We start from the raw sequence: 54865 nt of genomic DNA, 5'->3' as shown, positions 1-54865 counted from the left end.
GGTGTGCTGGTCGTCCTGGCGATCGGCATCTGGCTGCAGCGCGCGGCGCTGCCCGTGGCGATCCTCGTCAGCGTGGTCGTGCTGGCCGGCGCGGTGGTGCTCGCAGCCGTCGGACGGCGGGCGTACTGGTACCCGAGTCGTGCAGCCGCGTGGCGCCTGCACCGCACGCGCGTCACCGTGTGGGGCGCCGCCGGGGTCTGCCTGGCGGCGTTCGCGCTCGCGGTGGGGGCGCAGGCCCTCCTGTTCGCGCTGGGGGCCGTCGAGATCGGCCTCCGGTCCGCACGACAGTCCGAGCCGACGCGGTTTGAGCTGCGGGGCCGTTCCGTGGCGGTCGCCGGTGTCGCGGTGGCCTCGACCGTGTTCGCGGTCGTGGTGTTGACGGTCCCGGCCGTCGACGAGACGTACTCGTCGCGGTGGGTCGGGTGGAGCGTCGTGATCGTCCCGCTCACCGTCATCCTCGCGGTGCTGCACTGGCGCGCTGCATCGAAGGCCACCGACGCCGACCTCGACGGCACGGAGCCGGACGTCCGCGGTCAGGAACCGCCGAGCGACGACCCGCTCAGCGCCCGAGACCGAACCGCGTCGTGACGCCGGGCGAGTAGAGCACCGAGTCCGGCTCGAGCTCGGCCAGTGCGAACGGCAGCCCCGCGGCACCGATCAGGTCGTCCCGGAGCGACACGACCGAGGCCCGGTGGAGCGGCCACGGCTCGTGCTCGTTCGGCCAGAACCGGGTCCGGCCGGCTCGGTGCACGTGCATGCCCCACCGCGCGGTCAGGAAGGTCTCGAGGGCCGTCGGCTCGGTCACCTCCGCACCGACCCGCACTTCGACGAGGGACCGCAGGTGCGTCCCGTGTCGTCGCATGGCGTAGCCGACGCGGCCGTCGCCGTTCCGCGTCTCGGCATCGGCCCACCAGTACGGCAGACCGGTCGCGACGCGCGCGCCGATCGTCGGCAGGAGCTTGCCGGCGTCGAGCGACAGGAACACCACACCGTGCCGCCCTTCGTCGTCGATCGTGTAGACGCGGACGTTCACCTCGACGAAGTCCCCGATCCTCCCCGTCGAGATCGGCGGGAACCGGGTGTCCTCGAACCGGAACGCGATGAGGCCGACCCACGTGGTCGCCCCGTCGTCGGTGCCGTCCGCAGTGAGGGTGTCCGGCCGGGTGCCTGCGGGGAGCAGCGGCGCAACCGCCGAGACGTCGACGCGCCAGTGCACGAAGACGACGTCGAGCCAGTCCTGCGAGATCCAGGGGCGTCCGGTCAGTCCGGGGGCGACGGCCTGGAGGCGCGGGTCGCCCCCGGCGGGCACGGCCGCGGTCACGAGGTGGTCGCCTCCGGGCCGATGTGCCCCGCCACGGGCGCGTCGTCCCACCCCTGCTGCGGGGTGTCGCAGGTCCCCCGGAAGACGTACTGCGACGGCCGCTTCCGCTCGCTCGACGTCCAGTCGATCGCGGGACGCCGGCGCTCGGGCGGCAGGTAGCCGATCCGGTAGACGGCCATCAGCTCGAGCGACTCGGCGACGTGGAGCAGTCCCTCGATCTCCTCCCACGCCCCGGGGGTCTCCATCGGGAAGGACACGAACTGGATGCCGAGTCCGAGTTCGGTCGTGGCGAGCCAGATGTTCTCCATCGCCGCACCCATGCTGAACACCGAGTAGAAGCCGGAGAGCTCCTCCTTCCGGTACTCGTGCCGGTCGAGCAGCACGCCGAGCAGCAGCGGCGACCCGGCGACGAGCTTCCGGTTCTCCTCACCGAGGGTGTGCGGCACCCGCAGTGTGTTCATGAGCAGCTGACCGCGCTTCGTGAACACCTGCTTCGTGAAGGGCTTGAGCGGGCCGGGGAGCTTGTCGAACAGCATGCCGTCGCGCCGCTCGTCCATCTCGGCCTGGGAGAACCGGAAGTACGGCTTGTACCGCTCGAAGAACGTCCCCTCGGCCATGGTCCGGGTCATCGACGAGCCGCTGATCTCGGCGACGCGGTCGATCGTGTCGCGCTCCTCGACGAGGACGAACCGCCACGGCTGGCTGTTGAGCTGCGACGGTGCCCGGCCGGCCAGCTCCATGAGCAGCCGCTGGTGCTCGGGCGACACGGGGTCGGGGAGGAACGGTCCGTTGGTGGTCCGCCGGCGTCTGATCGCCTCGAAGAGCTCCACTGCTTACCTCTCTGCTCGGCGGCCCGCGAGCAACGCCCCCAGGTAGGACGGCGCCGCGGCGACCGCGACTTGCCAGTGTGCTCCGGAGCGCGGGTTCGTGCGTGGTGCGACCGCGAGCGGCACGAGCGCCGGGAGCAGGAAGAGCGCCGATCGGCTTCGCGTCCAGACCGGGGTGGTCGCCGCGACACCGGTCAGCGTGGCGGTCACGACGAACAGGCCGTGGTGGACGACGCGCAGCTTCCTCGTCCGGATGAGCCGCACGGCGACGGCGGTGCCCCACGCGCAGTTCGCGACGTAGGCGACGCTCGCAGCGGTGACCAGACGGCGGGCCGTGCGCGAACCCGTGGGAGGTGATCCGTGCCTCCTGGCCGCCATCAGTCCCATGTGCGGGACGTTACGCGGTCTCGCGACTGACCAGCTTGGAGAGCACGATCGCGGACCGCGTGTGGTCCACCTGGGGTGCGAGGCGGACCTTGTCGAGGGCTTCCTCGAGCGCGGAGAGGTCCTTCGAGCGCATGTGCACGACGGCGTCGGCGCTGCCCGTGACGGTGCCGGCGTCGATGACCTCCGGCACGCTGTCGAGCAGGGTGCGGAGCTCGTCGGGGGAGACCGTGCCGCGGCAGTAGAGCTCCACCCAGGCCTCGGTGCCGCGGTCCTCGACGGCGGGGTCGACCTTGATCGTGAAGCCCTGGATCACGCCGTCGCCCACCAGCCGGTCGACGCGACGCTTCACGGCGGAGGCCGAGAGTCCGACCACCGACCCGATGTCGCCGTAGCCGGCGCGGGCGTTCTCCCGGAGTTGATCCAGGATGCGGTGGTCGAGCGAATCCATTGCACCCATGGTACGCGGACTTCTTGCACGTCCGGTGGGTTCGGCGCACGAAACGTGCGTCACCCGAACGGGTGTCACTGACCCGCAGTGTGGGGGACTGCACGTGCTGGACGGTGTGTGCGAGGATCGACGCGGCGTCGACCTGGTCCGCTGCGGTGAGTGAGCCTGCATCTCACCGGAGCTCTTCTTCAGTGGTGGTTCCTGGCAGGCTCGGGCCCCGGTCCCTCCAGGAGGACTGATGTCGAACACCGCACCCTCGACCACCGATGCACCGGCCCGTACCGCCACAAAGCGGACGATCCTGATGTGCAAGCCGACGCACTACACGGTCAGCTACCGGATCAACCCGTGGATGCACCCCGAGGACCCGACCGACACGTCGAAGGCCGTCGAGCAGTGGCAGTCCCTCGTGGACGTCTACGAGCAGCTCGGCTTCGACATCTCGTACATCGAGCCGATCGAGGGCCTGCCGGACATGGTCTACGCGGCCAACGGCGGGTTCGTGCTCGACGGCGTCGCGTACGGCGCGAAGTTCCAGTACCCCGAGCGTCAGCCCGAGGGTCCGGCGTACATGGACTGGTTCCGCAGCGCGGGCCTGACCGTCGCCGAGCCCGAGGAGACGAACGAGGGCGAGGGCGACTTCCTGCTCATCGGGAACACCATCTTCGCCGGCACCGGCTTCCGCTCGGACAGCACCTCGCACGAGGAGCTCGCGCGGATCTACGGCCGCGAGGTCGTCACCCTGAAGCTCATCAACCCGAACTTCTACCACCTCGACACGGCGATCGCGGTCCTCGACCCGGAGCCCGCCGCGGACGGCACGTCGAACATCGCGTACCTCGAGAGCGCCTTCGACGAGCCGTCGCTGGCGATCCTGCGCGAGCGCTTCCCGGACGCGATCATCGCCACCGAGGAGGACGCCGCGATCCTCGGCCTGAACTCCTACTCCGACGGGTACAACGTCGTGATCGCCTCGCGCGCCACCACGTTCGCGTCGCAGCTCCGCGAGAAGGGCTACAACCCGATCGGCGTCGACCTGTCCGAGCTGCTGCTCGGCGGCGGCGGCGTGAAGTGCTGCACGCTCGACCTGCACCCGGTCGGCACCGGCACCTCGGTCGCGCGATGACGGCCTCGTCGCTCGGTTCGCGGACCGCTGCGGCGCTCGCCGTCGAGGAACGCTCCCTCGCCCACAACTACAGCCCGCTGCCCGTCGTCATCGCATCGGGCGACGGCGCGTGGGTCACGGACGTCGACGGCAAGCGCTACCTGGACGGCCTCGCCGCCTACTCCGCCGTGAACTTCGGTCACGGCAACCCCCGGCTGCTCGACGCCGCGCGGGCGCAGCTCGACCGGGTCACGCTGACCTCGCGCGCGTTCGTGAACGACCAGCTCGGACCGTTCGCCTCGGCGCTCGCCGCGTTGACCGAGACCGACATGGTCCTGCCGATGAACACCGGTGCCGAGGCGGTGGAGTCCGCGATCAAGGTCTCCCGTGCCTGGGGCTACCGCGTCAAGGGCGTCCCCGCTGAGCGCGCCACGATCATCGTCGCCTCGGGGAACTTCCACGGCCGCACCACGACGATCATCTCGTTCTCGGACGACCCGTCGGCGCACGACGACTTCGGGCCGTTCACGCCCGGTTTCCGCACCGTGCCGTACGGCGATGCCGATGCCCTGCGCGAGGCGATGGACGAGACCGTCGTCGCCGTGCTGCTCGAGCCGATCCAGGGCGAGGGCGGGGTCGTCATCCCGCCTCCGTCCTACCTGCCGGCGGTCCGAGAGGTCTGCGACGAGTTCGGCGCCCTGTTCGTCGCCGACGAGATCCAGTCCGGGCTCGGTCGCACCGGCCACACCCTCGCCGTGCAGCGCGTCGGGATCCGCCCGGACCTCATCACGCTCGGCAAGGCGCTCGGCGGCGGGATCGTCCCCGTGTCCGCCGTGGTCGGTCGGCGTGACGTCCTGGGCGTCCTGCGTCCGGGCGAGCACGGGTCGACCTTCGGCGGGAACCCACTCGCGGCGGCCGTCGGCTCCGAGGTCGTGGCGATGCTCGGCGAGGGCACGTTCCAGCAACGGGCGCTCGAGGGCGAACCGCTGCTGCGCGGGCTGCTCGACGACCTGGTCGGCTCCGGAGTCGTCTCGCACCGGGTCGCCGGACTCTGGGCGGGCATCGACATCGACCCGGCGCTCGGCACGGGCAAGCAGATCGCGCAGGACCTCGCCGACCGCGGGGTGCTCGTGAAGGACACCCACGGGTCGACGATCCGCTTCGCGCCGCCGCTCGTCGTGACCGACGACGAGGTGCGCCTGGCGATCGGCGCCCTCGCCGAGGTCCTGGCCGCGCGCGCCTGACACGACGACCAACAGGAGGCGCGGTGCGGGTCGGACCCGCGCCGCGCCTCCCGACTCGTGCCCGGCCGACCCGGTTCAGGACGCTGTCGCACAACCGAACGCACCCGGAACCACGCGATCACGTGGTTCCGGGTGCGTTGTGTTGTGCCGCGCGTCGCGCCGGCCCCGTCAGGCCGCGCGCCGCGCCCGCGACCGCGCGCCGCGCCCGCGACCGCGCGCCGCGCCCGCGCCCGCGCCCGCGCGCGCGTCACACCGCCCAGCGCGCCGCCAGCTCGTCCATCAGGGCGTCGAGCCGCTCGTCGACGACCTGCGCGTCGGGGTTCGCCTCGTACCAGGCGATGACCTCGCGCACGCCCTGCCGGTAGGGCGTCCGGGGCCGGTACCACGGTACGAGCGACCGCACCTTGCTGTTGTCGAAGACCGAACTGTTCGCCTTGTCGCCGAGGAGCGCCGCACCCCACTCCGGGTCCACGGCGTTGATCGCATCCGCCGGCACGTGCACGATCTTCAGGTCTTCGACGCCTGCTGCCGCTGCGATCTCGTGCGCGATCTGGTTCCAGGTCGGCGCCTCGTCGCTCGTGATCGTGAACGCCTCGCCGATCGCCTCGGCCCGGTCCAGCAGCCCCGTGAACCCGACTGCGAAGTCCCGGCTGTGCGTGATCGTCCACAGCGAGCTGCCGTCGCCCGTGATGATGATCGGTTTGCCGGCACGCATCCGTGCGACAGCGGTCCAGCCGCCCGTCAACGGGAGCTTCGTCTCGTCGTAGGTGTGCGACGGCCGGATGATCGTCACCGGGAAGTCCTGCTCCCGGTACGCCGCCATGAGCAGCTCCTCGCACGCGATCTTGTCCCGCGAGTACTGCCAGTACGGGTTCTTCAGGGGCGTCGACTCCGTGATCGGCAGGTGCGTCGCCGGGGTCTGGTACGCCGAGGCCGAACTGATGAACACGTACTGCCTGGTCCGCCCGGCGAAGAAGTCGACGTCGGCCTGCACCTGGTCCGGCGTGAAGGCGATCCAGTTCACGACGACGTCCCAGTGGCGGTCGCCGACCACCTCCGCCAGGGCGCTCCGGTCCGACACGTCGGCCTGGAGGCGCGTCACACCCTCCGGGATCGGCCTGCCCCCGGTGGTCCCCCGGTTGAGCACGGTGACGTCGAACCCCTGCTCGACGGCTTCGCGGACACAGGAAGCACTGATCACCCCGCTGCCGCCGATGAACAGCACGCTGGCTCCCGACATGGACGCTCCTTCGCTCCCGGCGGTGCACCACTGCACCGCAACCCTTCCGATCCTGCACCTCCAGGTCCGTGTGCCGCCTCGGGACTACCGTCGCCGACGGAGCCGCACCGACGCGGCCACGACAGGAGTGACACGCACATGGAGTACCGCTACCTCGGCAACTCGGGCCTCAAGGTCTCCGAGATCACCTACGGCAACTGGCTTACCCACGCCTCCCAGGTCGAGAACGACGCGGCGATCGCCTGCGTCCGGGCAGCGCTCGACGTCGGCATCTCGACGTTCGACACCGCCGACGTCTACGCCAACACCGGTGCCGAGACCGTCCTCGGCGAGGCATTGAAGGGGGAGCGACGCCAGTCCCTCGAGATCGCCACGAAGGTGTTCGGGCCGACCGGACCCAAGGGGCACAACGACACCGGCCTGAGCCGCAAGCACATCCTCGAGTCGATCAACGGTTCGCTCGAGCGACTGCAGACCGACTACGTCGACCTCTACCAGGCACACCGGTTCGACTACGAGACCCCGCTCGAGGAGACGATGATGGCGTTCGCCGACGTCGTCCGGCAGGGCAAGGCGCTCTACATCGGCGTGAGCGAGTGGACGGCGGAGCAGCTCCGCGCGGGACACGAGATCGCCGACGACCTCGGCGTCCAGCTCATCTCGAACCAGCCGCAGTACTCGGCGCTCTGGCGGGTCATCGAGGGCGAGGTCGTCCCGACGTCCGAGGAGCTCGGCATCTCGCAGATCGTCTGGTCCCCGATCGCGCAGGGTGTGCTGACGGGGAAGTACCAGCCCGGTCAGCCGCTGCCGGAGGGCTCCCGCGCCACCGACGACAAGGGCGGCGCGAAGATGATCGAGCGGTTCATGCGCGACGAGGTGCTGTCCGCCGTGCAGGAGCTCAAGCCGATCGCCGACGAGCTGGACCTGTCGATGGCGCAGCTCGCGGTCGCCTGGGTGCTGCAGAACCAGAACGTGGCGTCCGCGATCATCGGCGCCTCGCGTCCGGAGCAGGTGCACGACAACGCCGGCGCTGCCGGGGTGACGATCCCCGCGGAGCTGCTGTCCCGCATCGACGACGCTCTCGGCTCGGTGGTCGAACGCGACCCGGCGAAGACCGAGGAGAGCAGCCCGAAGACGCGCGAGGCGTAGGTGCCCAGCTCGGGAGGCGCGGTGCGGGTCCGACCCGCACCGCGCCTCCTGGACGTGGTCGCGTCACGACCAACGCAAAAAGGCCCCCTACCGGAGTAGGGGGCCTTTCACCGTGGCTGGACACGGCATCGATCCGTGGACCTTTCGATTTTCAGTCGAACGCTCTACCAACTGAGCTATCCAGCCGTGGCGACCCTGACGGGACTTGAACCCGCGACCTCCGCCGTGACAGGGCGGCACGCTAACCAACTGCGCTACAGGGCCATGTTGTGTTGTGTTGTTCGGTAGTGCTCTGCTTGCTTGCTCACTCTGCGAGGAGTGACCCCAACGGGATTCGAACCCGTGCTGCCGCCGTGAAAGGGCGGTGTCCTAGGCCACTAAACGATAGGGCCGCAAGCGGTGCTTCGCGCTACCGATGGACAAGCATACGGATGCCCCGCAGGATTCACAAATCGAGCGGCTCCGCGGCGGAATCCCCGGCGTGTCGCGGTGTCGCCGCCCGGGCGCGGGGCTTCACTCACCGTGGGGCACCAGGCCCCGATTCGTGCTGTCGATGTTCCGATGCGACCATCGTCGTCGGTCCCGTGCCCCTCGTGCGAGGGGGTGTGCGGGTGCGACACCTGTTGTTACTGTTGCGCTTGTTAACAGTGTTACGTGCGTGAGCCTTGCCGCGCTGTTACGAAATCGAGATGTATGTCGACCTCACCATCGCTCTCACTCCGCCCCCGTCCCCGCCGCCGCTTCATCGCCGCCGCGGTCGCCGTCGCGCTCACCGCCGGCACCCTCGCGGCCCTCGCCCCGGTGACCTCGGCCAGTGCGGCGTCGTACCCGAGCTGGTCGGACGTCGAGAAGGCCAAGGCGTCGAAGTCGGCCCAACAGGCGAAGGTGACCCAGATCAAGGGGCTCATCGCCGACCTCACGGCGAAGGCCTCCGCGGCGCAGAAGTCCGCCGAGGCCGCCGGGACGGCGTACCAGACCGCGCAGACGAAGTACGACGACGCGACGCTGACCCAGAAGAAGCTGCAGTCCCAGGCGGACGACGCCGAGAAGACCGCGACCGCGTCCGAGGCGCAGGCCGGTCAGCTCGCGGCACAGCTCGGGCGGGCGAGCGCGAACGACGTCACGACCGACATCCTCACGCACCCCACGAAGTCGGGTGACCTGCTGTACGAGCTCGGTGCGATGTCCAAGCTCAGCGAACAGGCGGACGGCATCTACGCGCAGGCGTCGCAGGACCGCGGTGTGGCCCAGGGCCTCGCCGACAAGGCGGACCGCGCCAAGGAGGCCCTCGGCGACCTCGCAGACCAGGCACAGCAGAAGATGCAGGCCGCACAGACCGCCGCCGACCAGGCGCAGTCCTCCGTGGACGCCCAGGCGGACAACAAGGAGCGACTCGAGGCGCAGCTCACCCTGCTGACCACGAGCGAGCAGAACGTCGAGGCGCGCTACAACAAGGGCGTCCAGGTGGAGAAGGCCCGGCTGGCCCGCATCGCGGCAGCGGCAGCGAAGGCCGCGGCGACGAGCCAGGGCGGGACCGGTGGCGGTTCGCCGAACTCGTCCGGCTGGGTCCGCCCGACCGGCGGGTACCAGACGAGCCCGTTCGGCTACCGACTCGACCCGTACACGAAGAACTACGCCCTGCACGCCGGCGTCGACCTCGCTCCCGCCTGCTACGCCCCGATCTACGCGGCGGCGTCCGGCACGGTGACGTTCGCGGCGAACGGCGGCGGCTACGGCAACGAGGTCGTGCTCGACAACGGCGGCGGCATCTCGACCGCGTACGGGCACATCGTCGACGGCGGCACGCTCGTGTCGGTCGGCCAGCACGTCACCGCCGGGCAGCAGATCGCCAAGGTCGGTTCGACCGGGTGGTCGACGGGTTGCCACCTCCACTTCGAGACCCGGGTGAACGGTTCCGCCGTCGACCCGGTCCCCTTCATGGCAGCGCGGGGGATCTCGGTATGACCGTGTGCGCGCCCGAAAGGCCCTGAACGCCGTGAAGCACTCCGCTCGCACCCTGTCCTGTGGGATCGCGGTGGTGGCCGTCCTCGGGATCGGTCTCTCCATCGTGGTCGCCGGCCCGGCCCAGGCGGCACCGTCCGCCCCGAGCTGGGACGACGTGCGAGCGGCGAAGGCGGACACCGCCGAAGCCCAGTCCACCGTCGACGAGCTGAGCACCCGGCTGCAGACCCTGCAGGACGCTGCCGACAGCGCACAGGTCGCCGAGCTCCAGGCCGGTCAGACGTACGCCCTCGCGGCGTCGCAGCAGCAGGACGCGCAGGCGACCCTGGACGACCTCAGCGCGCAGTCCAAGCGGGCGGAACGGACGGCGGACGCCTCCGCGCAGCAGGTCGCCGGCCTCGTGGTCGAGCTGTCGCGCACCGGCGGCGGGGACCTGTCCGCGGCGATGCTCATCGACTCGCGGGACTCCAAGGACCTGCTCTACCGGGTCGGCACGATGTCGCACCTGTCCGAGCGCTCCGCGACCGTCCTCGCCCAGGCCCAGGCGGACCAGAACACCGTCGACGCGATCGCCGCGCAGCAGTCCGCCGCGACGAAGGCCCTCGCGAAGGCGACGGACACGACGAAGGCCGCCCTCGCCGAGGCGAACGACACCGCGGCGTCGGCGCAGGCCCGCGTGCAGCGTGAGCAGGACCAGCAGGACGAGGTGCTGCAGCAGCTCGCGTACCTCAAGGGCACGAGCGTCGCCACCGAGGCCGCCTACTGGACGGCGAAGCAGGCGAAGCGGGCGGAGGCGCAGCTCGCGTCGACCACCGGTGGCTCCGGGGCGACCGCGGCCGCGGGCACCGGCACCGGCTCGGGTGGGGGCGCCGCGAGCAGCACGCCGAGCACGGGCGGCGGCACGAGCACCCAGCCGGGCACCGGCGGCGGCAGCACCGGCGGCGGCACGAGCACCCAGCCGAGCACCGGCGGCGGCACCACCGGCGGCAGCAGCTCCGGCGGCACCAAGCCCAGCACCCCGACCACACCGTCGAAGCCGAGCACCCCGACCACTCCGACCACCCCGTCGAAGCCGAGCACGCCCACCACCCCGACGACCCCGACCGCACCGAGCACGCCCTCGAAGGCAGCCGGCGCGATCGCCTACGCCCGCGCACAGATCGGCGACGCGTACCAGTTCGGCGGTGCGGGCCCGAACACGTGGGACTGCTCCGGCCTCGTGATGATGGCCTACAGCTCGCAGGGCATCGCCACCGGCGGCCACAACGTCGTCTGGCAGTACAACTACTTCAAGTCAATCGGGCGCCTCGTGCCGATGTCACAGCGGCAGCCCGGCGACATCCTCTTCTACTCGTACAACGGCACCGTCAACGAGGCGTACCACGACTCGATCTACACCGGCAACGGCATGATGGTCGAGGCGGCGAACCCGCAGCGCGGCGTGCTCGAGCGGGCGATCTGGACCCCGGGCCAGCTGCTGCCCTACGTCGCACGGCCGAGCGGTTCGCTCTAGCCGCACGCAAGAACGACGAGTGCGCACGAGGGATCGTGCGCACTCGTCGTCAGGCGGTGCAGTCCCGGTCGAGCCGGAACGGGACCGGGAGCGTCAGTGACCGGCGGGCACGTACGCGGCCTGGCCGGCCGTGACGATCGCCTCGGCCTCGGCGGCGTCGCCCCAACCCTCGGCCTTGACCCACTTGTTCGGCTCGAGGTCCTTGTAGCGCTCGAAGAAGTGCGCGATCTCGGCCTTCGTCTGCTCGTCGACGTCCGAGATGTCCTGGATGTGCGCCCAGCGCGGGTCCTTCGCGGGGACCACGAGGACCTTCGCGTCGTTGCCGGCCTCGTCGCTCATCTTGAAGACGCCCACCGGGCGGACCTTGACGCCCACACCGGGGAACGTCGGGTACTCGAGGAGCAGCAGCGCGTCCACGGGGTCACCGTCGTCGGCCAGGGTCTTCTCGAAGAACCCGTAGTCGGTCGGGTACACGAACGAGGTGAACAGCACGCGGTCGAGGTACACGCGACCGGTCTCGTGGTCCACCTCGTACTTGTTGCGGCTGCCCTTGGGGATCTCGACGACGACGTCGTACGCGGCCATGTTGCGCTCCTGGTCTGATGTGCGGGAAGAAAGCGCGGCTAACGTTACCGGGTGAACACTCCGCGTCCCCGGCTCGACCCTGCGGTCGCCGACACCCGTCGCGCGGTGCGCTCCCTGCTCGCGCAGGCGCTCGACGAGGGCACGGTGCGCCCCGGAGACCTCGTGCTCGTCGCGCTGAGCGGCGGACCGGACTCGCTCGCGCTCGCCGCGGCCACCGCGTTCGAGGCGCCCAAGCAGGACCTGCGAGCAGGGGCAGTGGTCGTCGACCACGCACTCCAGGCGGGGTCCGAGGCGGTGGCGAGCCGCGCCTCCAGGCAGGCGTCCGAGCTGGGACTCGCACCGGTGACCGTCCGTCGTGTCGCCGTCGGTTCCACGGGCGGTCCCGAAGCGGCGGCTCGGGAGGCGCGGCACGCGTCGATCGCGCTCGTCGCGTCCGACGTCGGGTCACCCCTCGTGCTGTTCGGACACACGCTGGACGACCAGGCCGAGTCCGTGCTGCTCGGCCTCGCCCGCGGAAGCGGGCCGGACTCGCTGTCCGGCATGGCGCCGTTGACGCGGCGCCATGCGGGGCCGGCCTACGGGCGGCCGCTCCTCGGCGTCCGCCGACACACGACGCGGCAGGCGTGCGCTGCCGCCGGACTCGCCCCGTGGGACGACCCGCAGAACGCGGACCCCGCCTTCGCGCGCGTCCGCGTCCGGAACGTGCTCCTGCCCGCGCTCGAACGCGAACTCGGCGCCGGTGTGCCCGAGGCCCTCGCCCGCACCGCCGACCAGCTCCGCGAGGACTCGGCCGCGCTCGACCACTTCGCCGAGGAGATGGCCGAGGACCTCGCCGAGCACTCCGAGGCCGGTATCTCGCTGTCCGTGCGGGAGCTCGCGGTGAACCCGCCGGCCCTCCGGCAGCGGCTCGTGCGGCTGGCGGTGGAGAGCGAGTTCGGCGTGACGCTGTCCCGCGTGCAGACGCTCGAGGTGTGCCGGCTCGTCACCGACTGGAGCGGGCAGGGGCCGATCGACCTGCCGGGCGTGCAGGCGTCGCGATCGGGCGACCGGCTGGCCTTCACCGCCGGTTAGGCTGGGGTGGTGGAACTCTCCGACGTCCAGGCAGACCTGTCCGAAGTCCTCTTCACCCCCGAGCAGATCGACGACAAGCTCGCCGAGCTCGCCGCGGTGGTCGACGCCGACTACGCGGGGCGCGACCCACTGCTCGTCGGTGTCCTCAAGGGTGCCGTCATGGTGATGGCGGACTTCTCGCGCCACCTCAAGATGCAGGCGCGCATGGACTGGATGGCGGTGTCGTCGTACGGCTCCGGCACGAAGTCGTCCGGCGTGGTCCGCATCCTCAAGGACCTCGACACCGACCTGCACGGGCGGGACGTCCTCATCGTCGAGGACATCATCGACTCCGGTCTGACGCTGTCATGGCTCAAGCAGAACCTCGAGTCCCGCGGGGCCGCGAGCGTCGAGATCGTCGCACTGCTGCGCAAGCCCGAGGCCGCCAAGGTCGAGGTCGACGTGAAGTACGTCGGTTTCGACATCCCGGACGCGTTCGTGGTCGGCTACGGGCTGGACTACGACGAGCGCTACCGCAACCTGCGCGGGGTCGGGGTGCTCGCACCGCACGTCTACAGCTGATCCTGGCGGCGGGTGGAGTTCGCCCGCAGAGGACACCCATTCTCGCCACAGAATCGCAGCCGTATGCTGATCAGCACGCAACTTCGGCAGAGAAAGGTGTCGGGCGCTCTGCCCGGATCACATGGACTTCAAGCGCATCCTTCGCGGGCCGTACATCTACGTGCTGATCGCGATCGTGGGGATCTGGATCGGATGGGCTGTCATCAGCCAGTCCGGCACGCAGCAGATCGACACGCAGAAGGGCCTCCAGCAGCTCTCCGACGGCAAGGTCTCCTCCGTGGTGGTGAACTCCACCGAGCAGCGCGTCGACCTCACCCTGAAGGACGGCAACGTGCACGAGCAGTTCTACTACTCGACGCCGCGCGGTGAAGAGGTCATCCAGGCCGTCAACGAGGCGAACCTGCCGAAGGGCTACAACGACACCGTCCAGCAGTCGAACTGGTTCCTCTCGCTGCTCGGCATCCTCCTGCCGTTCCTCATCATCGGCGCCCTGTTCTGGTTCCTCCTCGCCAACGCCCAGGGCGGCGGCTCGAAGGTCATGCAGTTCGGCAAGTCCCGGGCGAAGATGAACAACAAGGAGAACCCGCAGGTCAGCTTCGCCGACGTCGCGGGCGCCGACGAGGCGATCGAGGAGCTCCAGGAGATCAAGGAGTTCCTCAAGGAGCCGGCGAAGTTCCAGGCCGTCGGCGCCAAGATCCCGAAGGGCGTGCTGCTGTACGGCCCTCCCGGTACCGGCAAGACGCTGCTCGCCCGAGCCGTCGCCGGTGAGGCGGGCGTGCCGTTCTACTCGATCTCCGGTTCGGACTTCGTCGAGATGTTCGTCGGTGTCGGTGCGAGCCGTGTCCGCGACCTCTTCGAGCAGGCGAAGCAGAACTCGCCCGCCATCGTCTTCATCGACGAGATCGACGCCGTGGGTCGTCACCGTGGCGCCGGCATCGGCGGCGGCAACGACGAGCGCGAGCAGACGCTGAACCAGCTCCTCGTCGAGATGGACGGCTTCGACGGCAAGACCAACGTGATCCTCATCGCGGCGACGAACCGTCCCGACGTCCTCGACCCGGCGCTCCTCCGCCCCGGTCGCTTCGACCGCCAGATCGGCGTCGACGCCCCGGGCCTCGCCGGCCGCCAGCAGATCCTCGAGGTGCACGCGAAGGGCAAGCCGCTCGCCGCGAGCGTCGACCTCGAGCTGCTCGCCCGCAAGACGCCGGGCTTCACCGGCGCCGACCTGGCGAACGTCCTGAACGAGGCCGCGCTCCTGACGGCCCGCTCGAACGCGCAGCTCATCGACAACCGCGCCCTCGACGAAGCCGTCGACCGCGTCATGGCCGGACCGCAGCGCCGCACGCGCATCATGTCCGACCAGGAACGCCTCATCACGGCCTACCACGAGGGCGGTCACGCCCTCGCGGCCGCTGCCATGCGCCACACCGACCCGGTGACGAAGATCACGATCCTCCCGCGCGGCCGTGCCCTCGGCTACACGATGGTGCTCCCGCTCGAGGACAAGTACTCCGTCACCCGCAACGAACTGCTCGACCAGCTCACCTACGCCATGGGTGGTCGCGTCGCCGAGGAGATCGTCTTCCACGACCCGACCACGGGTGCGTCGAACGACATCGAGAAGGCCACCGGTACCGCGCGCAAGATGGTCACCGAGTACGGCATGAGCCGTGCCGTCGGGTCCGTCAAGCTCGGCTCCGGGTCGAGCGAGCCGTTCGTCGGCCGCGACATGAGCGGCGGGACCAGCCGCGACTACTCGGAGAACATCGCCGAGACGGTCGACGCCGAGACCCGTGCCCTGCTCGAGGCCGCGCACGACGAGGCCTACCAGGTGCTCAACGACAACCGCGACATCCTCGACCGTCTGGCCGGCGAGCTCCTCGAGAAGGAGACCCTCGATGCCCCGGAGCTGGTGGAGATCTTCAAGGACGTCCGCAAGCTGCCGGAGCGCCCGCAGTGGCTGTCCAGTGACAAGCGTCCGGTGAGCAACCTGCCCGCCATCGAGGTGCCGGGCAAGGCCGCCTCGACCGCGTCCGAGCAGTCCGACCACGAGTCGTCGAAGCCCCGTCGCCGTCCCTTCGGCAACCCGGGTATCGCCCCCGCGTAGGCCGGCATGACGGACCTGCCGACGAGGCGCTCGCGTCGGCTCGCCGAGGTGAGCCAGGCGCGGGCCGCAGCAGCCGAGCCGCCGACGGTCGCGATCGACCTCCGGGCACCAGCACCGGTGCCGGAGATCGTGACCGGTCGGCGGCGCGACCGCGATCGCGGTGCGCCGACCGACGACCGGACCCGAGTGATGGGGATCCTCAACGTCACGCCGGACTCCTTCAGCGACGGCGGGCTGCACCAGGCGTACGACGCCGCGGTGCAGCACGCCCGGGAACTCGTCGCCGCCGGGGCCGACATCGTCGACGTCGGCGGGGAGTCGACCCGGCCGGGGTCGGAGCGCGTCCCCGTCGAGGTTGAGCAGCAGCGGGTGCTCCCGGTCGTGCAGCAGCTCGTGGCCGAGGGCATCACGGTGAGCGTCGACACGATGAACGCCTCGACCGCCGAGCGTTCGGTGGACCTCGGCGCCGCCATCGTGAACGACGTCTCCGGGGGGCTGGCCGACGACGACATGGCGCGCGTCGTCCGTGACACGGGTGCCGGGTTCGTCGTCATGCACTGGCGTGGGCACAGCGACCGGATGTACCGCAACGCCGAGTACGTGCACGCCGTCGACGAGGTCCGGCGCGAGGTCGAACTCCGCGTCGCCGAGCTCATCGTCCTCGGGGTGCGCCAGGAACAGGTCGTCATCGACCCGGGCCTCGGCTTCGCCAAGCAGGGCGTGCAGAACTGGGAGATCCTGGCGGGCTACGAGCGGTTCGCATCGATCGGCCTGCCGGTGCTCGTCGCCGCCTCGCGCAAGCGCTTCCTCGACGGGGTCGGCAGCGCTGCCGGTGCCGCCCCGAAGGAGCGCGACCTCGCCACCGCCGCCATCAGCCTGCTCTCCGCCGAACGCGGGGCGTGGGGTGTGCGCGTGCACGACCCGGCACCGACCCGTGCCGTGCTCGACGTCTGGGACGCCTGGAGGGCAGCTCGATCGTGAGGGACACCATCCGACTGACCGGGGTCCGCGCACGCGGCCACCACGGGGTCTTCGACCACGAGCGCGCCGACGGCCAGGACTTCGTGGTCGACGTCGCCGTCGAGGTCGACGCCCGCGCCGCGTCCGGCTCCGACGACCTCGACGAGACCGTGCACTACGGCGTGCTCGCCGAGCAGGTCGTCGCGGAGATCGAGCGCGACCCGGTCGACCTCATCGAGACCCTCGCCGAGCGCATCGCCACCGCCGTGCTGACGCACCGTGCGGCCCTGGCGACCGAGGTCACGGTGCACAAGCCGCAGGCGCCCATCACGGTGCCGTTCACCGACGTGTCGATCACGATCCGCCGGACCCGTGGCGGCGTCCGTGCCGCCGGGTCCGACGTCGAGGAAGAAGAGTGAGCCGGGCGGTCGTCGCCCTCGGCGCCAACCTCGGCGACCGGGGGAGCACCCTGCGCGCCGCCGCCGCCGCGATCGTCGCCCTCCCGGGGGTGCGTCCGGTGGCCTCCAGCCGCGAGGTCGAGTCGGTCGCCGTCACGCTCGACGGCCCGGACCCGACGAAGCCCCGGTACCGGAACGCCGTCGTGGTCGTCGACACCGACCTCGAGCCGCAGGAACTCCTCGACGCCCTGCACGGCATCGAGGACACCCACGGCCGCACGCGCGAGGTCCGCTGGGGCGACCGGACGCTCGACCTCGACCTCGTGGCGTACGACGACCTGTCCCTCGACACCGTGACCCTGACGGTGCCGCACCCGCGTGCCGGCGAGCGGGCGTTCGTGCTCGCGCCGTGGCACGACGCCGACCCGGACGCCGTCCTGCCGGGTGTCGGGCCGGTGGCCGACCTGCTCGAGCGGGTGGGGGACGACACGGAGCGCGTCGACGAGCCGCGCCTCTTCGACGAGCCGACCCGCGCCTCCAGGCCAGAGACGAGCGATTCGTGAAGCCCACCCGCGCCTCCACCCTGCTCAGCGTCGCCGTCGTCGCGGCGGTCGCCGGCTTCGCCCTCGACGCCGTCCTGGCGTCGCGGCAGGCGCCGACGCTGTTCCTCGCGACACCCCTCGGCGTCACCCTCGCCTTCATCGGCATCGCCGTCGTCCTGATGGCCCGGCCGGTCCGTCGGCACGCTCGCGACGGCGCGTCCCGGTCGCACCCCGTCGACCCGCTCTACGCGATCCGCGTCGTGGTGCTCGCGAAGGCGTCGAGCATCGCGGGCTCACTGTTCGGCGGGTTCGGCGCGGGCCTGCTCGTGTACCTCCTGACCCGCTCGGCCTTCCCTTCGCTAGGCTCGGTCCTGCCGAACGCCGTGGCGGTCGGGGGTGGACTCGTGTTGACGGTGTGCGCACTCGTCGCCGAACGCATGTGCATCGCTCCTCCTGGGGACGATGACGACGACGACCTCCCCCGGGGCGGCACGACGCAGGCGCACTGACACCGGGGCGGCACGACGCTGGCGCACCGACACCGGGGCGGCACGACGCCGGCGCACCGACACCGGAGCGGCACGACGCACGCGCACCGACCCGGTGCACCCAGCACGACCCGACCGCAGGAGGCCCGCGATGCCGCGTGAACGACTCGACGAGCCCGGTCTGGGACTGACCGGCACCACCTGGACCCGGGTGTCGCCCAAGCTCGTCTGGACCGAGCTCGTCACGACGATCGTGATCGGGCTCGTGGTGACAGCCGGCTGCGTCATCATCGGCGTCGTCAGCGGCGGGTTCTCCGGCACGGCCGGCACCGTCTGGACGCTGATCGGCATCGCGGTCGCGATCGTCACCCTCGTGACGGCGATCCTGACGCCGCGACGCGTGCGGGCGATCGGGTACGCCCTCCGTGACGACGACCTCGTCCTCCGGCGCGGCCTGATGTGGCAGCGGTTCACCGCCGTCCCGTACGGCCGCATGCAGCTCGTCGACGTCAACCGCGGGCCACTCGACCGGGTGCTCGGCATGAGCGAGCTGAAGTTCGTCACGGCGGCCGCGTCGACCAACGTCCGGATCCCCGGCATCCCCTTCGCCGACGCCGACGAGCTGCGCGACCGGCTCGTCGAGCTCGCCGAGTCCCGCCGCGCCGGGCTCTAGGGGGGCCGCATGACCTTCCGACCCGGCCCGCCGCCGCCCGCTCCGCCGCACCGGGGCAACGCCGCCGCTGCCGCACCGCTGACCGACGGCGAGTGGCACCGCATGCACCCGCTGACGCCGCTGCTCAAGGGCGGCATCTTCCTCATCGTGATCCTCGGCTACGTGCTGAACAGCCTGCGGGACCAGCTCGTCGAGTTCTTCATCCCCGGCGGTGGCCCGCAGGACGACGGCGACCCCGTGCGGTACGTCTACGAGCACGGCGTCGTCGGCTGGGTGCTGCTCGGCGTGGCTGTGCTGTTGCTGGTACTCCTTGCGTTGTTCACCCTCTCCTGGCGCATGCACGAGTTCCGGGTGACCGGCGAGATCGTCGAGGTCCGTTCGGGCGTGCTCTTCCGGACGAACCGCAAGGCCCGGCTGGACCGCATCCAGGGCATCAACATCTCGCGGCCGCTCATCCCGCGGATCTTCGGCACCGCCAAGCTCGAGATCGCCCAGGCCGGCAACGACGCGAACGTGCAGCTCGCCTACCTCGGGGTCACGGCTGCGGACGACCTGCGGCAGCGCATCCTCGTGCTCGCCTCCGGGGCGAAGGACGACGAGCGGCAGCACGACCCGGCCCGCGCGTCGAACGGCGTGCTGCAGGACCGAGTCGACGAGATCTTCTCGCCGGAACTCGACCCCGCCGCGGTCCGCGCGACGCGCATCGTGAAGGTGCACCCCGGCCGGCTCATCGCGTCGATGCTGCTCTCCGGCACGACGGTGTTCATCCTCGCCGCGGTCGCCGCGATGATCGTCAGCGTGGCGCTCACCGGCGAGTACGGGATCCTCTTCGGCCTGTTCCCCGCGGTGATCGGCGCCGGCGGGTACTACGTCCGGAAGTTCTCCCGCTCGCTGCAGTACACGATCGCCGAGACCCGCGACGGCATCCGGATCGGCTTCGGGCTCGTGTCCACCTCGAACGAGACCCTGCCGCCCGGCCGCATCCACGCCGTGAGCGTGGCGCAGCCGCTGCTCTGGCGGCCGTTCGGCTGGTGGGACGTCCGGATCAACCGTGCGACGAACGCCGGCAACGGGGCCTCGAACAACCAGCAGGTCTCGTCGATCGTCCTGCCGGTCGGCACCGCGCGCGACGTCCGCGAGGTCCTCGACATCATCCTCCCCGGCCTCGTCGGCACCGCCGTCGCCGGCCCCGCCGCCTCGCAGGAGCAGCTCCGCGAGGGCTCGGCCGAAGCCGTCGACGTCGTCGACGACAGCCTCACCACCACGGGCGACCGCGGCGGGTTCGTGCACTCCCCGCGCCGGGGCGCCTGGCTCCGCCCGTTCGCGTTCCGCCGCAACGGCTACCGCTTCGTCCCGGGCGCCGTCCTGCTCCGGCTCGGTGCCGTCTGGCGCTCGCTGGTCATCGTGCCGCTGCCGCGCGTGCAGAGCGTCAAGGTCTCGCAGGGGCCGCTCGAGCGTGCGCTGCGGCTCGCGTCGGTGCACGTGCAGACCGTGCAGGGCCCGGTCTCCGCGAGCATCGGTGCGCTGGACGCGCGGGACGCGCAGCAGCTGTGGTCGGACACCTCGGCCCGCGCGGTCGAGGCGGCTGCGGCCGACACCTCCCACCGGTGGCGCGAACGGGAGGCGCGGCTCGCCCCCGTCGCGCCGGCCGCGGCCCCGGAGTGGTCACCGTCGCCAGAGCGCGCAGCCGGCGGCGCCGAGCCGGTGCGGCCGACCGGCACCGTGCCTCCTGGATCGCCCTGGGGCGACACCCCGCCGCCGGGAGCCGCGCTGTGAGGGCGGGGCGGCTGGGAGTCGGCGTCCTCGGTGCCGGACGGGTCGGACCCGTCCTCGGAGCAGCGCTCGCGAACGCCGAGCACGCCGTCGTCGGTGTGACGGCCGTGTCCGAGGCCGGACGCGACCGCGCCGAGGCGATGCTCCCCGGCGCACCCGTCCTCGAGACCCCGGACCTCGTCGAGCGCAGCGAACTCGTGCTCCTCGCCGTGCCGGACGACCAGCTGGCCGACCTCGTGCAGGGACTCGCGGACGCAGGGATCTGGCAGCCGGGGCAGCTCGTCGTGCACACCAGCCCGGACCACGGCGTGGGCATCCTCGCACCGGCGATGGCCGCGGGGGCGATCCCGCTCGCGATCCACCCGGCGATGGCGTTCACGGGCACCAGCGTCGACCTCGTTCGGCTCCGTGACGCGTACTGCGCCGTGACCGCACCGTCGCCCGTGCTCCCCATCGCCCAGGCGCTCGTCGTCGAGATGGGTGCGGAGCCGTTCGTCGTCACCGAGCGGGACCGCCCCGCCTACGCCGACGCCGTCCGCGCCGCGGTGAGCTTCTCGACCGCGATCGTCGACCAGTCCGCCGGCACGCTGTCCGGCATCGGGGTCGAGTACCCGGGCCGGGTCCTCGGCGCACTGGTCCGCACGGCCGTCGACAACGCGCTCGCGGCGGCCGACGGGCAGGCGACGCTCTAGTCCGGCCGCGCTGTACGATTTCGGGGACCCCCACGACCATCGGAGCCGCACCAGCATGACCGACGAGACCGCACCCGCCACCGAGCCCTCCGCCGCCGAGATCGCCGCGGCGGAGACCAGCGAGCAGCGACAGGTCCGGCTCGACAAGCGGGCGAAGCTCCTCGAGTCGGGGATCGAGGCGTACCCGGCCGGCCTGCCGGTCACCACCACCATCCCCGCGGTCCGTGCGCAGTACGCGCACCTCGAGACCGGCGAGGAGACCCAGGACGTCGTCGGGATCGCCGGCCGCATCGTGTTCTCGCGCAACACCGGCAAGCTCTGCTTCGCGTCCCTGCAGTCCGGCGACGGCTCCCGCATCCAGGCGATGGTGTCCCTCGCCGAGGTGGGCGAGGAGTCGCTCGCGCGCTGGAAGGAGTTCGTCGACCTCGGCGACCACGTGTTCGTGCACGGCCGGGTGATCTCCTCGCGGCGGGGCGAGCTGTCGATCATGGTCGACGACTGGCAGATCGCGGCCAAGGCGATCCTGCCGCTGCCGAACCTCCACAACGAACTCAACGAGGAGACGCGGGTCCGCCAGCGCTACCTCGACCTCATCGTGCGCGAGGAGGCCCGGGCCACCGTCCGCGCCCGTGCCGCGGTGATGTCGTCGCTCCGGCAGACCTTCGCTGGTCACGACTACCTCGAGGTCGAGACCCCGATGCTGCAGACCCAGCACGGCGGTGCCTCGGCGCGCCCCTTCGTCACGCACTCGAACGCGTTCGACACCGAGCTGTACCTCCGCATCGCGCCGGAGCTCTTCCTCAAGCGCGCCGTCGTCGGCGGCATCGACCGGGTGTTCGAGGTGAACCGGAACTTCCGCAACGAGGGCGCCGACTCGACGCACTCGCCCGAGTTCGCGATGCTCGAGGCCTACCAGGCGTACGGCGACTACGAGCAGATGGCCGACCTGACCCAGGAGCTCGTGCAGAACGCCGCGCGTGCGGTGACCGGCGGCTCGCTCGAGGTCACCTGGGCGGACGGCACGACGTACGACCTCGGCGGCGAGTGGCCGCGCATCGACATGTACGGGTCGCTGTCCGAGGCGGCCGGGCGCGAGATCACCCCGGAGACGCCGTTGTCCGAGCTACGGGCGCTCGCCGATGCCGAGGGCGTCGAGGTCGCGCACGCCACGCACGGCAAGTACGTCGAAGAGCTCTGGGAGCACTTCGTCATCGACTCGCTCGACCGTCCGACGTTCGTGATGAACTTCCCGGTCGACACCTCGCCGCTGACCCGCGAGCACCGCAGCCGCCCGGGCATCGTCGAGAAGTGGGACCTCTACGTCCGTGGCTTCGAGCTGGCGACGGCGTACTCCGAGCTCGTCGACCCGGTCGTGCAGCGGGAGCGGTTCGTCGAGCAGGCGAAGCTCGCTGCGGGCGGCGACCTCGAGGCCATGCGCGTCGACGAGGAGTTCCTGCGGGCACTCGAGCACGCGATGCCGCCGTCGGGCGGCATGGGCATGGGCATCGACCGGCTCCTCATGGCCATCACGGGCCTGGGCATCCGCGAGACGATCCTGTTCCCGTTGGTGAAGTAGGACCCAGCTGGCGGCGCCGTGCCGGGGGTTAGGATGCTCGGGTGCCGCATGGAGTCGTGACCGGGATCATCTTCGCCCTGACGCCGACCGTCGTGGTCGGCCTCATCTTCTGGTTCGTGATGCGTGCCATCATGCGGGCCGACCGCACCGAGCGTGCCGCGTACGCCAAGGTCGAGGCCGAGGAGCGTGCCCGCTTCGAGCGTGAGCACGGCGTGCCGGCACCGGCGCCTGCCTCTGCGGAGTAACCCGCTCCCGATCAACAGGCCGCCCGCGGCCGACGTCACCAGGTGTTCACCGCGCGGTGCGACCCTGGCGTGCATGCGCGCGACCCCGGACGGCAGGGACTTCGAGCCCGAGCCCGACCCCGACCTCGCCGACCTCGATCCCGATGACGCCTTCGGGCACCCGGCGGTCGCGGATCCCGCTCGCGACGACACCGTGTGGCCCGACGGTGAGGGCGACGACGACGACATCGACGTCTGAGCGTCCGGACACCGTCACCGGCCGTTCACCCCGACGTCGTCTGCCGGGGTGAGCATCGTCCGCATGTCCATCACGCAGATCATCTCCGGTGGTGTCCTCGCGAACCGCGGGGGCGTCTTCACCGGCCGCAGCCTCGTCGGCGACATCGAGAGCGAGTACGACGAGTTCGACCGAGACGCCGACCTCGAGGTCTCGAAGCGTCGCGAGGGGTGGCTCGAGCCCTCCTGGTGACCCCCGCCCGTTCGGTTTTCGGGGTACGACGACCGGATCGCCACGATCCGGACCGCCGTACCCCTTTTTTGTGTCCACTGGACGCGGCGGCCCGGGGTACAGGATCGGAAACGAGCAAGAAACATCGATGCAACGCCGGAAACACGGCGAAATCCCCTTGATTCTCGACCATGCGGGGGACCAGACTGACGACAGGCTGTACCCCTCGGGGGACGGTATCCATGGTGAAGCACGGAGAAGCCTGAGAATCGATCCGATCGGTTTGTGGGGTACACCTCCGGAACGCTTTACTCGTGACACCCCCAACGAGGTCATCACCCGTCGAACGCAGGGAGTCATCATGACGATCGCAACCGCAGCACCCAAGACGACGACCACCGGCACCACCGCACGTCGCACCAAGAAGACGACCGCAGCGAAGGCTCCGGTCACCGCGGTCGAGACCACCACGCTCGACACCGAGGTCGAGGCCGACGAGCAGCTCGCGGGTGTCCGCGGCGCCTCGGTCGACCAGGTGGGTGACTACCTCCGCCACATCGGCCGCCTCTCGCTCCTCACCGCCGAGGAAGAAGCCGAGATCGCCCGCCGCATCGAGGTCGGCCTCTTCGCCGGGGAGAAGCTCGCCACCGAGAAGGGCCTCGCGAAGACCCTGCAGCGTGAACTGCGCTGGCTCGTCCGTGACGGTGAGCGCGCCAAGGAGCGCATGATCACCTCGAACCTCCGCCTCGTCGTGAGCATCGCCAAGCGCTACTCGCAGCGCGGCCTGCCCTTCATGGACGTCATCCAGGAAGGCAACCTCGGCCTGGTCCGCGCGGTCGAGAAGTTCGACTTCACGCAGGGCTACAAGTTCTCGACGTACGCCACCTGGTGGATCCGTCAGGCAATCTCCCGCGGTCTCGCCGACAAGGCCCGCACGATCCGCATCCCGGTCCACACGGTCGAGCTGATCAACAAGATCTCCCGCACCGAGCGCGACCTCACCGTCGACCTCGGCCGCGCGCCGATGCCGGACGAGGTCGCGGCCGAGCTGAGCATGAGCGTCGACGAGCTCGTCGACCTCAAGGGCCGCTCGCACGAGCCGGTGTCGATCCACACGGTCGTCGGCGACTCGGACGACAGCGAGCTCGGCGACTTCATCGAGGACGAGGACGCCGCGTCCCCGAACGAGCTGACCGAGACGACGCTGCTCCACCGCGACATCCGCTCGATCGTCGCCGAACTGCCGAGCGACGAGGCGAACGTGATCCGCATGCGCTACGGCCTCGACGACGACAAGCCGATGACGCTCGACGAGATCTCGAAGATCGTCCACACGACCCGCCAGGCGGTCAGCCGTGTGGAGTCCCGTGCCAAGCTGCGGCTCTTCGCCAAGGCGGTCTCGCAGGACATGCAGCTGTACCTGACCGACTAGGTCAGTGGACTTCGGCCGGCGCGTGAGTGTCGGCACGGGGAACCGGGTCGTTCTGTGGGAAGACGATCCGGTGGGGTGATGGGACGGCCCGCTCGCGCTTCGGCGTGAGCGGGCCATTCACGTTCCCGGAACCGAGCGGTGCGCCGGGCGCAGGGCGCGGTCCGCTACTCCTCGACCTCGCGCCCGAGCTTCTGGCGGAGGTCCTGGGGGATGAGCTCGATGAGCTGGTCCGGTCGCACGGGCAGGTCGAGCAGGCTGAGCTTCACGCGTCCGGTCCGCCCGTGGCGCTCGGCGTCGAGGCGGACCACGCTGCCGGCGTCCTTCCGCAGCCGCACGTCGATCTGCGCACCGGTGGCGACCTCGCCGACCACGAGTCCGTCGACCTCGAGCGCTGCGCTGCGGGTGCCCTCGGCGATGTCGAACCGGTAGCGCTCGCGAGCGGCGAGGACCACGGCACGGTCGATCCCGGCCATCGGTGCGACCGGGGTCACGACGGAGCCGGACAGCGCGGGGGAGAGGACGGGGCCGCCGGCGGCGTAGTTGTAGGCGGTGGACCCGGCCGGGGTCGCGGCGACGATGGCGTCCGCCCGGTAGTACCCGTACCCGAGCCCGCCGACGCTGAGGTCCGCGGACACCTGCCCGGCGCCCGGTCGTCGCACGATCGTGAGGTCGTTGAACGCGAGGTAGTCGGTGCGGGCTCCGCTCCAGAACAGCCGGGCCTCGAGGGCGTGGTGCGGTTCGAGCTGGTAGTCGCCGGCGGACAGTCGCTCGAGCGCGACCTCGAGCTCGGGCGGCTCGATCTCGACGAGGAAGCCCACGTTGCCGTAGTTGACCCCGAGCACCGGCACCGGACGCTTCGCCACGAGCCGCATGGCCCCGAGCATCGTGCCGTCCCCGCCGAGTGCGACGACGAGGTCGACCTCCTCCGTGAAGTCCTCGTCCCCGATCACGTCGACCCCGCCGCCGATGCGCTGGACGTCGGCACGGCGGGCGACGAGGCGTCCGCGGCCGGAGGCGTTCCAGCGCTGCAGGGTCGCGACGGACTCCTGCACGTTCTTGGTCGGGTGGACGACGAGTCCGACGACGGGCTGCTCCATGGTCGCGATCGTACCGACCGCGCCCGGGATCTCCTCTGGTGAACCGATCACACATGAGATATTCTGCATGTATGCAGATCGCCACGCTCTCCGTCGCCCTGCCCACACTCCGGCGCGGACGCGAGATCGTGCTCCTCGCGGAACAGGAGTCATTGGAGACCGGGTTCGGCTTCCTCGACGCCGAGCACCTCCTCGTCGCCGCGGTCACGCTCTGCAGCGGGATGCCCCGCTTCCTCGACGTCCTCGACGCGCACGGCGTCACGCCGGACCGCGTCCGCACCGCCAGCAGTGCCTTCGTCGGAGCCGGGGCACCCGGGCCGGTCTCGCCCGACCGTGTCACGTGCACATCGGCCGCGGCGCGGGTGCTGGCCCGTGCCGCACAGCTCGCCGGCCCGGCGGAACGCGTTCGACCGCACCACGTGCTGCTCGCGGTGCTCGACGGCATCGACGATCCGTTCACGGGGGCCGCGCACGACGTCCTCGACGGTCTCGGTGTCGACCCGCGCCGCTTCCGCCGCGCCCTGCGTCGGGCCGCACGACGCGCCTGACGCGCCCCGCGCCCGCCCCGCGCCCCGCGCCCGCCCGGCGCTGACCCGCGGCCCGCGCCGACCCGACACCCGGCGCGACCCGCCGCGCGACCCCCGTGAGCACCACCGGGCGCAGGCTCCGGGGCGGACCCGCGCCGCGCCTCCCGACCGTCCCCTGTTCACCGGACGCAACGAGGTCACGCCCACGGCGAACAGGGGCAGACCACCCGGGGTGCGCTGGTTACTCTCGATGTACGTCACCGGACTTCCACGAGCCCGGCAAGGGAGAGCACATGTTCGAGAGATTCACCGACCGAGCCCGTCGTGTTGTCGTCCTCGCTCAAGAAGAAGCGAAGATGCTCAACCACAACTACATCGGCACCGAGCACATCCTCCTCGGCCTCATCCACGAGGGCGAGGGCGTCGCCGCCAAGGCGCTGGAGTCGCTCGGCATCTCGCTCGATGCCGTCCGCGAGCAGGTCCAGGACATCATCGGGCAGGGCCAGCAGCAGCCGACCGGGCACATCCCGTTCACGCCGCGCGCCAAGAAGGTGCTCGAGCTGTCCCTGCGCGAGGCGCTGCAGCTCGGCCACAACTACATCGGCACCGAGCACATCCTCCTCGGCCTCATCCGCGAGGGCGAGGGCGTCGCCGCCCAGGTGCTCGTCAAGCTCGGCGCGGACCTCAACCGCGTCCGTCAGCAGGTCATCCAGCTCCTGTCCGGCTACCAGGGCAAGGAAGCGGTCGCCGTCGGCGGCGAGCAGCAGCAGAACGCCCAGCAGGGTTCGCAGGTCCTCGACCAGTTCGGTCGGAACCTCACCCAGGCGGCGCGCGACGGCAAGCTCGACCCGGTCATCGGCCGCGAGAAGGAGATGGAGCGGGTCATGCAGATCCTCTCCCGCCGCTCCAAGAACAACCCCGTCCTGATCGGTGAGCCCGGCGTCGGCAAGACCGCCGTCGTCGAGGGCCTCGCCCAGGCGATCGTCAAGGGCGACGTGCCCGAGACGCTGAAGGACAAGCAGCTCTACTCGCTCGACCTCGGGTCGCTCATCGCCGGGTCCCGCTACCGCGGTGACTTCGAGGAGCGCCTCAAGAAGGTCACGAAGGAGATCCGCACCCGCGGCGACATCATCGTCTTCATCGACGAGATCCACACCCTCGTGGGTGCCGGCGCTGCCGAGGGCGCGATCGACGCCGCTTCCATCCTCAAGCCGCTGCTCGCGCGCGGTGAGCTCCAGACCATCGGTGCCACCACGCTCGACGAGTACCGCAAGCACTTCGAGAAGGACGCCGCACTCGAGCGTCGCTTCCAGCCGGTGCAGGTCAACGAGCCGTCGCTGCCCCACGCGATCAACATCCTCAAGGGCCTCCGCGACAAGTACGAGGCGTTCCACAAGGTGTCCATCACCGACGGCGCGATCGTCGCCGCGGCGAACCTCGCGGACCGCTACGTGCAGGACCGCTTCCTGCCGGACAAGGCGATCGACCTGATCGACGAGGCCGGTGCACGTCTCCGCCTGTCGATCCTGTCGGCGCCGCCGGAGCTCCGCGAGTTCGACGAGAAGATCTCGGCGGTCCGCGGGCAGAAGGAAGCCGCGATCGAGGAGCAGGACTTCGAGAAGGCCGCTTCGCTCCGTGACGAGGAGAAGAAGCTCCTCGGCGAGCGTCTCCGCCTCGAGAAGCAGTGGCGTGCGGGTGACGTCGCCGCGTCCGGCACCGTCGACGAGGGCATCATCGCCGAGGTCCTGGCGCAGGCCACGGGCATCCCGGTGTTCAAGCTCACCGAAGAGGAGACCTCGCGGCTCGTCTTCATGGAGAAGGCACTGCACGAGCGCGTCATCGGTCAGGAAGAGGCCATCTCGGCCCTCTCCAAGACCATCCGCCGCACCCGCGCCGGCCTGAAGGACCCGAACCGTCCCTCCGGCTCGTTCATCTTCGCCGGCCCCACGGGCGTCGGGAAGACCGAGCTCGCCAAGGCGCTCGCCGAGTTCCTCTTCGACGACGAGGGTGCGCTGATCTCCCTCGACATGTCGGAGTTCGGCGAGAAGCACACCGTCTCGCGACTCTTCGGTGCCCCTCCCGGGTTCGTCGGGTTCGAGGAGGGCGGCCAGCTCACCGAGAAGGTGCGCCGCAAGCCGTTCTCCGTGGTCCTCTTCGACGAGATCGAGAAGGCCCACCCGGACATCTTCAACTCGCTGCTGCAGGTCCTCGAAGAGGGTCGTCTGACCGATGGTCAGGGCCGCGTGGTCGACTTCAAGAACACCGTCATCATCATGACCACGAACCTCGGTTCGCAGGGCATCGCCGGTGGCCCGGTGGGCTTCCAGGTCGAGGGTGACTCCGGTGTCGGCTACGACCGCATGCGCTCGAAGGTGAACGAGGAGCTCAAGAAGCACTTCAAGCCCGAGTTCCTCAACCGTGTCGACGACACGATCGTGTTCCCGCAGCTCTCGCAGCCCGAGCTGCTGCAGATCGTGGACCTCTTCGTGAAGCGCCTGGCGGACCGTCTGCTCGACCGCGACATGACGGTGGAACTCACGCTCGCCGCCAAGGAGCAGCTCATCAAGGTCGGGTTCGACCCGGCACTCGGTGCCCGCCCGCTCCGCCGCGCGATGCAGCACGAGGTCGAGGACCAGCTGTCCGAGCACATCCTGCAGGGTGAGCTCACGGCCGGCGACCACGTGAAGGTCGACTTCACCGGTGGCGAGTTCCAGTTCGAGACCGGGCGTCAGCCCGGTCGCGAGGAAGTCCTCGCCGGGGCGGCCGCCGTCGAGGCGACGGACACGCCGCAGGGCGAGATCGAGTCCTAGGACCCGGTCACGGACATGACGGGAGGCGCGGTGCCAGCTGGCACCGCGCCTCCCGTCACGTCGTGGGTGCGGTCACCCCTGGTGGTCGCGCCCGCGGTGCTTCTCGCGCTTCTCGTGTCGCTCGTGCACGCCGGGCTGCTCGCTCTCGGCCGTGCCGTCCGAGTCGCCGCTCAGTCCGTCCGCCAGGCCGTTGGTCTGGTCGAAGGGACGTCCGAGTGACTCGTCGTTGAGATCTGCCACGGAGCGGTGACGCTCGTGGGGTTCGGGTTGATCGTCCATGCGCCGGACGCTCCGCGCGGCGCGATGTCGCCCGACCCAGACCCGGGACGGTTCGCGCGTCGCGGTACCACGGGCCCCCGTCCGGGGGTACGGTGGTGATTGCGCGCGAGGGGTTCCCCCCAACACCTCGCACGCAGCGCTCGACCGGTTCCCCCCAACAGGTCGAGACGCGCCGGCCCCGGTCTGTTCGCAGACCGGGGCCGTTGCACGTCGCCGGGGCGCTCGGCCCGCGTCTCGCGTCGCGCGTCTCGCCTCTCGCGTCTCGCGTCTCGCGGCTCGCGTCAGAGGGTGGCCGCGAAGTCCCCGACGGCCTGCTCCCAGCGTTCCGGGTCCTCGTTCCACTCGAGCGTGTGCGGCGCGGTCCGGAACGCGACCGCCCGGGTCCCCGGACGCGCGGTCTGCGCGGCGACGTCGGCCTCGGCGACGAGGGCGTCGGCCGCCGAGTGCACGAGCAGGGTCGGGGTCACCGACGCCTGCCACGCGGTCGTCCGGACGGGAGCAGCGGCGCCGGCCAGCCGTGACAGCACGGCGGTGGTCGCGATCCGTGCCGCGACCGTGCCGACGAACGCGGGGAGGTGGGCGCCGGACACCGCACCGCGGAGCGCCGAGGGCACGCTGAGCAGCGGCGAGATCCCGACGAGGCCGTCGACCTCGACCCGGGAGGCGGCGACCGAGCACGCGAGCGCCCCCGCCGACCAGCCCTGCAGCACGACCCGGGTGGCCCCTCGGCCCCGGGCTGCCCGGACCGCCGTCACGATGCGGTCGACCGCGCCGGGGGCGAGCGAGCGGAGCGGGAGGTCGGTCGTGTCGACGAGCTCGGACGTCGCGCCGAGGGCACGCCAGACCGGGATGCCCCGGAGGACCTGCCGCGGCCCGAGCGACTGCCCGTGCACGTGGACGACGTGCGTGGGCTCGTCACCGGGGACGTCGGTCGGCTCGTCGCCGAGGACGTCGGTCGGTTCGTCGCCGGGGACGTCCGCGAGGTCGTCGTACAGCAGCGCGTCCCAGCCCCACTCGCCGACGGCTGCCGTGCCGTCCGTGCGCCGCCGGACCGTGTCCGCGTCGACGTCGAGCACGTCCCGCACGCGGACGTCCTGGCCGTCGCGGGTGATTCGGTACGTCCCGGGCAGGCGGGTGTCGCGGGTGGCCACGAACTCGGCCTCGGTCGGGGTGGCGGCGCGCACGGTGGCGGTCGCCGAGTACGGCGTGGGGAAGAGCAGCCGGCGTGCGACGAACGCGCTCAGCCCGAGCGTCCCGACCGCACCCGCCGCGGTCCCGAGTGCGGCGATGCGTCCACCGGTCATGTGGTCTCCTCCAGTCGTGCGGTGGTGAGTGGCGCGGCGGCCGGGACGTCCTGCCCGGCCTCGCGCGCGCGGTCCTCGACCTCGACGGACAGCCGGTGCAGTCGGCTCCGCCACTGGCGACGCTGCCAGGCGATCGTGAAGTACAGCCCTCGGTTGCCGGACGCGCCCTCGAGTCGCCGCAGCTCGGGCTCCAGCGTCCGGAAGCGGACCCGGGCGGCCCGCCAGTCGCGGAACTCGCGGGCGGCGTCGGGCAGCACCCCGCCGGCGGCACCCACGGCGAGCAGGACCATCGAGGTGAGGAAGACCGGGGCGTAGACGGTCCCGAGCACCCGGACCGCAGCGTCCAGGCCGAGCACGTGCACCGCGTCGAGCGCGACCGCGATGGCCGCGAGCAGGACCATCGCCGCGGCGCCGACGACGAACAGCCAGTACATGCGCCCGAGGCCGTCGCCCTCGCGGAAGCCGCGGAGGACGGCCAGTGCGGACCGGGTGATCACGACGGCGATGTACGTCATCTCGACCGCTGAGTAGAGCGCCGTGGGCAGCTGGGCGCCGTACTCGACCATGAACTGCGAGGTGGGCACGGGGGCGTCGATCAGCACGAACAGCACGACGAGGGCGACGAGCACCAGTGCGACCCCGACGAGCCGACTCGGTCGGAGCAGTCGCGCGGACCGGGCGGCGGCCTCGACCGACTGCGCGAGGGCGAACAGGCCGCACACCATCAGGCAGCGGCCGAGCAGGTCGGCGACGTTCGGTGTGCGGGTCAGCCCGCCGAGGAACGTCACGACGTCGGGCTGGTTGATGCTCAGCCCGACGGCGACGAACGCGCAGCAGACCATGAGCCAGGTGACGCTCGCCGACTGGGTCCGGACGAGCCAGAGCCGGACGACGAGGACGGCCAGGATCAGCCAGACCGGGAGGGATCCCCAGACGTGCAGCGTCACCGGAAGATCCCGCGCGGCGCGGTGTCGGGGTCGAGCAGCCCGATCCGCAGGGCGAGCTGGTCGGCCACGAGCTCGACCGCCTGCTCGTGCGGGGTGTCGAGCGACCGGGTGAACGCCGTCCGTCCGGTGAGCAGCCCCGTGTACGCCTCGTGGTCGCAGCCGGGGTCGGCGAGGAACACGTGCGCGAGCTCGTGCAGCACGCAGGCCATCCGGGAGCGCTCGGACAGGTCGGGGCGCGTCTCGAGCAGGGCGTGGTCGGCGCGCTGGATGAGCCGGGCGGAGAGGTCACCGGGCAGTGCGGTCGTGCGGAGCCGGATCGGCTTGCCGAGGGCGGACTCGGCGCGGACGAGCAGCTCCGGCAGCGTCAGTCGCCGGGGGAGTCCGAGTCGCTGCACGCTGCGCCGGGCCTCGGCCTGCTGGCGGCGGGCACCGATCCGGTCGGCGAACGCGCTCACGGCGTCGACCCGGAGTCGTCGAGCCGCCGGACGTGCTCGGTGAAGTCGCGGATCTCGGCCGCGGAGGCGAACTCCCCGAGCCGCCGGGTGGCGAACGCCACGACCTCGCGCTTGCGGAGTTCGAGGACGAGTTCGAGCTGGGCCTGCACCCGCTCCGGGACGTCCGTGTTGCCCGCGGCGTCGGTGAGGTACTCGGACGGCACACCGAAGTAGCCGGCAAGCGCGACGAGCAGACGCTGGTCACGGACGGCCGGTCCGTTGCCCCCGAGCATGTAGCCCCACCGCGGTCGGCTCATCGAGGCGCCCTGCGCCTCGATCTCCGCCGCGATCTCCTTGTAGGAGGGGCGCTGCCCGGAATTGGCCTCGACGACGTCCATCAGGAGCTGCAGCTTGCGTGAGAGCTCGCGTCGGTGTGCGTCGTCGTCGGTGTACTCGATCATGTCTCCCCGCCCTGTACATCTGTCTCAGACATGGTAAAACTGAACCAGCGCGTCGGCCAGCGACACCCACTCTGCCAGGCGCGTGCCCGTTCGTCAGGTCGGCATTTCGTGGGGGGATGCCGAACAGGCGGGTTGCGCCGTGCGGTGGTCGCGAGCCGACGACGGACGGGGGGCGCGGTGCCAGCTGGCACTGCGCCTCCCGTCCCGACCGTGGTCGCGTCTCGTGCGTCGGCCTGATCAGGCCTGCACGTCGCCCCGCCACCCGGTGTCGGTGGGCGCCGACTCGACGCGCTCCTTGTAGTTCTGCAGGTCCTTCTTGATGGCGTGACCGCCGACGCCGACCGCTGCGCCGAGCTTCTCGAGGAAGCCGGAGGGCTCCCAGTCGATCTGCGCGGTGACGCGGGTCTCGTCGTCGGACAGCTTGTGGAAGGTGACGACGCCGGCGTGGTCGGTCTCGCCGTCCTTGACCGTCCACGCGACCCGCTCGTCGGGGTGCTGCTCGGTGATCAGGGCACGGAACTCGCGCTCCTGGCCGGCGACCTTCACGGTCCAGTCGGTGGTCTTGTCGTCGACCTGGACGATCTTCTCGACCTCGTCGAGGAACTCGGGGAACTCCTCGAAGCGGGTCCACTGGCCGTAGGCAGCTGCGACGGGGACGTTCACGTCGACGGTTTCGATGATCTGAGGCATGACCCGGACGGTAGGCGGCCACGGCTGGGCGCCGTACAGGGGCGTGTCCCCCGGGGCGCACTAGTGTGAGGGAGATGACTGAGCACGGGAAGCACGCGTTCCACGAACGGGACGAGCACGGCATCCTGGTGCGCCCGGCCCTGGCGTCGGACGTCCCGCACATCCAGCGGCTCATCTCGCCCTACGTCGACCGGCGGATCCTGCTCGGCAAGGAGAACGTCGCGCTCTACGGTTCGATCCAGCAGTTCCGGATCGCCGAAGGCCCCGACGGCGTCCCGATCGGGTGCGGCGCGCTCGCCGTGTTCTGGGACGACATCGCCGAGGTGCGCACGCTCGCCCTCGACGCCGACTGGATCCACAAGCGCGTCGGCCACCGCATGCTCGAGGCGCTCGAGCACGACGCCCGCGAACTCGGCGTCGCCCGCATCTTCTGCCTGACGTTCGAGGTGGACTTCTTCACGAAGCACGGGTACCTCGAGATCGGCGAGAGCGTCGTCTCGCCCGAGGTGTACGCCGAACTCGTCCGCTCGTCGGACGAAGGGGTCGCGGAGTTCCTCGACCTCGCACGGGTGAAGCCGAACACGCTCGGCAACACCCGCATGCTGAAGATCCTCTGACGCTTTCGCCTGCCCTCCGGCGGGGTTCCCTCGTCGGGCTCGCGCCGTTGTCTACCCTGTGCGCATGTCGTCGTTCCGTCACCCCGTCGGGCCCGAGAAGCCGGGCGTCTACTGGCGCCGTCGTGCGATGGTCATCGGGGTGCTGCTGCTGATCGTGGTCGTCGTCGTGCTGATCGTGGTCGGGCGTGGTGGGGCGTCTGCTGACCCGGGTTCTTCTCCCTCTTCCGCCTCCGCATCGTCTGCCGGGCCGTCGTCGTCGCCGCGTGCCACGCCCTCTGCAGCCGCTTCGCCCTCAGGGTCGGCCTTGTCGTCGGCCTCGTCTTCGGCGTCGGCGTCGGCGTCGGCCAAGGACGGGTCGACGTGTGCGAAGGAACAGATCGAGCTCACGCCCGTCGTCGACAAGACCTCGTACGGCCCCACCGAGGACCCGAAGATCGCCATGTCGATCAAGAACACCGGGTCGAACTCGTGCCACATGGACCTCGGGTCGTCCCAGCAGGTCCTCACGATCTCGTCCGGCGAGGAGCAGTACTGGTCGTCGAAGGACTGCCAGACCGGTGGGACCAACCAGGACGTCACGATCAAGGCCGGGCAGACCCTGACCACGCCGGCGATCGCCTGGGACCGGACGCGATCGTCGACGTCGACGTGCGACTCGTCACGGCCGTCGGTCACCGGTGGGGGTGCGAGCTACCACCTGGAGGTGGCGGTGGGGAACATCGAGTCGAAGGCGTCGGTGCAGTTCATCCTCGGGTAGTCCGGTGGTGCTCACCCTGCTACGGTGAAGGCAAGTGGATTGGGAATGCCCGATCGGCGTCACACCCCCGGATCTCCGGGGGTTTTCGCTTGTCCGGGGGAGACCTCGAGGCCACGGTCCTCGGTGCTGTAACCGTGTCGTGGAACGGGAACGGGCCCGTCGTCACGAGGACGACGGGCCCGTTCGGGCTGGAGGAGATCAGCCGATGACGGAGATGTTCTCCGCCTGCGGGCCCTTGCGACCCTCGGTGATGTCGAACTCCACCTTCTGGTTCTCCTCGAGCGACTTGTAGCCGTTGCCAGCGATCGCGGAGAAGTGAGCGAAGACGTCAGCGGAGCCGTCGTCCGGGGCGATGAAGCCGAAGCCCTTTTCGTTGTTGAACCACTTGACGGTGCCGGTCGATGCCATGATGGCGTTCCTTACTTTCTTGCCAGTCGACATCTGCAGTCGACTGCCTTGCGATGCGGTATTCGCTACCGCCGATCCACCGACGGATGTCGTCAGATCGATGCGTCCTGCGGGCATGGGGCCGGTAGAACGGGTTCGGGGCCAGGCGGCCGGGGAAGGCCAGTGACCGATGGCGCTCGAGGTGCTGTGCACCGGAAGAACGATGGACTCCCGCCGAAGCGGTTGGTACCAATCTACAGTCTTGTGGCCACAAGGGAAGAGCCGAAGTCGCCGAACGTCGATGAATCTGGTGGACTGGGTCCCGATGGCAGACAAGGAACAGCGTTTCCGGAGCGAACAGCTCGAGGCGGCGCTCGAGAAGCAGGACGTCGCGGCGGTGGCCTTCGCGCTCCGTAACGACATCGTGATCGTCCCCCGGCTCGTCACCGGCAAGAAGGACATGCAGGTGCGGGTGTTCGGGCGTGAGGGCTCGGACAAGCGCATCCTGCTGCTGTTCTCGTCGGCGGACGCGTACACGGCGATGGTGCCGGACGAGAAGGTCCGGCAGGTGATGGTCTACGACGGGCCGCGGCTCGAGGAGTTCATCGCCGCGCACCTGGACTCGCTCGAGGGCGTCTTCTTCGACATCGCGGGCCCGCACACGATGCAGGCGACGCCCGAGGACCTGCTGGCGGCGCTCCGGGCCTGACTCGCGCTTACGTGTGCGTCGTTCGGCGGCGTGTCGCACCGCGGGCTCTGCCGTGATCGGTGCTGCCGTGATCGGTCAGAACGCTCGATCGAGTTCGCGCTCCCGCTCGTTCGCGGCCAGGGAGAACGCGACCCGCAGTGCTTCGCGGAGGTGCTGAGCGTCCGCGCCGAGCACGGTCGTGAAGCCAAGGCGTGCGGCTTCGCTCGCGCGCTGCTTCGTTCCGGTTGTCGGACGGATCTCGCCCGCGAGGCTGATCTCGCCGACGGCCGCCAACGTGTGCGGGTACGGGCGGTCGCGGGCGGCACTCGCGAGGGCCAGTGCGATGGCGAGGTCCGCGCCGGGCTCGGTGAGCTTCATGCCGCCCACCGTGGAGACGTAGACGTCGGCATCCGACAGCTTCAGGCCGGCGCGACGTTCGAGCACCGCGAGCAGCATCGCCACGCGGGAGGAGTCGACGCCGTTCACGACCCGGCGCGGCTGCGGCGCCGAGCTCGGGACGACGAGCGCCTGCACCTCGACCGGGAGTGCTCGGCGACCCTCGAGCGCGACGGTCACGCACGTACCGGACACCGGCGCGCCGTTCTTCGACATGAAGAGGCCACTGGGGTCGGGGACCTCGTGGATGCCGTCGCCGGCCATGTCGAAGCAGCCGACCTCGTCCGTGGGGCCGAAGCGGTTCTTGAGCGCGCGGACGAACCGGAGTGCAGTCTGACGGTCGCCCTCGAAGTGGCACACGACGTCGACGAGGTGTTCGAGCAGGCGGGGTCCGGCGATCGTGCCGTCCTTCGTCACGTGCCCGACGATGAGGACCGGGAGCGCCCGGTCCTTCGCGACGCGGATCAGCGTGGAGGCGACCTCGCGCACCTGCGACGTGCCACCGGCGATGCCGTCGATCGAGCTCGACGAGATGGTCTGCACCGAGTCGGCGATGAGGAGATCCGGCTTGACCTGGTCGATCTGGCCGAGGATGACGCCGAGGTCGACCTCGCTTGCCAGGTAGAGGTCGTCGTGCATCGCCCCGGTGCGTTCGGCGCGGAGCCGGACCTGGTCGACGGATTCCTCGGCACTGACGTAGAGCACGCGCTTGCCGGTCGCTGCCGCTCGTGAAGCGACCTCGAGCAGGAGCGTGGACTTGCCGACGCCGGGCTCGCCGGACAGCAGGACCGCCGCACCCGGGACCACTCCGCCGCCGAGGACGCGGTCGAACTCGCCGATGCCGGTCTGCCAGCGCTGGGCCGTCGTTCCGCGGGATTCGGTGATGGGCCGTGCCACGCGGTTGCCCGTGACCGCCACCGAGCTGGTGCCACGGACGCTGGCGGTGGCCGCGGTGGAGTCCTCGACCGTGCCCCAGGACTGGCACTCACCGCAGCGGCCGACCCACTTGATGCTGGTCCAGCCGCACTCGGTGCAGCGGTAGAGGGACTGAGCGCGCGCCATGATCGCCAGGCTAGGCGGTGCCGCCGACATCACCCGCGCGGTCGTCCGGACCGTCGGCGCGCGTGTCGGGTCCGGCGTCGGGCAGGGTGACCGATCCGGTCATGCGCTGCCGAAGGCGGTCGATGCGACCGGGACGTTCGGCGTGGTCGAGAGCCTCGGCACCCTCGGTGTCCTGCTCGGCCCGGGCGGTCGCCACCGCTCCGGCTCCGGCACCGAGGTCCTCGGCTTCGCGGGCGGACAGGTAGTGCCGGATCGCGGCGACGACGTCGACCCGAGCATCGACCGCGGGTTCGAACGCGCTCGCCCAGATCTCGTACCCGCGGTCGTTCGGGTGGAACAGGTCGCCGTAGCTGTTGAAGAACGTCCGGCGCAGACCGACCCGCTTGGTGATGGTGTGCAGCGGCGCGACCGTGAGCCCGAGCTCCTCGGCCACGCGGTGCACGATCTCGTTCGCCACGGCGACCTTGCGCTCACGGTCGGGGACGAACATGCACGGCAGCTCGGCGACGATCGCGTGCGACGGCACTGCGCCGTAGATGTCGCGGATGTTCCGCTCGAACTTGTCGGGGTGGAAGTCGGCGATGTCGTTCGCGCCGATCGACACGGTGCAGATGTCGGGCGTGTAGTTGCGGAGCTTCGGCAGTTGGTCCTTCCGTGCGCCCCAGGTCGTCGAGCCGGACACGCTGAGGTTCACGACGCGGACCGACGACCGGGAGCGGTGTCGGATCCGGCGGGCGAGCAGTCCTACGTACCCGCGGTGGGGTTCGCTCGCACCGACCCCCTGCGCTGCCGAGTCACCGATCGCGAGGTACGTGATCTGTCCTTCGTGCTGCAAACGCTCCCGCCACCAGTCGGCGTGCACAGGCAGCAGCTCTCCGACTCGACGGGCGGCGGCGCGCTGGCCGCGGACGCCGGCCCGTGCGCCGAAGGCAGCGCCGCCCAGGACGGTGAGGCCACCGACGACCGACGACAGCAGTGCGATGAGCGTGCGAGATCTCATGCGGTGGACGTTACGCGGACTTCTTCGGGACGCGATCCGTCCGGACCGAGTCGTGGACGGGCGTCCGGGACCGGCCACCTGTGGAGGGGGAGTCGACGCGCGGTGGTGCGTGGCGCCTCCTGGATCGTGTAAACTCTTTCCCGGTACCGTGTCCGAGCGGCCGAAGGATCATGTCTCGAAAACATGTGTGGGGGCAACTCCACCGTGGGTTCAAATCCCACCGGTACCGCCACAGGGTCGATTGCGTATCTGAATCCAACGAAGGAGCCCCCGGCGCGAGCCGGGGGGCTCCTTCGTTGGAGGCGCTGACACCCACGAACGACGACGACCTCCCCTTGCCCATAGGGCGCGGGGAGGTCGTCGTCGTTGGTAGTAGTCGGAGTCCTAGTCTTCGAACGTCTTGACGTACGTCTCGCGGCGAATGTAGTTCCGCTTGTACGTCGACAGGCCTTCGCGGTCGCGTCGCCGGATGACCTTCTTCGGGATTGCTGCAGGTTCGGTTGACTCCTGAGAGCTACGGGCGTTGGCTCCTGCTGGAAGGATGTGCGCCGTGGTGAAGGCGTATCTGGAAGAGTTCCGCCGTGATGTGATCGCGGTCGCCCGGAAGGGTGAGACGTCGGTGCGGCAGGTCGCGAAAGGACTTCGGTGTCCGATTCCTGTCTCGCTCGCTGGTCGCGGCTCGCGGACCGCAACGACGGCATCAATGTTGTAGCTGCGCCGTCGGCGAAAGCGGTCGAGCAGGCTTAGCTGCGGGACGCGCAGAGAGGGATCCGGCTGCTCGAGCAGGAGAATGAGATCCTCCGCCGGGCAGCGGCCCACTTCACCCAGTCTCAGCTCCCAAAGTGATCTACCCGCTGGTCCTCGAACTCGCCGCAGACCGGATCCCGGTTGCGGTGGCCTGCCGGGTGTTGGGGTTCCCGATGCAGGCGTTCTATCGATGGCGTGCCAGTCCCGTGTCGAGCCGTGTTCGGGATGACGCTCATCTGACCAACGCCGCTGTCGACGCCCATCGCGACGGCCCGACATTTGGGTACGGATTCAGCGCTGACGACCTGAGAGCTGCAGGCGATCGCGCACCGGAACGGCGGGTGTGGCGGTTGTGCTCGCAGCAGCGGCTCTGGTCACTGCATGTGAAGAAGCGCGGCCTGAATCGCAAGGCCGGCCCTCCTATGCACGACGACCGGGTCCCACGGGCGTTCACGGCACCTGATCTCGACAAGTTATGGCTGACTGACATCACGAGCATCCGACCGGCGAAGGCAAGCTCTACCTCTGCGCCGTGAGAGACGCGTGCTCGCGCCGCATCGTCGGCTATTCGATCAGCAACCGGATTCGATCCTGCAAATGGCGGTGCGGCGCCGGAACCCAGTCGGGACGGTCGTGCACTCAGAACGGGGCAGCCCGGTCCGGTCGAAGAACTTCGTCCGCGCGCTGAGCGCCGCGGGCCTGGTCGGATCGATGGGCCGCGTCGGCGCATGCGCGGACAACGCGGCGATGGAATCGTCCTTCGCCCTGCTGTAGAAGAGCGTCCTGAACCGGAAACGCTGGGCGAGTCGGGAAGAGCTCCGACTGGCGATCGTCACCTGGATCGAGGGCACCTACCACCGGAAACGGCGCCAGCGCGGTCTCGGCAAGTTGACCCCGATTGAGTACGAGACGATCATCAACCCACAGGTCGCACTCGCGGCCTAAACGAACGAGCCAACCGAGCCTGCAGCAGTCCCGCCCGACTTGCCTGACAGTGCGGTCGCCCTCTGGCGACCGCACTGCATCAGCGATAGGCGGACGGCGCGGACGCGGTGTTTCCGGCACGTCTGCACGGCCGCGGCCTCACCGAACGACGATGGTTAGCTGGTGCGCGCGGTTCCTATCGCTCGTCCCAATGGCGGCGGAGACGGTCTTCCATATCGTTTTTGAGAGTCCGCATGAGACTGAGGAGGCGCTGTCCTTCCGCGTCCAGGGTCCCGTCGCGGAGCCGCTGATCCAGCGGTTCCGTTCGCGCCTGAACTGCTTCAACACAGAGGCTCCCGGCGATGTCGAAGCCGTTCGCGAATACTTGTTTGTCGCGGCGCGCGACGACCTCGTCCCGAACTTCTCGAAGGTGGTCCGTAAAACGGGCCATGGGAACTCCTCGTCCAATGGGCATGAACACTACGAGCATTAGCTTATGGGTCCCAGTGGGCGCCGTGTCACTCGTTCGATGCGCGGTGAGCGCGGCAAAACCGGTGGACCGCCCGGTGCAGGTGACGTGTTGTGACGCCGTCGCGGCGTGAGCGGTAAGCGGCGCCGTGCTGATTAGTCGCTGCCACACCCCCTTCTGCCCACATTCGCCGCATGGTGCATGACGTCTTCGAGGATCGCGCCGGACCGCGGGGGAGCGTCGACCGAGGCAACGTTCGGCGCACAGGGCGAGCAAATCCGGCACGTACCCATCGCCGTCCTCCGTCGAGGGCTGCAGGCGAGGGCGCGGCGGCCAATAGACTGCGGTGACGTCGCGGCGCGAGCGATGGGCGGCAAACAATGCTGCTGGTGTTGGGAGGAAACAGCCGAGGACACTCCGTGCACACCATGCTGCTCGCGGTTGAGCTTCGACGTTACCGACAGCGCCGGTTGCTCCTCATTCGTGACTACTACGCCCTGAGGAGTCACCGCCGAACGACGCAAAGCCAGGGGCTCAACTGAGACAAGGTGGCAACGCGCCGCTCACGTCAGGACCACCTTGCGACGCAGACGGCTGGAACGCCGAAGCCAGTGTCGTTGGCTCGGCACCGGCCCGGCTCCGGCATCGGGTTATCTGTCCGGTGGGCTGCCGCCGGGGAACGGGATACATTGCACCGTCAACCAGGCGCGTCGTCCGGCTTTGTCGGAACACCCGCACATCCCGACAGCTGACGACCGCCGCACTACTCACTCACAGCAGGGTTGCAGTTCAACCGCTCCGAGAGTGTGTCCTCGACCGTCAGCGGCGCCCGGCCTCCGCGCACGGCCAGCTACCCTCGACCGCGTGAGCATTCGGGACCTGCACAAAACGGCCGGGATCACGTCGGACCGCACCATCTCAGAGGTTGCCCCGCCATCGCTTCGGACGTTCCTTCGCAACACGGCCAAAGAGCGGCACGGACTGAAGGGCGGCTACCGCTGGGTGTGTGATGCGTTGGGGGTGGAACCGCGTGACGACTGGACACCGTCGTACATCGAGGACTCCCTTCGAGAAGAAGTCCAGTCTGCAACCTGGGTGCAGGTGTTCGACCTGCTGGAGAAGCTGACGCCTTCCGGCCGTCACGACGCAGAACAGTACGGTCGGAGGCTTGAGGAACTGCTCAGCCGCGAACGCCTGGCGTACACATTCGTCGGTGGCGAGTTCGAGGCATACGACCCAGCACTTGCCGAGCTCGGCCTCGACCAGGTTGCATCGGAAACGCTTGGCGTCCTGAGCGGCGCCCTTGCGCCAGCGGGGGAACAGTACGGGCGGGCGCTGCAGGCCCTCCATGGGCTACCAGCTGACCGTCCCGGCGCGGTCCGGGAATCGGTGAACGCCCTCGAAGCCGCAATGAAGATCCTCGCTCAGACCCCGTCCGCGTCCTTTAGTGGTGCGCTGGATGAACTGTTCCGCGACCGGAACGCCCCGCACGAGAAGGCGCTACGAAGCGGCCTGAAGAGCCTCTACGGCTACGCGAGCACGCTGCCTGGAGCCAGACACGGCCAACATGAGAACGTGCGCATCAGCCATGCTGAAGCGGCACTCATCGTGAACCTCATGGGTAGCACGCTCGCCTTCGTCGTCAGCGAGTTCCAGCCGGCGCCTCCTCCGCCGCCAGCACAAAACACAACCTGGTCCTGGTGACCTGAAGTGGGGACGACCGTCTCACTCGTCCGACGGGTTGATCGAGCTTGCTCGAAGGAGCAGCGAGGGCGAGCGCTTCGCTTCTGCGGTGGCCTCGGGGCGGCATTCGATGACAGTGTGGAGCATCTGGTTGTGCTCCGGATCTTGCTCGCCGGGTAGCGGATGAGCAATGCTGTAATCTTCAGGGCACAAGTTTCTGATTGTGAGTCTTGAGAGAAAGACCCGAAGGGCGGGGAAGATGCCGAGGATCAGTTTCGCCGACATGGCTCGGCAATTCAGCGAAGATGACACCTTCGATTTCGAGAGAGACTCGCTGCTTGACATTGAGATCCATCCCACGGCCTCCCCGTTCAATTACTTCTATAACGCCGAGCGGAGAACTCTGATCAAGCAGTTTCTCCTAGCTGAATCTCCGCGCGTTCGCTTATACGTTACCGTGACGCTGATAACCAGCGGCGATCGCTTCACTCCACGATTTAGGTTTTGGAAGCGCGACACGCAAGCCGGCAAGATTCTTAGTGCGACTGAGACCGAGGCGGTTGCGCATATCATCAAAGCGTCGGTCGACACCACTGATGGCCACGAGAATCTCATGAAACTGATGAACTATCTGATCAGTTTGGAGGCCATCGATTCGGGCCCTGAAGTTGTGCGAGCTGCCTCTCAAACCGATGCGTCTATCCTTGAATCGCTACAATCCCGGGATAGGCCAGAGGTGTTGGCGCTTGTGGGGCAAGCGCTAGAGTCGGCGTTGTCAGATCGGGATATCGCCCTTATAACCGGTCGCAAGCTCGAAGTCGAGCGATTTGGGCGCCTGCTCGAGGATAAGGCGTACTTCGAAAGCGAGAGGGTTCGGCTGGGCAAGGCCCCTGAAGCGCTTTGGCAGGATTTCTTCGAGCGCGCAACGTGGATCTTCGGCTACGGTCTCAGTCTCATTTCCCACAACTCCATCGGGGACGGGGGTCTCGAAACGGTCACGACGGGGGCAAACCTTTTCAGTGGCGCAGGCAAGCGAGTCGACGCCCTGATGCGCTCCCGCGCGCTCGTAAGTACCCTCTTATTCTGCGAAATCAAGCGTCATGACACTGACCTCCTTGCAGCGAATCAGTATCGAAAGCCTGACGTTTGGGTGGCGGACAGGGAACTTGTCGGTGGCGTGGCGCAGCTGCAGAAGACCGTTCGGAAGGTCATTCGAAGCCTGAAAGATCAGATTGAAACCTTAACGTTACCCGATGGATCGCCGACGGGTCTGGATTTCTCAACGACCCACCCTCGCCAGGTGCTGATCATTGGTCATTTGAAACAATTTGTGACGGACCATGGCCCGAATGGCGAAAAGATGGAGTCTTTCGAGCTGTTCCGGCGAGCGCACAACGATGTCGAGATCGTGACCTTCGACGAGCTGTACGAGCGCGCTCGATTCATCGTCGAAGGGTAGGCGGAGCCGCTCCATATGCGCAGCTCGCGGAGCAGACTAGCCCGATCGAATGGATGGTGTCGACCTAACGGCGGCGGCAAAAGCTCGCTCGCAAGAAGATGGTCTGATAACGCGGGTAATGTAGGATCGCGTCAACTCGGACTACTCATCCTAGAATCGTATTGACGCTGATCAACTCGGCGACGTGCCGAACAGCCCGACTCGAAGGCCAGGGAGCTGCGTGGCGAAGCCGTGTACCGCTTCGTCGTGGCAGTTTCTTGTGGTGTCATGGTCGCGGGCGGTGGTTCGGGCGTCTATTGTCGGACAGGTTCTTCATTCGCCGCGTACGTGACGGACGTACCGTCGTCCAGTCGCAGGAGCAACATGCCAGCCGCACCCGCCTCGTCAGCACGACGCCTCGCGTCCGTGTTCAGCACGCGTGTGTTCCGGGCGCTCGCGGCGGAGCAACCTGAGGGCGTCGCGGCTCGGCTCGCCCCACTAGCAACCGTCGACGTGCCCGGCACTGCGACGCTGGGGGAGCGGTTCGAGGCGGCGCACCGTTCGCTGGTTGCGTCGTACCGATCCGAGTATGTGTTCAAGAACACGCTCGTGTCGAGGATCGTGTTTGGCAAGCACCGACCTGCCACTGCGGCAGCGATCATGGAGATGCCGATGGGTGACTCCGAAGCGGACCTCCTGGTCCTCAACGGCACGTCCACCGTGTACGAGATCAAGACGGACCTCGATCAATTCAGCCGCCTGAGCGGCCAGCTCCGCGACTACTGCACTCGCGCAGACCGGGTCTACGTGGTCACATCGGACGGAAGGGCCGCTACTGCGGAAGCTCTCGTCCCCAACCACGTGGGCATCCTCGCACTCAGGCGGTCCGGCGCATTGTCCACTGTCCGCCCCGCAACGTCGAACCTCGACCAGATCCGCCACGAGCACCTGTTCCGCATGCTCCGCAGAAATGAAGCGCAAGCAATCTTGCGCGACCATATTGGCTACACACCCGACGTCCCCACTGGGCAGCTGTCCGAACGTATGGGGGCACTCTTCGGTGAACTCGACGTCGCAGACGCGCACCGGCTCGTTGTCACGCAGCTTCGACAGCGGGGGCGAGCTGCAGCCAGTTTGACCAGAGCGGTCGGCTTCCCCAGGAGCCTTCGCGCCCTCGCCTACGGGACGGAACTCTCCGGAGTCGGCCGCGAGCGTCTTCTCCGGCGGTTGCATCAGCCGATGGCCCTCATGTTGGGGGCTTGAAGCCACTCAGCTCAAACGCGAGAGTTGCTCTGAACCGGATCGGAGCTTCTCCTTGTACGTCCCTTATCTCTACGGTCGGCAAGAGGAGGCTCTCGCCCTCGCCGAACTTGCACCTAGCCTCGCTGCTAGCGGGCACGTTGTCCCGCTCATCGAACCCGCCGCGACGACCGTGCAACTTCACAACAAGGTCAGCATCCTTCGTGCAGCAGGCGCGTCGGCGATGATCGTTGCCAACCCAACGAGAGGCAAGCTGACTACACCGACGGCCCAAGCGACAGCACTCGGTCACCTTGCAGCAGACCTCGCCGACGCTGCCCACATTCGCCCAGTTTTCCGCGAGTCGGACGGTCAAGGGATTGCGGAGCTGAAGGCCTTCCTCGTGAGGTATCCCGCACGCCCGGTCGCCGTGGTTCTGACGACCCAGCTGATCCGGCCCAGTGATCTCGCGGCCGCTTTGAAAGGCCGCGACTACCTCGTGTTGTTCGACATCGGTGTCAGCGCGATGTCCTACCTGCCGGACATCCCGGCGGGGCGGAGCATCGACATCGGCCACCGATTCCCTGGACGCGACCGCAACGTCGACTACACGAACCCCAACGACGAGTTCTTCAGCAATGACCTTCTGACGTGGAAGGCAGCGGGCCGCGCCGGCTTCTCCGACTTCACAGTCCTGCCCGCGACGTACACCACCGGTGGCGGGTCCGCTGTCGCGATCGCTGTGCACCTCACCTACATGACCGTCGATGGGCTCAGAGTCCGTCACTACGTCTCCGACGACAGTGTGCGAGGCGACTACCCTCCGAAGTGGCGGGCACTTCTAGGTGACCTGACCGCTGACACCGCCGCCGATCCCAATCTCTTCGAGGCGACCGATGGTCTCGGTTCGTTCCTCGCTCAAGCACGCAGTACCGACTACACGAGTCTCGGAGCAAGTAAGCGCCAGCAGATCGTGCACCACGTCCAAACCGTTGACCGGCGCATGGCGACCTGATCTGCTCAGCCGCTCCCGGCCGGAACTTCGTGCTCGGGGCGCGAGATGCGAAGAGTGCCGAACTCGTAGAGTCAAACGAAACCTCATCCGTCACCCGCACCGGCTAGGCGGAGATCTGGAACCGGACCGGGGATGTCGAGTTCTACGTGGACACGGTCCGCCCGGACTGAAGACGGGGCGCGCCTGCCTCCAGCAAGTAGCGCAGCTAGGCAGCTCACAAGTGCGCATCCCGCAGTCGAAGGGTGTTCCAGGTGCCCGCAGATCTCGTCTGTTCCCCGCCGCGCGTCCGGCGAAGGCTGCGGAGCGCGTGGACGCGGGCCGCGCAGGCCGGCCCCGGCACCCAGAGGAAGACCTCCTTGCCTCCGACCCCGTCGAGGCATCGCTCGCGACCCCAGCCCTGGCCGGGGAAAGTGCGCGGAGGGGAAAACCGAGGAACCCGCAAGGGAACACCAGATTTCCGAAGGCGGTGAAACGGCAGAAACACGCCCATCTTCAACGTACGCAATTGACCGCCACAAAAACCCCGTTCACGCGGGGTTTTTCTTACGTCGAGCAGTGCCTCTGGCGCACATCAGATGCACGCTCCTCAGCCGACGCTCCGTCCCGTGGCCGTCTGCTCCACGGCGGGCTCGTCGGCCAATCTCTGTGCGACGCACCGCCGGTGCAATCTCCGCCGCCAGAACTTCTTCAGGGTGAGGACGACCTCGTCGAGTCGGAGGCGCGAGCGCGCTTCGCGTGAGCTTCAGATTCGACTGGCTCCCCGCGCCGTTGGGCCCGCCGCGTCGCGATCGTCTCCAGCAGTCGTGACCAGGACCCGATCAGACCGGCCCACGAAGCGGATTCCGCCTCCCGATGTCGCGTCCACGGATCCAGCGACCGGCTTCCTTTCTCGGCCAACGCCACCATCGGAAGATCTCCCAACGCTCGTACGCGCCGTCCTGCTCTACCTGGGCGCGCGCGGCTCCCGCGAAGGAGCCGTAGCGGCGAGGCACGACCCACTCCACGCCGACCCACACCGACGGCAGGAGGTCTCGAGGAACGCGAAACTCGAGCGTCTCCGGGTCGGAGCGGACATCGAGCACCGGGGGCATCTCGGGGATGTCGATGTGGTCCATGCCCCACACGCGCCAGCGCGGCTCGTAGAGCACGTGCTCGCCCATCGGCCGAGCTGTCACAGCGACGTCGAGCCAGTCGTTCGATCGGTCCCGGATCCAGCCTCGGTCGCGCGTGACGCGGAACGACATGGCGCGAGGAGGCTCGCGATTTGCTCGGATCATGAAGTCCGCGACCGCGATCGAGATCGCGAGCGCGCCCAGGATGGATGTGACGCCCTGTACTCCGGCCCACCACGGAGCCTCCCACCAGTTCATGCCGCGACGCTACGACCAGAGACCGTTCGACTGTGGTCAGCCCCCGGCTGGTCGGTCGATGAACGTCGCCGCCTTCGTCAGGGTCGCGACGAAGTGCTCCTTCGCACCGGCCTGCGCGAACGACTGACCAGCCGGGTGGACCGTGCGCAGCACGCGGTAGCGATCGCCAAGCGTGAGGTCGAGATGCTCGTCCCAACCGGCCTGAGCCTTTTGACCAGACAGGATGACGCAGCGGAGGTCTGGCAGGAGCGCGAGGAGGCCACGCAGCTCGACGGCGCCTTGCGCGAGATCCACCGGGGTCGGCTTCACGGACGCGCGTCCGAGCACCCAAGGCACGATGTTCCAGGCGAGGACGCCGCGGTGCAGGCCGACTTCGTCGCGCGTACGCCAGACGTTCTGGGCGGTCGGATCGTTGTTGTCGACCGAGATGAAACCCGAGCCTCCCCATTCGGGGACGGTCTTCGGCCCCGGTGCCTCGAGCAGCAGCAGCACTTGCGAGCGGATTCCGGTCTCCGCCGGGTCGAAGTGTGGCAGGACGATCTCCGGTTGCTGTCTGCGCCGGCGGTCCTCGACGTCGCGGGCCCATGCCTCGAGAGGCAATGTGTCCTTGGCGGTCCTCAGCATGTCACCACGCTCGAGGATGCGAGCAGGGTCGCGGAACCCACGAGGCGTATCGAGGAACATGGGCCGAGCGTAGCGAGCCGCGGAAGGTGAGCATGGGGGGAGCAGAATCCGGTGGCCGCGGACGGCCACCCGCAGATCAGCTCGACGCACGAGAATGGCGACCGGATGTTCGGCATCACCGGGCTCTTCGAGGTGCTCGCCGGGCGCGGGGCGCTGAAGCTGTCGAGCCTCCGACAGTCGACGGTCAGCGAGCAGATCCGATCCGTTCGTGTCGGAGAGGATCGCAGACGGGGCCGGTCAGTCGCGATCGCGGCCGCGGCCGTCGGGCCTCAGGCCGGCCGGAACCGCCGCTCCACCGCTGCCGCGACCGCAGCCACGTCGACCTCCCCGTCGAGCGCAGCGAGCCGCTTCGCGATCTTCCCCGGCCAGCAGACCTCGACACCGCGGACGATGAACGACCCGCCGACGAGCGGCCAGTCCGCGCCGACGAAGCAAAGCGCGCCGTGCATGGGCACCGGGTCGACGAGCTCCCGGACGAGCGCCACCTGGCGGAGGACACCGTCCACCAGCTTCGTCCGGTCGCCACCGACGACGAGCTTCTCCACGCGCGGACGGAACAGTCCGCCCTCGACCACCAGCCGCGGTCGCTTGCCTCGGTAGTGCTTGGCGTCGACGACCCAGACACCGGCCCGGGTGACGACGATGTGGTCGATGTTCGCGCGGGAGCCGGGGATGCGCCGGTCGTGGAGCACCACGACGTGCTCGGACGCGATGGCGTCGAGTCTCCGTCCGACCTCAGCCTCACCGACGGCGCCCGACCTCCACGCCGCGGTGCTCTGCCGCTCGCTCGAGAGTGCGACGGCGATCGTGCCGATCCGCCCCACGCCCCACGTCGAGCGGATCGTCGCGTCGTCGCGCGCCCTGCGGCGGTCGTACTCGCGCTGCGCGGACGCGCCGGCGCCGGTCGTGTGGTCGGTCCCCATGGACCCATCCACGCAGACGACGAGCCCCGTCTGCGAGCCCCAGTGCGAGGCGCGCGAAGGACGAGACGCGACGGTCGGACCACCGGACAGGAGGCGCGGCACCGGACGCCAGCCGCGCCTCCAGTCCGACAAGCGGTCACGCTGGTCCGCGCGCGCCGCCGGGGCGCAGAGTGGAGCGATGCCGACATCCGCACCCGACCCCGCCCCAGCACCGCAGGCCGTGCGCCTCCTCGGCGCCCCCTGGGGCGACACGTCCCGCCGTGGGCGCCCCTACGCGAAGGACCCGTCCGTCATCCGGTTCGGCGGCCGGTACCTGCTGTACTGCTCCCTCCCGTCGGCGAGCGACGACGAGCCGGAGGGCTGGTCGGTCGGCATCGCCGAGAGCGACGACCTCGTCACGTGGCGTACCGTGGCCGTGCTGCCGTCGTTCGGGGAGTACGACCGCAGCGGTGCGGCAGCGCCCGGCGCCGTGGTGATCGACGGACGCGTCCACCTCTTCTTCCAGACCTACGGCCGCGGCCGCGAGGACTCGATCTGCCACGCGGTCAGCGACGACGGCCTGACCTTCACGCCGAACCCGGAGAACCCGGTGTTCCGCCCGACGGGGGAGTGGACCTGCGGTCGAGCGATCGACGCGGACCTGGTGGTCGCGGGGGACTGGCTGCTGCTCGGGTGGGTGACGCGTGACCCGACGATGACGACGCAGCTGCTCGGGACGGCACGAGCGCCGCTGGGGAGCGCGTACGGACGCGACGACTGGGAGCAGCTGTCCGTCGACGGGCCGGCGCTGGCCCCGGAGCTGCCCTGGGAGCAGGACTGCATCGAGGCGCCGGCGCTGCGGTGGGACGGCGAGACGTTCACGGTGTTCTACGCGGGCGCGTACAACAACCAGCCGCAGCAGATCGGGTGGGCGACGAGCCCGGACGGCCGGACGTGGACGCGCGGCTCCGACGAGCCGCTCGTGCCGGCGGGGCCGGAGGGGGCGTGGAACCGCTCCGAGTCCGGCCACCCGGGCTTCTTCCGCGACGAGGACGGGCGCGAGTACCTGTTCTTCCAGGGCAACCCGGACGACGGACACACGTGGTGCATCGCGGCGACGGAACTGACGTTCGTCGACGGTGTGCCCCGGGTGCCGTGGGAGTCTCCGAGCTGACGGACACGGCGGCGCCGGCGGCGCCGGCGCCCGCGCGCCCGCGCGCCCGCGCGCCTACAGCCCGACGCTGCCCTGGGAGATCCCGCCGTCGATCGTGACGGTGGTGCTCGTCATGTACGCGGCCTTGCCGGACGCCAGGAACACGACGACCTCGGCGATCTCGTGCGGCTTCGCCGGGCGGCCGAGCGGGATGGCGTCGTCGAGCTGCTTGAGCTTCTCCGGATCGGAGGTGGTCGCGGTGTTGATGGGGGTGTCGACGGCCCCGGGGGCGATGTTCACGATGCGGACGCCGTGCGGGCCGAGTTCGACCCCGCCGCTCCGCGCGAGCATCCGCATGCCGCCCTTGGACACGCAGTACGCCAGGTTGCCGGGCATCGGCCAGTCCTCGTGCACGCTCGAGATGTTCAGGACGAGTCCGCCGTGGCCCTGCGAGATGAACTGCTTCGCGGCGGCCTGGGTGCCGAAGAACGCGCTCTTCATGTTGACCGCCATCACTTTGTCGTAGCCCTCCTCGGTCTCCTCGAGCAGCGACTTCCGGTCCTCCATGCCGGCGTTATTCACCAGGACGTCGAGCGAGCCGAACGAGTCGACCGCCTTCTGCACCATCCGGTGCAGGTCGTCCGCCTTGGTGATGTCGGCGTCGACGCCGACCGCGTGGCCGCCGGCTTGCTCGATGCGGTCGATCAGCGACTCGGTCTCCTCGGGGTGAGCGACGTAGTCGATGACGATGTTCGCGCCCTCGGCGGCCGCGGCGAGGCAGATCTGTTCGCCGATCCCGCTGTTCCCGCCGGTGACGACGATGGTCTTGCCTTCGAGCAGCATGCTTCCTCCTGGTGGGTCCTGTGTCCGCCACGATCCTCCGGGGGACAGGGTCGCGTCCGCCCAGCTGGCTGAAGCAACGCGCAGGCATGGCAGGCTGGGGTGTCCCCGACGCCCCCAACCAGGAAGGCCCCGGATGCTCGAGCTCCCGGCCGTGTTCGAAGTCGGCTCCCTGATCGCCATCGTCGCGATCCTGCTGGCCGACCTCCTCGTCGTCGCGCGGCGTCCGCACGTGCCGACACTCAAGGAGTCCGGCCTGTGGGTGGGCCTCTACGTCGGCCTCGCGCTGCTGTTCGCCGTCGCGATGTTCGTCTTCGCAGGCGGGGAGCCGGCCGGGCAGTTCCTCGCGGGCTGGCTGACCGAGTACAGCCTGAGCATCGACAACCTCTTCGTGTTCGTGATCCTCATGGCGCGGTTCTCCGTGCCGAAGGCGATCCAGCAGGAGGTGCTCATGCTCGGCATCATCATCGCGCTGGTCCTGCGTGGCGTCTTCATCCTGCTCGGCGCCCGCCTGATCGAGGACTTCTCGTGGATCTTCTACCTCTTCGGGGCGTGGCTGGTGTGGACGGCGATCCAGCAGCTCCGTGGCGAGGACGACGACGATGACAAGGACAGCCTCATCGTGCGGCTGCTCCGGCGTCGGATCCGCATCACCGACACCTACGACGGCATGAAGTTCCGCATCGTGCAGGACGGCGCACGGCACTTCACGCCGCTGCTGGTGGTCCTCATCGCGATCGGGACGACCGACCTGCTGTTCGCGCTCGACTCGATCCCGGCGATCTTCGGCATCACCGAGAGCGCGTTCATCGTGTTCACCGCGAACGTCTTCGCCCTGATGGGCCTCCGGCAGCTGTACTTCCTGCTCGGCGGGTTGCTCGAGCGGTTGGTCTACCTCAAGTACGGGATCGCGGCGATCCTCGCCTTCATCGGCGTGAAGCTCGTGCTGCACGCACTGCACGGCAACGAACTGCCGTTCATCAACGGTGGGGAGCACGTCGAGTGGGCGCCGGAGATCGGCACCGGGGTCTCGTTGCTGGTCATCGTCGTGGCGATGGGTGTGGCGACCGGGGCGAGCCTGCTGCGGATGCGGCGCGAGGACGAGTCGCACGACGAGGTCTCCCGCGACGCCGGCACGGCGTAGCGGTCCTGCACCGCGCCCGTCGCGCGCGTCCGGCGGTGGACGCACCACGAGACGGACTGGAGGCGCGGGTCGGGCCCGCACCGTCCCTCCAGGCACGGCCGTCACCCCGCTGGCGCGGTGCGCCGCAACCGGCTGGTGGGGTCCGCTAGCGTCGACTCCGGACCCCGCCACCCCTCACGAACCGGATCGAGCAACGATGCCTGACGTCCACCGCCCCGCCGACGACCGCTACGAGCGACTCCCGTACCAGCGCGTCGGGAGGAGCGGCCTGCTCCTGCCCCGCATCTCCCTCGGGCTGTGGAACAACTTCGGCGCCGACCGAGCGCTCACGACGCAGCGCGACATCGTGCTGCACGCGTTCGACCGCGGGATCACCCACTTCGACCTCGCGAACAACTACGGCCCGCCGCCCGGAGCCGCCGAGGAGCAGTTCGGTCGCATCCTCGAGTCGGACCTCCGGCCGTTCCGCGACGAGATCGTGGTGTCGACGAAGGCCGGCTACGACATGTGGCCCGGTCCGTACGGCAACTGGGGCTCGCGCAAGTCCATGCTCGCCTCGCTCGACCAGTCGCTCGGACGCCTCGGGCTCGAGTACGTCGACGCCTTCTACTCGCACCGGCCGGACCCCGAGACCCCGATCGAGGAGACCGTCAGCGCCCTCGTGACCGCGGTCCGCTCGGGCAAGGCGCTCTACGCCGGCATCTCGAACTACGACCCGGCGCAGACGGCCGCCGCGGCCGAGGCGCTCGCCGCCGAGAACATCCACCTGCTCATCCACCAGCCGCGCTACAACATGTTCGACCGGGTCCCCGAGGACGGGCTCTTCGACGAGCTGCTCCGTCTGGAGACCGGCGCGATCGTGTTCTCGCCGCTGGCCGGTGGGCTGCTGACGGACCGCTACCTCGACGGCTCGGTGCCGGTCGGGTCGCGGGCGGCGGAGGGGCGCTGGTTCGGCGCGGACCGGATCGACGACGAGTACCTGACGACCGCGCGCGCCCTGAACGACATCGCCGTGTCCCGTGGGCAGACGCTCGCGCAGCTCGCCATCACGTGGGTACTCCGGCAGCCGGCGGTCACGTCCGCGCTCGTCGGGGCGTCGAGCGTCCGGCAGCTCGACGGGACGCTCGACGCCCTCGAGGGTGCGCCGCTGACCGGCGAGGAGCTCGCGGCCATCGACGCGCTGGTGCCGCGCGGCTGAGTCCGGGCGGCGCGCTGGCCGCGGGGCTGCGTCCGGGCGGCGCGCTGGCCGCGGGGCTGCGTCCGGGCCAGGATGGTCCCATGACGGACCACGCCGAGATGATCCACCCCGACGTCGCACCGAGCGGACCCGGATGCGTCGAGTGCGACGCCACCGGGTCCTGGTGGGTGCACCTGCGCCGGTGCGCCGCGTGCGGCCACGTCGGCTGCTGCGACGACTCGCTGGACACCCACGCCACCCGGCACTGGGAGGAGACCGGGCACGCGGTCATCCAGAGCTACGAGCCCGGCGAGACGTGGTCGTACGACTACCGCGACCACTCGACGTTCGAGGGCGTGGAGCTCGCGGCGCCGACGAGTCACCCCGTGGAACAGGCAGTCCCCGGGCCGGCGGATCGCCTGCCCGGGGACTGGTTGGAACTGCTCGGCGGGTCCCGCTGACCCGCCGGGTCCGATCAGGACGCGCTAGCTCGCGCTGACGGCCTCGTCGCGGCGCGGGAGCGTCCAGCCCGGGCGCACGAAGTGGCACGTGTAACCGTGCGGGTGCTTCTCGAGGTAGTCCTGGTGCTCCTCCTCGGCCTCCCAGAAGTCGCCAGCGGGCTCGACCTCGGTGACGACCTTGCCCGGCCAGATGCCGGACGCGTCGACGTCGGCGATCGTGTCGAGGGCGACCTCGCGCTGCTCGTCGTTCGTGTAGAACACCGCGGAGCGGTAGCTGCGGCCGACGTCGTTGCCCTGGCGGTCCTTCGTCGACGGGTCGTGGATCTGGAAGAAGAACTCGAGCAGGTCGCGGTAGGAGATCTGCGACGGGTCGAAGACGATCTCGACCGACTCGGCGTGGTCGCCGTGGTTCCGGTAGGTGGCGTTCGGGGTGTCGCCGCCGGAGTACCCGACGCGCGTGCTGATCACACCGGGACGGCGACGGAGGAGCTGCTGCGCTCCCCAGAAACACCCGCCGGCGAGGATGGCGGTTTCGGTGGTGGTCATGGTGGCCTCCTGAGGTCGTCGTTGCCGCTGGCTGCGGCATCACCCGATGCAACCGACAAGACCCGCCGACTGTTCCCGTGCTCAGTCCATCGTGCCCCTGGTGGCGCGGCGGCGGAGGGCGGCCGTCCAGCCGAGCGAGGTGACCCCCGCTCCGACCAGGGCCTTCGCGAGACCGCCGACGACGAAGGGGTACAGCCCGTACTCGAGCGTGTGCTGCAGGTCGAGCCCGAGCGACACGGCGAGCCAGGCCATCCCTGCCGCGAACGTGACGACCGTGCCGAGCACGAAGGAGAGCAACGCCGCGGTGAACCGGCGGTCGCCGAACCGCTCCGCGACCCACCCGACGAGGGCCGCGGCGGCGACGAACCCGACGACGTAGCCGCCCGTCGGGCCGACCAGGACGCTGGCTCCGCCGGTCCCGTCGGCGAAGACCGGAAGCCCCACGACGCCGAGCAGCGCGTAGACGAGCATCGACAGGGCTCCGCGGCGAGCACCGAGCGCGCTGCCGACGAGCAGGACGGCCAGCGTCTGTCCCGTGATCGGCACCGGCCAGAGCGGTACGGACACCTGGGCGGCACCGGCGGTCAGCAGTGCGCCGCCGACGACGAGGGCGGTGCTGACCAGGGCGGTGCGGGGGAGCACGACGTCGGCGAGCGGGCGGAGGGCGGTGGTCGGCACGGGCGCGTGGGCGTGGTCGGTCATGGGGTGTCCTGTCGTGTCGTGGTGGGTCGCGTCAGACGGCCGCTGCGGCGAGCAGGGCGTCGGCTTCGCGTCGGGCGGCGGCGACGGCGTCGGGGCCGAGCCCGCACGCGCGGAGGCAGGTGCCGGTGATCGCCTCGCGGTCGTGGTCGTCCACCTCGCCGGTGCGGC

General features: G+C 69.6%; 59 protein-coding genes, 4 tRNA genes and 1 pseudogene (2 of these 64 running past the window's edge). 37 read left to right on the top strand and 27 right to left on the bottom strand.

The window, feature by feature from the left end; translation table 11 throughout:
- Positions 1–588, top strand: partial view of a hypothetical protein gene (locus ACEN8D_RS10825; RefSeq protein WP_413399276.1) — the 3' portion only. 132 nt of this gene lie to the left of the window's left edge; the window shows 588 of its 720 coding nt (coding positions 133–720); the start codon falls outside the window, past its left edge; the stop codon is at positions 586–588.
- On the opposite strand, the gene ACEN8D_RS10820 is transcribed toward ACEN8D_RS10825, so the two are convergent.
- Genes ACEN8D_RS10820 through ACEN8D_RS10805 form a run of 4 tightly spaced genes read right to left on the bottom strand, consistent with a single transcriptional unit; the run spans position 560 to position 2983 of the window.
- Positions 560–1321 (bottom strand): YqjF family protein, encoded by a 762-nt coding sequence (locus tag ACEN8D_RS10820; RefSeq protein WP_413399275.1) that lies wholly within the window; start codon positions 1319–1321, stop codon positions 560–562. The genes ACEN8D_RS10825 and ACEN8D_RS10820 overlap by 29 nt on opposite strands.
- On the bottom strand, positions 1318–2151 hold the full coding sequence (locus ACEN8D_RS10815) for a nitroreductase family protein (protein ID WP_413399274.1): 834 nt from the start codon (positions 2149–2151) through the stop codon (positions 1318–1320). The genes ACEN8D_RS10820 and ACEN8D_RS10815 overlap by 4 nt, the downstream gene beginning before the upstream one ends.
- A 3-nt stretch (positions 2152–2154) precedes the next feature.
- A complete protein-coding gene (locus ACEN8D_RS10810; protein ID WP_413399273.1) occupies positions 2155–2535 on the bottom strand; it encodes a hypothetical protein in 381 nt (126 codons plus the stop codon).
- A gap of 10 nt (positions 2536–2545) precedes the next feature.
- On the bottom strand, positions 2546–2983 hold the full coding sequence (locus ACEN8D_RS10805) for an Lrp/AsnC family transcriptional regulator (protein WP_070417337.1): 438 nt from the start codon (positions 2981–2983) through the stop codon (positions 2546–2548).
- A 238-nt stretch (positions 2984–3221) separates the two neighbouring features.
- On the opposite strand from ACEN8D_RS10805, the gene ddaH reads away from it, so the two are divergent.
- Complete coding sequence (gene ddaH, locus ACEN8D_RS10800; RefSeq protein ID WP_261646093.1) at positions 3222–4109, top strand: dimethylargininase; 888 nt, start codon at positions 3222–3224, stop codon at positions 4107–4109.
- The gene (gene rocD, locus ACEN8D_RS10795) at positions 4106–5332 is read left to right on the top strand and encodes an ornithine--oxo-acid transaminase (RefSeq protein ID WP_413461710.1); all 1227 of its coding nucleotides are present in this window, start codon (positions 4106–4108) and stop codon (positions 5330–5332) included. Before ddaH ends, rocD begins: the two co-directional genes overlap by 4 nt.
- Positions 5333–5579: 247 nt before the next feature.
- On the opposite strand, the gene ACEN8D_RS10790 is transcribed toward rocD, so the two are convergent.
- The gene (locus ACEN8D_RS10790) at positions 5580–6572 is read right to left on the bottom strand and encodes an SDR family oxidoreductase (RefSeq protein WP_309777852.1); all 993 of its coding nucleotides are present in this window, start codon (positions 6570–6572) and stop codon (positions 5580–5582) included.
- A gap of 138 nt (positions 6573–6710) precedes the next feature.
- On the opposite strand from ACEN8D_RS10790, the gene ACEN8D_RS10785 reads away from it, so the two are divergent.
- Positions 6711–7721: an aldo/keto reductase family protein gene (locus ACEN8D_RS10785; protein ID WP_071296510.1), complete on the top strand. Its 1011-nt coding sequence runs from the start codon at positions 6711–6713 to the stop codon at positions 7719–7721.
- 113 nt (positions 7722–7834) lie between these two features.
- Here ACEN8D_RS10785 and ACEN8D_RS10780 read toward each other — a convergent pair.
- The 3 genes from ACEN8D_RS10780 to ACEN8D_RS10770 form a co-directional block, all read right to left on the bottom strand.
- Positions 7835–7907 (bottom strand) — tRNA-Phe (locus ACEN8D_RS10780).
- A gap of 1 nt (position 7908) precedes the next feature.
- Positions 7909–7985: transfer RNA gene (locus tag ACEN8D_RS10775), tRNA-Asp, on the bottom strand.
- Between the two features lie 55 nt (positions 7986–8040).
- Positions 8041–8113, bottom strand: a tRNA-Glu gene (locus ACEN8D_RS10770).
- A 301-nt stretch (positions 8114–8414) separates the two neighbouring features.
- Here ACEN8D_RS10770 and ACEN8D_RS10765 point away from each other — a divergent pair.
- On the top strand, positions 8415–9686 hold the full coding sequence (locus tag ACEN8D_RS10765; RefSeq protein ID WP_092388610.1) for a M23 family metallopeptidase: 1272 nt from the start codon (positions 8415–8417) through the stop codon (positions 9684–9686).
- A gap of 73 nt (positions 9687–9759) precedes the next feature.
- Positions 9760–11196 (top strand): C40 family peptidase, encoded by a 1437-nt coding sequence (locus tag ACEN8D_RS10760; RefSeq protein WP_495601006.1) that lies wholly within the window; start codon positions 9760–9762, stop codon positions 11194–11196.
- 93 nt (positions 11197–11289) lie between these two features.
- On the opposite strand, the gene ACEN8D_RS10755 is transcribed toward ACEN8D_RS10760, so the two are convergent.
- Entirely contained in the window at positions 11290–11781 is a 492-nt protein-coding gene (locus ACEN8D_RS10755; RefSeq protein WP_070417329.1) for an inorganic diphosphatase, read from the bottom strand.
- 51 nt (positions 11782–11832) lie between these two features.
- Between ACEN8D_RS10755 and tilS the strand changes: the two genes are divergently transcribed.
- From tilS to ACEN8D_RS10680, 15 genes are all read left to right on the top strand, one after another.
- Positions 11833–12852 (top strand): tRNA lysidine(34) synthetase TilS, encoded by a 1020-nt coding sequence (gene tilS / locus ACEN8D_RS10750; RefSeq protein ID WP_413461790.1) that lies wholly within the window; start codon positions 11833–11835, stop codon positions 12850–12852.
- Between the two features lie 9 nt (positions 12853–12861).
- Complete coding sequence (gene hpt, locus ACEN8D_RS10745) at positions 12862–13413, top strand: hypoxanthine phosphoribosyltransferase (protein WP_070417327.1); 552 nt, start codon at positions 12862–12864, stop codon at positions 13411–13413.
- A gap of 121 nt (positions 13414–13534) precedes the next feature.
- Positions 13535–15520 (top strand): ATP-dependent zinc metalloprotease FtsH, encoded by a 1986-nt coding sequence (gene ftsH, locus ACEN8D_RS10740; RefSeq protein ID WP_413399846.1) that lies wholly within the window; start codon positions 13535–13537, stop codon positions 15518–15520.
- A 6-nt stretch (positions 15521–15526) separates the two neighbouring features.
- Positions 15527–16501, top strand: a complete 975-nt coding sequence (gene folP / locus ACEN8D_RS10735; RefSeq protein ID WP_309777864.1) for a dihydropteroate synthase — start codon at positions 15527–15529, stop codon at positions 16499–16501.
- Entirely contained in the window at positions 16498–16899 is a 402-nt protein-coding gene (gene folB, locus ACEN8D_RS10730; RefSeq protein WP_413461812.1) for a dihydroneopterin aldolase, read from the top strand. The genes folP and folB overlap by 4 nt, the downstream gene beginning before the upstream one ends.
- Positions 16896–17441 carry a 2-amino-4-hydroxy-6-hydroxymethyldihydropteridine diphosphokinase gene (folK, locus tag ACEN8D_RS10725; RefSeq protein WP_413399882.1) on the top strand — a complete coding sequence of 182 codons (546 nt, stop codon included), beginning with the start codon at positions 16896–16898 and terminating at the stop codon, positions 17439–17441. The genes folB and folK overlap by 4 nt, the downstream gene beginning before the upstream one ends.
- Complete coding sequence (locus ACEN8D_RS10720) at positions 17438–17929, top strand: DUF3180 domain-containing protein (RefSeq protein WP_070417323.1); 492 nt, start codon at positions 17438–17440, stop codon at positions 17927–17929. The genes folK and ACEN8D_RS10720 overlap by 4 nt, the downstream gene beginning before the upstream one ends.
- A gap of 130 nt (positions 17930–18059) precedes the next feature.
- Entirely contained in the window at positions 18060–18581 is a 522-nt protein-coding gene (locus ACEN8D_RS10715) for a PH domain-containing protein (RefSeq protein ID WP_070417322.1), read from the top strand.
- A 9-nt stretch (positions 18582–18590) separates the two neighbouring features.
- Positions 18591–20357 (top strand): PH domain-containing protein, encoded by a 1767-nt coding sequence (locus tag ACEN8D_RS10710; protein WP_495601005.1) that lies wholly within the window; start codon positions 18591–18593, stop codon positions 20355–20357.
- On the top strand, positions 20354–21046 hold the full coding sequence (locus tag ACEN8D_RS10705) for a Rossmann-like and DUF2520 domain-containing protein (protein WP_309889683.1): 693 nt from the start codon (positions 20354–20356) through the stop codon (positions 21044–21046). The genes ACEN8D_RS10710 and ACEN8D_RS10705 overlap by 4 nt, the downstream gene beginning before the upstream one ends.
- 55 nt (positions 21047–21101) lie before the next feature.
- Positions 21102–22622, top strand: coding sequence for a lysine--tRNA ligase (lysS, locus tag ACEN8D_RS10700; RefSeq protein WP_070417320.1), 1521 nt, complete (start codon positions 21102–21104; stop codon positions 22620–22622).
- 41 nt (positions 22623–22663) lie between these two features.
- A complete protein-coding gene (locus tag ACEN8D_RS10695; protein ID WP_031262806.1) occupies positions 22664–22867 on the top strand; it encodes a hypothetical protein in 204 nt (67 codons plus the stop codon).
- Between the two features lie 73 nt (positions 22868–22940).
- Positions 22941–23105, top strand: a complete 165-nt coding sequence (locus ACEN8D_RS10690; RefSeq protein WP_413399102.1) for a hypothetical protein — start codon at positions 22941–22943, stop codon at positions 23103–23105.
- 63 nt (positions 23106–23168) lie between these two features.
- Positions 23169–23336: a hypothetical protein gene (locus tag ACEN8D_RS10685; RefSeq protein ID WP_156794796.1), complete on the top strand. Its 168-nt coding sequence runs from the start codon at positions 23169–23171 to the stop codon at positions 23334–23336.
- A 340-nt stretch (positions 23337–23676) separates the two neighbouring features.
- On the top strand, positions 23677–24747 hold the full coding sequence (locus tag ACEN8D_RS10680; RefSeq protein WP_070417318.1) for a sigma-70 family RNA polymerase sigma factor: 1071 nt from the start codon (positions 23677–23679) through the stop codon (positions 24745–24747).
- Between the two features lie 164 nt (positions 24748–24911).
- Here ACEN8D_RS10680 and ACEN8D_RS10675 read toward each other — a convergent pair whose 3' ends face one another.
- On the bottom strand, positions 24912–25844 hold the full coding sequence (locus tag ACEN8D_RS10675; RefSeq protein ID WP_070417317.1) for an NAD(+)/NADH kinase: 933 nt from the start codon (positions 25842–25844) through the stop codon (positions 24912–24914).
- Positions 25845–25915: 71 nt separating this feature from the next.
- On the opposite strand from ACEN8D_RS10675, the gene ACEN8D_RS10670 reads away from it, so the two are divergent.
- Positions 25916–26392 carry a Clp protease N-terminal domain-containing protein gene (locus tag ACEN8D_RS10670; protein ID WP_413399101.1) on the top strand — a complete coding sequence of 159 codons (477 nt, stop codon included), beginning with the start codon at positions 25916–25918 and terminating at the stop codon, positions 26390–26392.
- A 272-nt stretch (positions 26393–26664) separates the two neighbouring features.
- Positions 26665–29181 (top strand): ATP-dependent Clp protease ATP-binding subunit, encoded by a 2517-nt coding sequence (locus tag ACEN8D_RS10665; protein WP_070417315.1) that lies wholly within the window; start codon positions 26665–26667, stop codon positions 29179–29181.
- A gap of 72 nt (positions 29182–29253) precedes the next feature.
- Here ACEN8D_RS10665 and ACEN8D_RS10660 read toward each other — a convergent pair whose 3' ends face one another.
- The 6 genes from ACEN8D_RS10660 to ACEN8D_RS10635 form a co-directional block, all read right to left on the bottom strand.
- Positions 29254–29421 carry a hypothetical protein gene (locus ACEN8D_RS10660; protein ID WP_413399786.1) on the bottom strand — a complete coding sequence of 56 codons (168 nt, stop codon included), beginning with the start codon at positions 29419–29421 and terminating at the stop codon, positions 29254–29256.
- Between the two features lie 320 nt (positions 29422–29741).
- Positions 29742–30764, bottom strand: a complete 1023-nt coding sequence (locus ACEN8D_RS10655; RefSeq protein ID WP_413399787.1) for an alpha/beta hydrolase family protein — start codon at positions 30762–30764, stop codon at positions 29742–29744.
- On the bottom strand, positions 30761–31711 hold the full coding sequence (locus tag ACEN8D_RS10650; RefSeq protein WP_413399788.1) for a hypothetical protein: 951 nt from the start codon (positions 31709–31711) through the stop codon (positions 30761–30763). Before ACEN8D_RS10650 ends, ACEN8D_RS10655 begins: the two co-directional genes overlap by 4 nt.
- Positions 31708–32166, bottom strand: coding sequence for a hypothetical protein (locus ACEN8D_RS10645; protein WP_413399789.1), 459 nt, complete (start codon positions 32164–32166; stop codon positions 31708–31710). The genes ACEN8D_RS10650 and ACEN8D_RS10645 overlap by 4 nt, the downstream gene beginning before the upstream one ends.
- Positions 32163–32606 (bottom strand): hypothetical protein, encoded by a 444-nt coding sequence (locus ACEN8D_RS10640; protein WP_413399790.1) that lies wholly within the window; start codon positions 32604–32606, stop codon positions 32163–32165. The genes ACEN8D_RS10645 and ACEN8D_RS10640 overlap by 4 nt, the downstream gene beginning before the upstream one ends.
- Before the next feature lie 237 nt (positions 32607–32843).
- Complete coding sequence (locus tag ACEN8D_RS10635; RefSeq protein WP_070417310.1) at positions 32844–33296, bottom strand: SRPBCC family protein; 453 nt, start codon at positions 33294–33296, stop codon at positions 32844–32846.
- Positions 33297–33370: 74 nt separating this feature from the next.
- Here ACEN8D_RS10635 and ACEN8D_RS10630 point away from each other — a divergent pair, with 74 nt between their 5' ends.
- Positions 33371–33913: an amino-acid N-acetyltransferase gene (locus ACEN8D_RS10630; RefSeq protein WP_070417309.1), complete on the top strand. Its 543-nt coding sequence runs from the start codon at positions 33371–33373 to the stop codon at positions 33911–33913.
- Positions 33914–34021: 108 nt separating this feature from the next.
- On the opposite strand, the gene ACEN8D_RS10625 is transcribed toward ACEN8D_RS10630, so the two are convergent.
- The gene (locus ACEN8D_RS10625) at positions 34022–34369 is read right to left on the bottom strand and encodes a hypothetical protein (RefSeq protein ID WP_495601004.1); all 348 of its coding nucleotides are present in this window, start codon (positions 34367–34369) and stop codon (positions 34022–34024) included.
- Between ACEN8D_RS10625 and ACEN8D_RS10620 the strand changes: the two genes are divergently transcribed.
- The gene (locus ACEN8D_RS10620; RefSeq protein WP_139199321.1) at positions 34353–34670 is read left to right on the top strand and encodes a hypothetical protein; all 318 of its coding nucleotides are present in this window, start codon (positions 34353–34355) and stop codon (positions 34668–34670) included. The genes ACEN8D_RS10625 and ACEN8D_RS10620 overlap by 17 nt on opposite strands.
- Positions 34671–34868: 198 nt before the next feature.
- On the opposite strand, the gene cspE is transcribed toward ACEN8D_RS10620, so the two are convergent.
- Entirely contained in the window at positions 34869–35078 is a 210-nt protein-coding gene (gene cspE / locus ACEN8D_RS10615; protein WP_022907629.1) for a transcription antiterminator/RNA stability regulator CspE, read from the bottom strand.
- 304 nt (positions 35079–35382) lie between these two features.
- Between cspE and ACEN8D_RS10610 the strand changes: the two genes are divergently transcribed.
- Positions 35383–35766: an SseB family protein gene (locus ACEN8D_RS10610; protein WP_071296496.1), complete on the top strand. Its 384-nt coding sequence runs from the start codon at positions 35383–35385 to the stop codon at positions 35764–35766.
- Positions 35767–35841: 75 nt separating this feature from the next.
- Here ACEN8D_RS10610 and radA read toward each other — a convergent pair whose 3' ends face one another.
- Together radA and ACEN8D_RS10600 are read right to left on the bottom strand one after the other, a co-directional pair.
- Positions 35842–37203, bottom strand: a complete 1362-nt coding sequence (radA, locus tag ACEN8D_RS10605; RefSeq protein WP_413398348.1) for a DNA repair protein RadA — start codon at positions 37201–37203, stop codon at positions 35842–35844.
- Between the two features lie 10 nt (positions 37204–37213).
- Positions 37214–38203 carry an SGNH/GDSL hydrolase family protein gene (locus ACEN8D_RS10600; protein ID WP_413398349.1) on the bottom strand — a complete coding sequence of 330 codons (990 nt, stop codon included), beginning with the start codon at positions 38201–38203 and terminating at the stop codon, positions 37214–37216.
- A 142-nt stretch (positions 38204–38345) separates the two neighbouring features.
- On the opposite strand from ACEN8D_RS10600, the gene ACEN8D_RS10595 reads away from it, so the two are divergent.
- The 7 genes and pseudogenes from ACEN8D_RS10595 (at position 38346) to ACEN8D_RS10565 (ending at position 45718) form a co-directional block, all read left to right on the top strand.
- A tRNA-Ser gene (locus ACEN8D_RS10595) sits at positions 38346–38435 on the top strand.
- Between the two features lie 318 nt (positions 38436–38753).
- Positions 38754–39895, top strand: a pseudogene (locus ACEN8D_RS10590) (IS3 family transposase).
- Between the two features lie 190 nt (positions 39896–40085).
- Positions 40086–40367: a hypothetical protein gene (locus ACEN8D_RS10585; protein ID WP_413398350.1), complete on the top strand. Its 282-nt coding sequence runs from the start codon at positions 40086–40088 to the stop codon at positions 40365–40367.
- Between the two features lie 840 nt (positions 40368–41207).
- Positions 41208–42047, top strand: coding sequence for a hypothetical protein (locus tag ACEN8D_RS10580; protein WP_413398351.1), 840 nt, complete (start codon positions 41208–41210; stop codon positions 42045–42047).
- 262 nt (positions 42048–42309) lie between these two features.
- Entirely contained in the window at positions 42310–43485 is a 1176-nt protein-coding gene (locus tag ACEN8D_RS10575; RefSeq protein ID WP_413398353.1) for a Shedu immune nuclease family protein, read from the top strand.
- A gap of 363 nt (positions 43486–43848) precedes the next feature.
- Positions 43849–44727 carry a sce7726 family protein gene (locus ACEN8D_RS10570; protein WP_413461417.1) on the top strand — a complete coding sequence of 293 codons (879 nt, stop codon included), beginning with the start codon at positions 43849–43851 and terminating at the stop codon, positions 44725–44727.
- Between the two features lie 52 nt (positions 44728–44779).
- Positions 44780–45718, top strand: a complete 939-nt coding sequence (locus tag ACEN8D_RS10565) for a sce7725 family protein (protein WP_413398355.1) — start codon at positions 44780–44782, stop codon at positions 45716–45718.
- An 818-nt stretch (positions 45719–46536) separates the two neighbouring features.
- Here the strand turns inward: ACEN8D_RS10565 and ACEN8D_RS10560 are convergent.
- From ACEN8D_RS10560 to ACEN8D_RS10550, 3 genes are all read right to left on the bottom strand, one after another.
- Complete coding sequence (locus ACEN8D_RS10560; RefSeq protein WP_413398356.1) at positions 46537–47088, bottom strand: hypothetical protein; 552 nt, start codon at positions 47086–47088, stop codon at positions 46537–46539.
- Between the two features lie 36 nt (positions 47089–47124).
- The gene (locus ACEN8D_RS10555; RefSeq protein ID WP_413398357.1) at positions 47125–47772 is read right to left on the bottom strand and encodes a uracil-DNA glycosylase; all 648 of its coding nucleotides are present in this window, start codon (positions 47770–47772) and stop codon (positions 47125–47127) included.
- Between the two features lie 269 nt (positions 47773–48041).
- The gene (locus ACEN8D_RS10550) at positions 48042–48695 is read right to left on the bottom strand and encodes a nuclease-related domain-containing protein (RefSeq protein ID WP_413398358.1); all 654 of its coding nucleotides are present in this window, start codon (positions 48693–48695) and stop codon (positions 48042–48044) included.
- Between the two features lie 178 nt (positions 48696–48873).
- On the opposite strand from ACEN8D_RS10550, the gene ACEN8D_RS10545 reads away from it, so the two are divergent.
- On the top strand, positions 48874–49848 hold the full coding sequence (locus ACEN8D_RS10545; protein WP_413398359.1) for a family 43 glycosylhydrolase: 975 nt from the start codon (positions 48874–48876) through the stop codon (positions 49846–49848).
- 54 nt (positions 49849–49902) lie between these two features.
- Here ACEN8D_RS10545 and ACEN8D_RS10540 read toward each other — a convergent pair whose 3' ends face one another.
- The gene (locus ACEN8D_RS10540; RefSeq protein WP_413399394.1) at positions 49903–50670 is read right to left on the bottom strand and encodes an SDR family NAD(P)-dependent oxidoreductase; all 768 of its coding nucleotides are present in this window, start codon (positions 50668–50670) and stop codon (positions 49903–49905) included.
- A gap of 133 nt (positions 50671–50803) precedes the next feature.
- On the opposite strand from ACEN8D_RS10540, the gene ACEN8D_RS10535 reads away from it, so the two are divergent.
- The 3 genes from ACEN8D_RS10535 to ACEN8D_RS10525 all read left to right on the top strand — a co-directional run bounded on the left by ACEN8D_RS10535 (position 50804) and on the right by ACEN8D_RS10525 (position 53449).
- On the top strand, positions 50804–51811 hold the full coding sequence (locus ACEN8D_RS10535) for a TerC/Alx family metal homeostasis membrane protein (RefSeq protein ID WP_071296470.1): 1008 nt from the start codon (positions 50804–50806) through the stop codon (positions 51809–51811).
- Between the two features lie 196 nt (positions 51812–52007).
- The gene (locus ACEN8D_RS10530) at positions 52008–53009 is read left to right on the top strand and encodes an aldo/keto reductase (RefSeq protein WP_495601003.1); all 1002 of its coding nucleotides are present in this window, start codon (positions 52008–52010) and stop codon (positions 53007–53009) included.
- An 80-nt stretch (positions 53010–53089) separates the two neighbouring features.
- A complete protein-coding gene (locus tag ACEN8D_RS10525; protein WP_071303276.1) occupies positions 53090–53449 on the top strand; it encodes a UBP-type zinc finger domain-containing protein in 360 nt (119 codons plus the stop codon).
- 24 nt (positions 53450–53473) lie between these two features.
- Here ACEN8D_RS10525 and msrA read toward each other — a convergent pair whose 3' ends face one another.
- The 3 genes from msrA to ACEN8D_RS10510 all read right to left on the bottom strand — a co-directional run.
- Positions 53474–53995: a peptide-methionine (S)-S-oxide reductase MsrA gene (gene msrA, locus ACEN8D_RS10520; RefSeq protein ID WP_092387936.1), complete on the bottom strand. Its 522-nt coding sequence runs from the start codon at positions 53993–53995 to the stop codon at positions 53474–53476.
- 81 nt (positions 53996–54076) lie between these two features.
- Positions 54077–54697 (bottom strand): biotin transporter BioY, encoded by a 621-nt coding sequence (locus ACEN8D_RS10515; protein WP_413400257.1) that lies wholly within the window; start codon positions 54695–54697, stop codon positions 54077–54079.
- Positions 54698–54728: 31 nt separating this feature from the next.
- Positions 54729–54865: the final stretch of a TetR/AcrR family transcriptional regulator gene (locus tag ACEN8D_RS10510; protein ID WP_413400259.1), read on the bottom strand. 556 nt of this gene lie beyond the right edge of the window; only the last 137 of its 693 coding nucleotides appear in the window; its start codon lies beyond the right edge, outside the window; its stop codon occupies positions 54729–54731.

The sequence above is a fragment of the Curtobacterium sp. Curtsp22 genome, assembly GCF_059492135.1.
Note: the sequence above shows the minus strand (reverse complement) of the source record. Positions and strands in the feature narration are given on the sequence as shown.

Bases quoted from the DNA above. Each gene is read 5' to 3' on its own strand.
- ACEN8D_RS10810 (WP_413399273.1), bottom strand. From the start codon at position 2,535: ATGGGACTGATGGCGGCCAGGAGGCACGGATCACCTCCCACGGGTTCG.
- ACEN8D_RS10805 (WP_070417337.1), bottom strand. From the start codon at position 2,983: ATGGATTCGCTCGACCACCGCATCCTGGATCAACTCCGGGAGAACGCC.
- ddaH (WP_261646093.1), top strand. From the start codon at position 3,222: ATGTCGAACACCGCACCCTCGACCACCGATGCACCGGCCCGTACCGCC.
- rocD (WP_413461710.1), top strand. From the start codon at position 4,106: ATGACGGCCTCGTCGCTCGGTTCGCGGACCGCTGCGGCGCTCGCCGTC.
- ACEN8D_RS10790 (WP_309777852.1), bottom strand. From the start codon at position 6,572: ATGTCGGGAGCCAGCGTGCTGTTCATCGGCGGCAGCGGGGTGATCAGT.
- ACEN8D_RS10785 (WP_071296510.1), top strand. From the start codon at position 6,711: ATGGAGTACCGCTACCTCGGCAACTCGGGCCTCAAGGTCTCCGAGATC.
- ACEN8D_RS10765 (WP_092388610.1), top strand. From the start codon at position 8,415: ATGTCGACCTCACCATCGCTCTCACTCCGCCCCCGTCCCCGCCGCCGC.
- ACEN8D_RS10755 (WP_070417329.1), bottom strand. From the start codon at position 11,781: ATGGCCGCGTACGACGTCGTCGTCGAGATCCCCAAGGGCAGCCGCAAC.
- ftsH (WP_413399846.1), top strand. From the start codon at position 13,535: ATGGACTTCAAGCGCATCCTTCGCGGGCCGTACATCTACGTGCTGATC.
- folP (WP_309777864.1), top strand. From the start codon at position 15,527: ATGACGGACCTGCCGACGAGGCGCTCGCGTCGGCTCGCCGAGGTGAGC.
- ACEN8D_RS10715 (WP_070417322.1), top strand. From the start codon at position 18,060: ATGCCGCGTGAACGACTCGACGAGCCCGGTCTGGGACTGACCGGCACC.
- ACEN8D_RS10710 (WP_495601005.1), top strand. From the start codon at position 18,591: ATGACCTTCCGACCCGGCCCGCCGCCGCCCGCTCCGCCGCACCGGGGC.
- lysS (WP_070417320.1), top strand. From the start codon at position 21,102: ATGACCGACGAGACCGCACCCGCCACCGAGCCCTCCGCCGCCGAGATC.
- ACEN8D_RS10690 (WP_413399102.1), top strand. From the start codon at position 22,941: ATGCGCGCGACCCCGGACGGCAGGGACTTCGAGCCCGAGCCCGACCCC.
- ACEN8D_RS10685 (WP_156794796.1), top strand. From the start codon at position 23,169: ATGTCCATCACGCAGATCATCTCCGGTGGTGTCCTCGCGAACCGCGGG.
- ACEN8D_RS10680 (WP_070417318.1), top strand. From the start codon at position 23,677: ATGACGATCGCAACCGCAGCACCCAAGACGACGACCACCGGCACCACC.
- ACEN8D_RS10675 (WP_070417317.1), bottom strand. From the start codon at position 25,844: ATGGAGCAGCCCGTCGTCGGACTCGTCGTCCACCCGACCAAGAACGTG.
- ACEN8D_RS10670 (WP_413399101.1), top strand. From the start codon at position 25,916: ATGCAGATCGCCACGCTCTCCGTCGCCCTGCCCACACTCCGGCGCGGA.
- ACEN8D_RS10665 (WP_070417315.1), top strand. From the start codon at position 26,665: ATGTTCGAGAGATTCACCGACCGAGCCCGTCGTGTTGTCGTCCTCGCT.
- ACEN8D_RS10655 (WP_413399787.1), bottom strand. From the start codon at position 30,764: ATGACCGGTGGACGCATCGCCGCACTCGGGACCGCGGCGGGTGCGGTC.
- ACEN8D_RS10640 (WP_413399790.1), bottom strand. From the start codon at position 32,606: ATGATCGAGTACACCGACGACGACGCACACCGACGCGAGCTCTCACGC.
- ACEN8D_RS10635 (WP_070417310.1), bottom strand. From the start codon at position 33,296: ATGCCTCAGATCATCGAAACCGTCGACGTGAACGTCCCCGTCGCAGCT.
- ACEN8D_RS10630 (WP_070417309.1), top strand. From the start codon at position 33,371: ATGACTGAGCACGGGAAGCACGCGTTCCACGAACGGGACGAGCACGGC.
- ACEN8D_RS10620 (WP_139199321.1), top strand. From the start codon at position 34,353: ATGTCGATCAAGAACACCGGGTCGAACTCGTGCCACATGGACCTCGGG.
- cspE (WP_022907629.1), bottom strand. From the start codon at position 35,078: ATGGCATCGACCGGCACCGTCAAGTGGTTCAACAACGAAAAGGGCTTC.
- ACEN8D_RS10610 (WP_071296496.1), top strand. From the start codon at position 35,383: ATGGCAGACAAGGAACAGCGTTTCCGGAGCGAACAGCTCGAGGCGGCG.
- radA (WP_413398348.1), bottom strand. From the start codon at position 37,203: ATGGCGCGCGCTCAGTCCCTCTACCGCTGCACCGAGTGCGGCTGGACC.
- ACEN8D_RS10600 (WP_413398349.1), bottom strand. From the start codon at position 38,203: ATGAGATCTCGCACGCTCATCGCACTGCTGTCGTCGGTCGTCGGTGGC.
- ACEN8D_RS10585 (WP_413398350.1), top strand. From the start codon at position 40,086: ATGGCGGCGGAGACGGTCTTCCATATCGTTTTTGAGAGTCCGCATGAG.
- ACEN8D_RS10575 (WP_413398353.1), top strand. From the start codon at position 42,310: ATGGCTCGGCAATTCAGCGAAGATGACACCTTCGATTTCGAGAGAGAC.
- ACEN8D_RS10570 (WP_413461417.1), top strand. From the start codon at position 43,849: ATGCCAGCCGCACCCGCCTCGTCAGCACGACGCCTCGCGTCCGTGTTC.
- ACEN8D_RS10560 (WP_413398356.1), bottom strand. From the start codon at position 47,088: ATGAACTGGTGGGAGGCTCCGTGGTGGGCCGGAGTACAGGGCGTCACA.
- ACEN8D_RS10555 (WP_413398357.1), bottom strand. From the start codon at position 47,772: ATGTTCCTCGATACGCCTCGTGGGTTCCGCGACCCTGCTCGCATCCTC.
- ACEN8D_RS10550 (WP_413398358.1), bottom strand. From the start codon at position 48,695: ATGGGGACCGACCACACGACCGGCGCCGGCGCGTCCGCGCAGCGCGAG.
- ACEN8D_RS10545 (WP_413398359.1), top strand. From the start codon at position 48,874: ATGCCGACATCCGCACCCGACCCCGCCCCAGCACCGCAGGCCGTGCGC.
- ACEN8D_RS10540 (WP_413399394.1), bottom strand. From the start codon at position 50,670: ATGCTGCTCGAAGGCAAGACCATCGTCGTCACCGGCGGGAACAGCGGG.
- ACEN8D_RS10535 (WP_071296470.1), top strand. From the start codon at position 50,804: ATGCTCGAGCTCCCGGCCGTGTTCGAAGTCGGCTCCCTGATCGCCATC.
- ACEN8D_RS10530 (WP_495601003.1), top strand. From the start codon at position 52,008: ATGCCTGACGTCCACCGCCCCGCCGACGACCGCTACGAGCGACTCCCG.
- ACEN8D_RS10525 (WP_071303276.1), top strand. From the start codon at position 53,090: ATGACGGACCACGCCGAGATGATCCACCCCGACGTCGCACCGAGCGGA.
- msrA (WP_092387936.1), bottom strand. From the start codon at position 53,995: ATGACCACCACCGAAACCGCCATCCTCGCCGGCGGGTGTTTCTGGGGA.
- ACEN8D_RS10515 (WP_413400257.1), bottom strand. From the start codon at position 54,697: ATGACCGACCACGCCCACGCGCCCGTGCCGACCACCGCCCTCCGCCCG.